57 protein-coding genes and 3 pseudogenes (2 of these 60 only partly in view) are annotated in these 53786 nt (G+C 63.3%); 23 read left to right on the plus strand and 37 right to left on the minus strand.

The window, feature by feature from the left end; all coding sequences use genetic code 11:
• The 10 genes from astA to acs all read right to left on the minus strand — a co-directional run.
• A protein-coding gene (gene astA / locus AC1RCO_RS17315) for an arginine N-succinyltransferase (protein ID WP_015636679.1) crosses the window boundary here: on the minus strand, window positions 1–544 show its 5' portion. The gene continues 482 nt to the left of window position 1, outside the view; the window shows 544 of its 1026 coding nt (coding positions 1–544); the start codon lies at window positions 542–544; its stop codon lies off the left edge, out of view.
• An 84-nt stretch (window positions 545–628) separates the two neighbouring features.
• Entirely contained in the window at window positions 629–1648 is a 1020-nt protein-coding gene (gene aruF / locus AC1RCO_RS17320) for an arginine/ornithine succinyltransferase subunit alpha (RefSeq protein ID WP_011062770.1), read from the minus strand.
• 133 nt (window positions 1649–1781) lie between these two features.
• Window positions 1782–3002, minus strand: coding sequence for an aspartate aminotransferase family protein (locus tag AC1RCO_RS17325; protein WP_019093134.1), 1221 nt, complete (start codon window positions 3000–3002; stop codon window positions 1782–1784).
• A gap of 362 nt (window positions 3003–3364) precedes the next feature.
• A complete protein-coding gene (argR, locus tag AC1RCO_RS17330; RefSeq protein ID WP_220223129.1) occupies window positions 3365–4345 on the minus strand; it encodes a transcriptional regulator ArgR in 981 nt (326 codons plus the stop codon).
• Window positions 4346–4457: 112 nt separating this feature from the next.
• Window positions 4458–5222: an ABC transporter ATP-binding protein gene (locus tag AC1RCO_RS17335; RefSeq protein ID WP_011062773.1), complete on the minus strand. Its 765-nt coding sequence runs from the start codon at window positions 5220–5222 to the stop codon at window positions 4458–4460.
• A 23-nt stretch (window positions 5223–5245) separates the two neighbouring features.
• A complete protein-coding gene (locus AC1RCO_RS17340) occupies window positions 5246–6358 on the minus strand; it encodes a succinylglutamate desuccinylase/aspartoacylase family protein (RefSeq protein WP_492617894.1) in 1113 nt (370 codons plus the stop codon).
• Between the two features lies 1 nt (window position 6359).
• Window positions 6360–7058 (minus strand): ABC transporter permease, encoded by a 699-nt coding sequence (locus AC1RCO_RS17345; RefSeq protein ID WP_011062775.1) that lies wholly within the window; start codon window positions 7056–7058, stop codon window positions 6360–6362.
• Complete coding sequence (locus AC1RCO_RS17350; RefSeq protein WP_011062776.1) at window positions 7055–7744, minus strand: ABC transporter permease; 690 nt, start codon at window positions 7742–7744, stop codon at window positions 7055–7057. Before AC1RCO_RS17350 ends, AC1RCO_RS17345 begins: the two co-directional genes overlap by 4 nt.
• Before the next feature lie 92 nt (window positions 7745–7836).
• On the minus strand, window positions 7837–8613 hold the full coding sequence (locus AC1RCO_RS17355; protein WP_011062777.1) for an ABC transporter substrate-binding protein: 777 nt from the start codon (window positions 8611–8613) through the stop codon (window positions 7837–7839).
• A 603-nt stretch (window positions 8614–9216) separates the two neighbouring features.
• Window positions 9217–11172 carry an acetate--CoA ligase gene (gene acs / locus AC1RCO_RS17360; RefSeq protein ID WP_011062778.1) on the minus strand — a complete coding sequence of 652 codons (1956 nt, stop codon included), beginning with the start codon at window positions 11170–11172 and terminating at the stop codon, window positions 9217–9219.
• A 411-nt stretch (window positions 11173–11583) separates the two neighbouring features.
• Between acs and AC1RCO_RS17365 the strand changes: the two genes are divergently transcribed.
• The 3 genes from AC1RCO_RS17365 to AC1RCO_RS17375 all read left to right on the plus strand — a co-directional run bounded on the left by AC1RCO_RS17365 (window position 11584) and on the right by AC1RCO_RS17375 (window position 14981).
• A complete protein-coding gene (locus AC1RCO_RS17365) occupies window positions 11584–11847 on the plus strand; it encodes a DUF2790 domain-containing protein (protein WP_011062779.1) in 264 nt (87 codons plus the stop codon).
• A 749-nt stretch (window positions 11848–12596) separates the two neighbouring features.
• Complete coding sequence (locus tag AC1RCO_RS17370) at window positions 12597–13844, plus strand: ribonucleotide-diphosphate reductase subunit beta (RefSeq protein WP_011062780.1); 1248 nt, start codon at window positions 12597–12599, stop codon at window positions 13842–13844.
• Window positions 13845–14000: 156 nt separating this feature from the next.
• The gene (locus tag AC1RCO_RS17375) at window positions 14001–14981 is read left to right on the plus strand and encodes a hypothetical protein (protein WP_492617895.1); all 981 of its coding nucleotides are present in this window, start codon (window positions 14001–14003) and stop codon (window positions 14979–14981) included.
• 12 nt (window positions 14982–14993) lie between these two features.
• Here AC1RCO_RS17375 and AC1RCO_RS17380 read toward each other — a convergent pair whose 3' ends face one another.
• Both AC1RCO_RS17380 and AC1RCO_RS17385 read right to left on the minus strand, forming a co-directional pair.
• Window positions 14994–16193 (minus strand): hypothetical protein, encoded by a 1200-nt coding sequence (locus AC1RCO_RS17380; protein WP_492617896.1) that lies wholly within the window; start codon window positions 16191–16193, stop codon window positions 14994–14996.
• A gap of 121 nt (window positions 16194–16314) precedes the next feature.
• The gene (locus tag AC1RCO_RS17385; protein WP_011062783.1) at window positions 16315–17130 is read right to left on the minus strand and encodes a sulfite exporter TauE/SafE family protein; all 816 of its coding nucleotides are present in this window, start codon (window positions 17128–17130) and stop codon (window positions 16315–16317) included.
• A 114-nt stretch (window positions 17131–17244) separates the two neighbouring features.
• Between AC1RCO_RS17385 and AC1RCO_RS17390 the strand changes: the two genes are divergently transcribed.
• Window positions 17245–18036, plus strand: a complete 792-nt coding sequence (locus AC1RCO_RS17390) for an AraC family transcriptional regulator (RefSeq protein ID WP_492617897.1) — start codon at window positions 17245–17247, stop codon at window positions 18034–18036.
• Between the two features lie 106 nt (window positions 18037–18142).
• Window positions 18143–18460, plus strand: coding sequence for an XRE family transcriptional regulator (locus AC1RCO_RS17395; protein ID WP_026020019.1), 318 nt, complete (start codon window positions 18143–18145; stop codon window positions 18458–18460).
• Between the two features lie 169 nt (window positions 18461–18629).
• On the opposite strand, the gene AC1RCO_RS17400 is transcribed toward AC1RCO_RS17395, so the two are convergent.
• Window positions 18630–19688, minus strand: a complete 1059-nt coding sequence (locus AC1RCO_RS17400) for an MBL fold metallo-hydrolase (RefSeq protein WP_492617898.1) — start codon at window positions 19686–19688, stop codon at window positions 18630–18632.
• Window positions 19689–19891: 203 nt separating this feature from the next.
• Here AC1RCO_RS17400 and AC1RCO_RS17405 point away from each other — a divergent pair, with 203 nt between their 5' ends.
• The 5 genes and pseudogenes from AC1RCO_RS17405 to AC1RCO_RS17425 all read left to right on the plus strand — a co-directional run bounded on the left by AC1RCO_RS17405 (window position 19892) and on the right by AC1RCO_RS17425 (window position 24060).
• Window positions 19892–20500: a TetR/AcrR family transcriptional regulator gene (locus AC1RCO_RS17405; protein WP_011062787.1), complete on the plus strand. Its 609-nt coding sequence runs from the start codon at window positions 19892–19894 to the stop codon at window positions 20498–20500.
• A 183-nt stretch (window positions 20501–20683) separates the two neighbouring features.
• Window positions 20684–21754 (plus strand): diguanylate cyclase, encoded by a 1071-nt coding sequence (locus AC1RCO_RS17410; RefSeq protein ID WP_011062788.1) that lies wholly within the window; start codon window positions 20684–20686, stop codon window positions 21752–21754.
• Between the two features lie 357 nt (window positions 21755–22111).
• Window positions 22112–22885 (plus strand): annotated as a pseudogene (locus tag AC1RCO_RS17415) (PAS domain-containing protein); the annotation flags it as partial.
• 105 nt (window positions 22886–22990) lie between these two features.
• Window positions 22991–23431 (plus strand): annotated as a pseudogene (locus tag AC1RCO_RS17420) (methyl-accepting chemotaxis protein); the annotation flags it as partial.
• An 89-nt stretch (window positions 23432–23520) separates the two neighbouring features.
• Entirely contained in the window at window positions 23521–24060 is a 540-nt protein-coding gene (locus AC1RCO_RS17425; RefSeq protein ID WP_041119556.1) for a DUF1003 domain-containing protein, read from the plus strand.
• 5 nt (window positions 24061–24065) lie between these two features.
• Here AC1RCO_RS17425 and AC1RCO_RS17430 read toward each other — a convergent pair whose 3' ends face one another.
• Complete coding sequence (locus AC1RCO_RS17430; protein WP_011062791.1) at window positions 24066–24944, minus strand: LysR family transcriptional regulator; 879 nt, start codon at window positions 24942–24944, stop codon at window positions 24066–24068.
• A gap of 88 nt (window positions 24945–25032) precedes the next feature.
• Here AC1RCO_RS17430 and AC1RCO_RS17435 point away from each other — a divergent pair, with 88 nt between their 5' ends.
• Window positions 25033–25752, plus strand: coding sequence for a CTP synthase C-terminal region-related (seleno)protein (locus AC1RCO_RS17435; RefSeq protein WP_065365399.1), 720 nt, complete (start codon window positions 25033–25035; stop codon window positions 25750–25752).
• On the plus strand, window positions 25749–26072 hold the full coding sequence (locus AC1RCO_RS17440) for an antibiotic biosynthesis monooxygenase family protein (RefSeq protein WP_065365398.1): 324 nt from the start codon (window positions 25749–25751) through the stop codon (window positions 26070–26072). The genes AC1RCO_RS17435 and AC1RCO_RS17440 overlap by 4 nt, the downstream gene beginning before the upstream one ends.
• Before the next feature lie 55 nt (window positions 26073–26127).
• Here the strand turns inward: AC1RCO_RS17440 and AC1RCO_RS17445 are convergent, their stop codons facing one another.
• Window positions 26128–26463 (minus strand): DUF2025 family protein, encoded by a 336-nt coding sequence (locus tag AC1RCO_RS17445; protein WP_011062794.1) that lies wholly within the window; start codon window positions 26461–26463, stop codon window positions 26128–26130.
• Between the two features lie 247 nt (window positions 26464–26710).
• Between AC1RCO_RS17445 and AC1RCO_RS17450 the strand changes: the two genes are divergently transcribed.
• Both AC1RCO_RS17450 and AC1RCO_RS17455 read left to right on the plus strand, forming a co-directional pair.
• Window positions 26711–27838, plus strand: a complete 1128-nt coding sequence (locus AC1RCO_RS17450; RefSeq protein WP_492617899.1) for a glycerophosphodiester phosphodiesterase — start codon at window positions 26711–26713, stop codon at window positions 27836–27838.
• Window positions 27839–28519 carry a helix-turn-helix domain-containing protein gene (locus tag AC1RCO_RS17455; protein ID WP_072442743.1) on the plus strand — a complete coding sequence of 227 codons (681 nt, stop codon included), beginning with the start codon at window positions 27839–27841 and terminating at the stop codon, window positions 28517–28519.
• Here AC1RCO_RS17455 and AC1RCO_RS17460 read toward each other — a convergent pair.
• Complete coding sequence (locus AC1RCO_RS17460) at window positions 28497–29408, minus strand: sterol desaturase family protein (RefSeq protein ID WP_072442741.1); 912 nt, start codon at window positions 29406–29408, stop codon at window positions 28497–28499. The two genes, AC1RCO_RS17455 and AC1RCO_RS17460, sit on opposite strands and share 23 nt — an antisense overlap.
• Before the next feature lie 155 nt (window positions 29409–29563).
• Between AC1RCO_RS17460 and AC1RCO_RS17465 the strand changes: the two genes are divergently transcribed.
• A complete protein-coding gene (locus tag AC1RCO_RS17465) occupies window positions 29564–29881 on the plus strand; it encodes a PepSY domain-containing protein (RefSeq protein ID WP_011062798.1) in 318 nt (105 codons plus the stop codon).
• A 71-nt stretch (window positions 29882–29952) separates the two neighbouring features.
• Here AC1RCO_RS17465 and AC1RCO_RS17470 read toward each other — a convergent pair whose 3' ends face one another.
• The 3 genes and pseudogenes from AC1RCO_RS17470 to AC1RCO_RS17480 form a co-directional block, all read right to left on the minus strand.
• Entirely contained in the window at window positions 29953–30396 is a 444-nt protein-coding gene (locus AC1RCO_RS17470) for a hypothetical protein (RefSeq protein WP_123431331.1), read from the minus strand.
• 110 nt (window positions 30397–30506) lie between these two features.
• A complete protein-coding gene (locus tag AC1RCO_RS17475; protein ID WP_370059444.1) occupies window positions 30507–31385 on the minus strand; it encodes a methyl-accepting chemotaxis protein in 879 nt (292 codons plus the stop codon).
• Between the two features lie 54 nt (window positions 31386–31439).
• Window positions 31440–32177: pseudogene (locus tag AC1RCO_RS17480) on the minus strand (methyl-accepting chemotaxis protein); the annotation flags it as partial.
• Between the two features lie 228 nt (window positions 32178–32405).
• On the opposite strand from AC1RCO_RS17480, the gene AC1RCO_RS17485 reads away from it, so the two are divergent.
• Both AC1RCO_RS17485 and AC1RCO_RS17490 read left to right on the plus strand, forming a co-directional pair.
• Entirely contained in the window at window positions 32406–33428 is a 1023-nt protein-coding gene (locus tag AC1RCO_RS17485; protein WP_011062801.1) for a transporter, read from the plus strand.
• Window positions 33429–33694: 266 nt separating this feature from the next.
• Complete coding sequence (locus tag AC1RCO_RS17490) at window positions 33695–35305, plus strand: inorganic phosphate transporter (RefSeq protein ID WP_015636700.1); 1611 nt, start codon at window positions 33695–33697, stop codon at window positions 35303–35305.
• Window positions 35306–35437: 132 nt separating this feature from the next.
• Here the strand turns inward: AC1RCO_RS17490 and AC1RCO_RS17495 are convergent, their stop codons facing one another.
• The 5 genes from AC1RCO_RS17495 to AC1RCO_RS17515 all read right to left on the minus strand — a co-directional run bounded on the left by AC1RCO_RS17495 (window position 35438) and on the right by AC1RCO_RS17515 (window position 39758).
• The gene (locus AC1RCO_RS17495) at window positions 35438–36412 is read right to left on the minus strand and encodes a 5-oxoprolinase subunit C family protein (RefSeq protein ID WP_015636701.1); all 975 of its coding nucleotides are present in this window, start codon (window positions 36410–36412) and stop codon (window positions 35438–35440) included.
• The gene (locus tag AC1RCO_RS17500) at window positions 36409–37281 is read right to left on the minus strand and encodes a 5-oxoprolinase subunit B family protein (protein WP_041119562.1); all 873 of its coding nucleotides are present in this window, start codon (window positions 37279–37281) and stop codon (window positions 36409–36411) included. The genes AC1RCO_RS17495 and AC1RCO_RS17500 overlap by 4 nt, the downstream gene beginning before the upstream one ends.
• Window positions 37278–38651, minus strand: coding sequence for an acetyl-CoA carboxylase biotin carboxylase subunit (locus tag AC1RCO_RS17505; RefSeq protein WP_492617900.1), 1374 nt, complete (start codon window positions 38649–38651; stop codon window positions 37278–37280). Before AC1RCO_RS17505 ends, AC1RCO_RS17500 begins: the two co-directional genes overlap by 4 nt.
• A 10-nt stretch (window positions 38652–38661) precedes the next feature.
• A complete protein-coding gene (locus AC1RCO_RS17510; RefSeq protein ID WP_011062806.1) occupies window positions 38662–38904 on the minus strand; it encodes an acetyl-CoA carboxylase in 243 nt (80 codons plus the stop codon).
• Between the two features lie 95 nt (window positions 38905–38999).
• Window positions 39000–39758 (minus strand): 5-oxoprolinase subunit PxpA, encoded by a 759-nt coding sequence (locus AC1RCO_RS17515; RefSeq protein WP_404673783.1) that lies wholly within the window; start codon window positions 39756–39758, stop codon window positions 39000–39002.
• Between the two features lie 199 nt (window positions 39759–39957).
• Here AC1RCO_RS17515 and AC1RCO_RS17520 point away from each other — a divergent pair, with 199 nt between their 5' ends.
• A complete protein-coding gene (locus AC1RCO_RS17520) occupies window positions 39958–40875 on the plus strand; it encodes a LysR family transcriptional regulator (RefSeq protein ID WP_011062808.1) in 918 nt (305 codons plus the stop codon).
• 103 nt (window positions 40876–40978) lie between these two features.
• Here the strand turns inward: AC1RCO_RS17520 and AC1RCO_RS17525 are convergent, their stop codons facing one another.
• The 4 genes from AC1RCO_RS17525 to AC1RCO_RS17540 are packed head-to-tail and all read right to left on the minus strand — an operon-like array spanning window position 40979 to window position 44466.
• Window positions 40979–41563, minus strand: a complete 585-nt coding sequence (locus tag AC1RCO_RS17525) for a PqiC family protein (protein WP_072450735.1) — start codon at window positions 41561–41563, stop codon at window positions 40979–40981.
• Entirely contained in the window at window positions 41560–43251 is a 1692-nt protein-coding gene (locus AC1RCO_RS17530) for a PqiB family protein (protein ID WP_015636705.1), read from the minus strand. Before AC1RCO_RS17530 ends, AC1RCO_RS17525 begins: the two co-directional genes overlap by 4 nt.
• On the minus strand, window positions 43244–43858 hold the full coding sequence (locus tag AC1RCO_RS17535; protein WP_015636706.1) for a paraquat-inducible protein A: 615 nt from the start codon (window positions 43856–43858) through the stop codon (window positions 43244–43246). The genes AC1RCO_RS17530 and AC1RCO_RS17535 overlap by 8 nt, the downstream gene beginning before the upstream one ends.
• The gene (locus tag AC1RCO_RS17540; protein ID WP_015636707.1) at window positions 43858–44466 is read right to left on the minus strand and encodes a paraquat-inducible protein A; all 609 of its coding nucleotides are present in this window, start codon (window positions 44464–44466) and stop codon (window positions 43858–43860) included. Before AC1RCO_RS17540 ends, AC1RCO_RS17535 begins: the two co-directional genes overlap by 1 nt.
• Before the next feature lie 151 nt (window positions 44467–44617).
• On the opposite strand from AC1RCO_RS17540, the gene AC1RCO_RS17545 reads away from it, so the two are divergent.
• On the plus strand, window positions 44618–45265 hold the full coding sequence (locus tag AC1RCO_RS17545) for a TetR/AcrR family transcriptional regulator (protein ID WP_492617901.1): 648 nt from the start codon (window positions 44618–44620) through the stop codon (window positions 45263–45265).
• Window positions 45266–45272: 7 nt separating this feature from the next.
• Here AC1RCO_RS17545 and AC1RCO_RS17550 read toward each other — a convergent pair whose 3' ends face one another.
• A complete protein-coding gene (locus tag AC1RCO_RS17550) occupies window positions 45273–45707 on the minus strand; it encodes a multidrug/biocide efflux PACE transporter (RefSeq protein WP_011062813.1) in 435 nt (144 codons plus the stop codon).
• An 88-nt stretch (window positions 45708–45795) separates the two neighbouring features.
• On the opposite strand from AC1RCO_RS17550, the gene AC1RCO_RS17555 reads away from it, so the two are divergent.
• On the plus strand, window positions 45796–46650 hold the full coding sequence (locus AC1RCO_RS17555) for a LysR family transcriptional regulator (protein WP_015636709.1): 855 nt from the start codon (window positions 45796–45798) through the stop codon (window positions 46648–46650).
• Between the two features lie 22 nt (window positions 46651–46672).
• Here the strand turns inward: AC1RCO_RS17555 and AC1RCO_RS17560 are convergent, their stop codons facing one another.
• Window positions 46673–47497, minus strand: coding sequence for a LysR family transcriptional regulator (locus AC1RCO_RS17560; RefSeq protein ID WP_011062815.1), 825 nt, complete (start codon window positions 47495–47497; stop codon window positions 46673–46675).
• A 111-nt stretch (window positions 47498–47608) separates the two neighbouring features.
• Here AC1RCO_RS17560 and AC1RCO_RS17565 point away from each other — a divergent pair, with 111 nt between their 5' ends.
• Entirely contained in the window at window positions 47609–48334 is a 726-nt protein-coding gene (locus AC1RCO_RS17565; protein ID WP_492617902.1) for an SDR family oxidoreductase, read from the plus strand.
• A 52-nt stretch (window positions 48335–48386) separates the two neighbouring features.
• Here AC1RCO_RS17565 and AC1RCO_RS17570 read toward each other — a convergent pair whose 3' ends face one another.
• The 4 genes from AC1RCO_RS17570 to AC1RCO_RS17585 form a co-directional block, all read right to left on the minus strand.
• Window positions 48387–49634: an RNA polymerase sigma factor gene (locus AC1RCO_RS17570; RefSeq protein WP_011062817.1), complete on the minus strand. Its 1248-nt coding sequence runs from the start codon at window positions 49632–49634 to the stop codon at window positions 48387–48389.
• A complete protein-coding gene (locus AC1RCO_RS17575) occupies window positions 49634–50125 on the minus strand; it encodes an SRPBCC family protein (RefSeq protein WP_220223153.1) in 492 nt (163 codons plus the stop codon). Before AC1RCO_RS17575 ends, AC1RCO_RS17570 begins: the two co-directional genes overlap by 1 nt.
• 26 nt (window positions 50126–50151) lie before the next feature.
• Window positions 50152–50496, minus strand: coding sequence for a YciI family protein (locus tag AC1RCO_RS17580; RefSeq protein ID WP_011062819.1), 345 nt, complete (start codon window positions 50494–50496; stop codon window positions 50152–50154).
• A gap of 67 nt (window positions 50497–50563) precedes the next feature.
• Entirely contained in the window at window positions 50564–50998 is a 435-nt protein-coding gene (locus AC1RCO_RS17585; protein WP_019093589.1) for a YybH family protein, read from the minus strand.
• A gap of 182 nt (window positions 50999–51180) precedes the next feature.
• Here AC1RCO_RS17585 and AC1RCO_RS17590 point away from each other — a divergent pair, with 182 nt between their 5' ends.
• On the plus strand, window positions 51181–51666 hold the full coding sequence (locus AC1RCO_RS17590) for a GNAT family N-acetyltransferase (protein ID WP_220223155.1): 486 nt from the start codon (window positions 51181–51183) through the stop codon (window positions 51664–51666).
• 34 nt (window positions 51667–51700) lie between these two features.
• On the opposite strand, the gene AC1RCO_RS17595 is transcribed toward AC1RCO_RS17590, so the two are convergent.
• Window positions 51701–52198 carry a GNAT family N-acetyltransferase gene (locus AC1RCO_RS17595; RefSeq protein WP_011062822.1) on the minus strand — a complete coding sequence of 166 codons (498 nt, stop codon included), beginning with the start codon at window positions 52196–52198 and terminating at the stop codon, window positions 51701–51703.
• Between the two features lie 211 nt (window positions 52199–52409).
• On the opposite strand from AC1RCO_RS17595, the gene AC1RCO_RS17600 reads away from it, so the two are divergent.
• Window positions 52410–52550, plus strand: coding sequence for a hypothetical protein (locus AC1RCO_RS17600; protein ID WP_015636715.1), 141 nt, complete (start codon window positions 52410–52412; stop codon window positions 52548–52550).
• Here the strand turns inward: AC1RCO_RS17600 and AC1RCO_RS17605 are convergent.
• Both AC1RCO_RS17605 and AC1RCO_RS17610 read right to left on the minus strand, forming a co-directional pair.
• Entirely contained in the window at window positions 52529–53221 is a 693-nt protein-coding gene (locus tag AC1RCO_RS17605) for a response regulator (protein ID WP_011062823.1), read from the minus strand. The two genes, AC1RCO_RS17600 and AC1RCO_RS17605, sit on opposite strands and share 22 nt — an antisense overlap.
• Window positions 53218–53786, minus strand: the end of a protein-coding gene (locus tag AC1RCO_RS17610) for a DUF4118 domain-containing protein (RefSeq protein WP_342400767.1). Its footprint extends 2104 nt past the window's final position; 569 of the gene's 2673 nt are visible here — the last part of the coding sequence; its start codon lies beyond the right edge, outside the window; its stop codon occupies window positions 53218–53220. Before AC1RCO_RS17610 ends, AC1RCO_RS17605 begins: the two co-directional genes overlap by 4 nt.

Consider the following 53786-nt stretch of genomic DNA (forward strand, 5'->3'; position numbering starts at 1 on the left):
AGAAGTGCCGGCCCAGGCTTTCCCAGAACGGCGAGCGGCCATTCTCGTCGGACATGCCTCTCATCTCGGCAATGATCTTGTTGCCGAACAGCTGCGGGAACTCGGCGATGAACAGCATCCGCGCCTTGGCCAGCATGCGGCCGTTGAGGCCGGTGCGGTAATCGGCATGCAGGAACAGCGAGCACAGCTCGGAGTTGCCGGTCAGGTCATTGGCCAGGAACAGCGTGGGGATCTCGCGGTAGATGTTCAGCTCCTGGGAGGCGCTGACCGTCAAGCCGACCCGGAAGTTGTACCAGGGCTCGCGCAGGCCGACGGCGCCGGCGATGGCGGAAATGCCCACCACCCGGCCGTTGTCGTCTTCAAGCACGAACAGGTAGTCCGCATCGCCGCGCTCGGCTTCACCGCGAAAGGTCTTTTCCGCCCAGCCGACCCGGTGGGTCAGGCGCTCTTCGTTGGCCGGCAAGGTGGTGAGGCCAGTGCCGGTGCTGCGGGCCAGGTCGATCAGCGCGGGTAAATCGCTGCTGCGTACGGGACGAACGATCATGCTATCTCCTCAGACGCAGGCCGCTGGCGGCCTGCGCGAAACTCGCTGCTTCTAGGCTTGCTTTCCAGGTAGTGAAAGCAGGCGTTAAACCGCCACCAGGCGCACGCTGGCGCCTTCGCCGACGCCCAGGGCTTCGGCGGCTTGCAGGTCCAGGGTCACCGGTTTGCCCGGGGCGTAATCCAGCTCCAGCAACACCGCGCGGTAATCCTGCAACTGGCCGTTGGAGACCAAGTACTGACGGCCGCCGCCCTTGGCTGCTTCACCGATCTTCACCGGCACCACGCGGCTCTGGGCAATCGAGCGGATACCCGAGACCCGCGCATGCAAGGTCGGGCCACCGTCGAAGATGTCGATGTAGTGATCGGTTTCAAAACCTTCGCGCATCAGGATGTCGAAGGTGATCTGTGCCCGCGGGTGCACCTGGCCCATGGCTTCCTGGGCCGCATCCGGCAGCAGCGGCACGTAGATCGGGTAATGGGGCATCAGCTCGGCGAGGAAGGTCCGGCTTTTCAGGCCGCACAGGCGCTCGGCCTCGGCGTAGTTGAGGTCGAAGAAGTTGCGCCCGATGGCATCCCAGAACGGCGAGTCGCCATGCTCATCGCTGTAGCCGACGATCTCGGTCACCACCGAATCGGCGAAGCGCTCCGGGTGGCTGGCGACGAACAACAGGCGGCCGCGGGAGTTGAGCTCCGACCAGGCCGAGCCCACCAGCTCCGGTACCACGTAGAAACTGGTCAGCAGGCTGTTGCCGGTGAGGTCGTGGCACTGGGACAGGACGTGGATCTTGTTGTGGATCTTCAGCTCGCGGGAAGCGTGGACGAAGGTTTCGTTGCGAAAGCTGTAGAACGGCTCGGAGTAGCCGGCCGAGGCGACAATCGCCGAGCAGCCCACCAGCTTGCCGCTGTCGGTGTCTTCCAGGACGAAGAAGTAGCTCTCTTCACCGTTGAAGCTCACTTCAGCGGCGAACGAAGCCTCGCTTGCGGCGATCTTGTCGCTCAGGCGATCCACATCATCCGGCAAGGAGGTGACACCAATCGGGCTGTCTGCAGCCAGACGCTGTACCTCGCCCAGATCAGCCATTTGCGCGGGGCGCATCACCAGCATGGTGTCACTCCTTACTCTAAAACAGGTCGGAAACCGTCCGACTCAGGGAAAAAAATGCCGGGATAGCCCGGCACAGGAATTAGGCTCGACGCCGGCCGCAAAGGCCGGCGCCGAGAAGCACCGCCGCCCTGGATCAGGCTTGAGTCAATTTCGCCACGGCGCGCTCGAAGCGGTCCAGGCCCTGGTCGATATCGGCATCCTCGACCACCAGGCTCGGCGCGAAGCGCACCACGTCAGGGCCGGCTTGCAGGATCATCAGGCCTTCTTTCTCGGCCGCGTTGAACACGTCCTTGGCCTTGCCCTTCCAGGCCTCGCTGAGCACGCAGCCGAGCAACAGGCCCAGGCCGCGGACTTGCGTGAACAGGCCGTACTTCTCGCCGATCTGCAACAGACGGGTCTTGAAGCGGTCGTGCTTGGCTTTCACACCATTGAGCACCTGTGGGGTGTTGATCACGTCGATCACCGCCTCGGCCACCGCACACGCCAGCGGATTGCCGCCGTAGGTGGTGCCGTGGGTGCCGACTACCAGGTGCTTGGCCAGCGCTTCGGTGGTCAGCATCGCCGCGATCGGGAAACCACCGCCCAGGCTCTTGGCGCTGGTGAGGATGTCCGGGGTCACGCCGTAATGCTGATAGGCGAACAGCTCGCCGCTGCGGCCCATGCCGGTCTGCACTTCGTCGAACACCAGCAGCGCGTTGTGCTGGTCGCACAGCTCGCGGGCGCCTTGCAGGTAGGCCAGCTCGGCCGGCAGCACGCCGCCCTCGCCCTGGATCGGCTCCAGCACCACGGCGCAGGTCTTGTCGGAAACCGCGGCTTTCAGGGCGGCCAGATCGTTGTACGGCACATGGGTGATGCCGGTGATCTTCGGACCGAAGCCATCGGAGTACTTGGACTGGCCACCCACGTTCACGGTGAACAGGGTACGGCCGTGGAAGCTGTTCAGGGCCGCGATGATTTCGTACTTCTCGGCGCCGAAACGATCGTGAGCCACGCGACGGGCCAGCTTGAAGGCGGCCTCGTTGGCTTCTGCGCCGGAGTTGCAGAAGAACACGCGCTCGGCGAAGGTGGCGTCGATCAGCTTGTGGGCCAGGCGCAGGGCCGGCTCGTTGGTGAAGACGTTGGACACATGCCACAGCTTGCCCGCTTGCTCGGTCAGTGCGCCTACCAGGGCCGGATGGGCGTGGCCCAGTACGTTGACCGCGATGCCGCCGGCGAAGTCGATCAGTTCCCGACCCGACTGATCCCATACTCGGGACCCCGCGCCACGCACAGGAATGAAGGCCGCAGGTGCGTAGTTGGGAACCATCACCTGGTCGAAATCGGCGCGTTGCACCGGAGCTTGCTCAACGGACATCGGAGTCTCCTGAAGAGGAACACCCGCCTGAAACTGGCGAGCGATGGAGGGATTGTAAGGACAGTTTTGTGCCCGGCCTTGTCGCCAAGCGACAACTTCTTATAGCGCCAACCCAGGTTTTAAGCGGGTTTATGGCAATGCGACAAATAGCGTCGCAAAGGCGCAGTTTAAACTGCGCACAGCCTCAGCGGCAGATTTGCCGGGCAATTTGCCCAAGGTAATTACCCAGGTAGTTATGTGGCGGGCAGCCCCAAATCTCGAAAAGGTTATCGACGTTACGACAAGAGGACGTCGAACGGGATTTTGCGGGCGAGCGGGTTGCCTGTGGGATTCGCCGGCAAGCCGGCTCCTACAATACGGGGTCAACCGCGCTCGGAAGGCACGGAGGAGAGTTCGAACGGGCTGCTGCTGCGCCGCTGATTGCGATCTTCACGCGGGGTGGCGCCAAAGAAGTTGCGGTAAGCGCTGGAGAAGTGCGGGCCGGAAGAGAAACCACAGGACAGGCCGATCTGAATGATCGACTTGCTGGTCTGCATCAGCATCTGCCGGGCCTTGTTCAGGCGCAGCTCCAGGTAATACTGGCTGGGCACGCGGTTCAGGTACTGCTTGAAGATCCGCTCCAACTGACGACGGGAAACACAGACGTGCTGGGCAATCTCGTCGGTGGTCAGCGGCTCCTCGATATTGGCCTCCATCAGCAGCACTGCCTGGGTCAGCTTCGGGTGGCTGGAGCCCAGGCGATTTTGCAGCGGGATACGCTGGCGCTCGCCACCTTCACGAATGCGCTCCACCACCAGTTCCTCGGACACCGCACCGGCCAGCTCGGCGCCATGATCCCGGGCCAGCACCGCCAGCAGCAGGTCCAGCACCGACATGCCACCGCACGCGGTCAGGCGATCACGGTCCCAGTCGAACAGATGGCTGGTGGCGATGACCTTGGGAAAACGCTCGGCGAAATCATCCTGCCAGCGCCAGTGCACCGCTGCCCGATAACCATCGAGCAACCCCAGTTGTGCCAAGGGGTAAACCCCGGCTGACAACCCACCAATCACACAGCCGGCACGCACCAGTTGCTTGAGGGCACTGCTCAAGCCGGAACTCATCGGCGCCGGCGGCTCGTCCGCCAGCAGGAACAGTTTCTGACAACCTTCCAGCTTGCCCGCCCAAGGCTCGCCCGGCAGTTGCCAGGCGCCTTCGGCCGGGGTTTCGGCCTGCAGGAAAGCCAGCTCATAGACCACTTCCGGGTGCACCCGCTGGGCAACACGCAAGGCCTCCTCAGCCAGCGCCAGCGTCAAGGCTTTAGTGCTGGGCCAAATCAGGAAACCAATTCGATGGGCAGTCATGGCGGGCAATCCGAAACGAAAACAAGGTAAGAAGCCAAGGGCGGCAGCACCAAGTTAGACCATCTGGCGCGCGGTGCGCAGCATGACCTAATTTGGTGCACAACGGCAGCTATTACTTGAGGCTGCCCGAGAGGAATTGTTGCAAACGTTCTGATTGCGGGTTCACCAGCACTTCACGCGGGTTGCCGCTCTCTTCCACCACACCCTTGTGCAGGAACACCAGCTGGTTGGACACCTCACGGGCAAAGCCCATTTCGTGGGTCACCACCACCATGGTCCGACCTTCCTGGGCCAGGGCCTGCATGACCTTCAGGACGTCGCCCACCAGTTCCGGGTCCAGGGCCGAGGTCGGCTCGTCGAACAGCATGACTTCCGGTTCCATCGCCAGGGCCCGGGCAATCGCCACCCGTTGCTGCTCGCCACCGGACATGTGCCCCGGATAGGCATCCTTGCGGTGCGCCACACCGACCTTGGCCAGGTAGTGCTCGGCCTTCTCGCGAGCCTCGGCCTTGGACACACCCAGCACATGCACCGGCGCTTCCATGATGTTTTCAATCGCGGTCATGTGCGACCACAGGTTGAAATGCTGGAACACCATCGACAGGCGCGAGCGCATGCGCTGCAGCTGCTTGGGATCGGCGGCCTTCAAGGCGCCGTCCTTGTTGGCTACCAGCTTCAGCTCTTCGTTGTTCAGCAGGATCTTGCCCGCATGGGGCTGCTCCAGCAGGTTGATGCAGCGCAGGAATGTACTCTTGCCCGAGCCACTGGAGCCGATGATGCTGATTACATCGCCAGCTGCGGCCTTCAGGGACACGCCCTTGAGCACTTCGTGACTGCCATAGCGCTTATGCAGGTCTTGGACTTCAAGTTTGTACATGCGGTCGGTTCTCACAAAAACAGTCAGTCGTTGAGCAAGCGCCCGTGACGCAGCGCTTCGCGCCCCGCCACCTTGGCCAGCCAGAAACCGGGTTGGGCATAACGCAGCCGCTCAACGGCGAACAGCACGCCGCTGGTGCCAGCACACACCGTGCTGACCCGATCGGATAGGGGATCAATCACTTCAAAAACCGGCTCGCCCGCCTCCACCCAGCTACCGGCCGGACGCAGAAAGCTCACCACGCCGGGGTGCGGCGCATACAGCAGCTGGGTGCCTTCGAAAGGCATGGCCTCGCAGGCTTCGCGCCCGGGGGCCGGCCAATCACCGGCAATCAACCCCTGCTCGGCAAGAAACGCCAGGATGCCTTCTGCGTGCGCTTGGGCCTGAGGCCGCCCGGTGTCGGCCTGGCCGCCCAGCTCGAGGGTGGTTGCCAGGCAAGCCAAGGGGATCTGCGCTTCAGGGAACTGCCGCGACAGGCGCAACCAGGGCAACGAACAGGCTTCGTCGAACGAACTGCCACCGGAATCTTCCGCCAGCAGGCCGACCTTCACATCCAGGTGCGCGGCCAGGGAGCGCCACTGCGGCCAATGCTGCGGCAATGCATACATGTGCAGCGCCGCCTCGGCATCGCAATGCAGGTCCAGCACCACATCAGCGCTGCTGGCATGGCCCAGGAGCACCCGCTGCATGCCCTGCAACTGGCTGGACGCCGGCGGTAGCTCAGCCAGCACCTCGGCCATGGCCTGGCGAATCAGGCGCACATTGGCGTGCGGATCATCCCCCAGGCGCCCTTGCAGGCGCTGGCCGACCGGCTCGCTCAACTCGACGAAATCACGGTTGAAGTTCTTGCCGCTGCCGGCCTCGAAACGCCCCTGGTGATTGCCTTGCAGCAACTGGCCCAGGCCCAGCGGGTTGGCCACCGGCACCAGCTCGATGACGCCGTTGAGAGCCCCCTGGGCTTCCAGTTCACCGAGGCGCTTCTTCAGCTCCCAGGCAGTACGCATGCCCGGCAACTCGTCAGCATGCAGGCTGGCCTGGATATAGGCCTTGCGCTCGCCGCTGCCGAAACGGAACACCGAGATACGCCGCTCGCTACCCAGGTGATTCCAGGGCAATGGATGATCGATGCGTTCCATATCAGTGCTTCCGCGGCGCCAGGTAGCGCAGCCAGCGGCCTTCGGCCAGCTTGAACAGGCGCACCAGGATAAAGGTCAGGCACAGGTAGAACACACCGGCGGTGATGTAGGCCTCGAACGGCAGGTAGTACTGCGCGTTGACCGTCCGCGCCGCGCCGGTGATGTCGATCAGGGTCACGATGGACGCCAGACTGGTGGTCTGCAGCATCATGATCACTTCGTTGCTGTACTGCGGCAGCGCGCGGCGCAGAGCCGATGGCAAGAGAATGCGGCGATACATCTTGTAGCGCGACATGCCCATCGCCTTGGCCGCCTCGATCTCGCCATTGGGCGTGGCCTTGAGGCTGCCGGCGATGATTTCCGCGGTGTAGGCGCTGGTGTTGATGGCAAAGGCGAGGCAGGCGCAGAAGGTCGCGCTGGACAGCCAGGGCCAGAGGAAACTCTCGCGCACCGCTTCGAACTGAGCCAGGCCGTAGTAGATCAGGAACAGCTGCACCAGCATCGGCGTGCCGCGGATCACATAGGTGTAGAGCCAGGCTGTCATGTTCACCAGCGGCTGCTTGGACACCCGCATCAGCCCCAGGGGCAGCGCCACCAGCAAACCGAAGAACAGCGACAGCGCCAGCAGTTTCAGGGTGGTCAGCAGGCCGCCGAAGTACAGCGGCAGGGCCTCATAGATGACGTTGTAGTCGAAGATCATAGATCAGCCGCCCTTACGCCTACCGAGTAGCGCTTCTCAAGGTAACGCAGTGCCAGCAACGAGACACTGGTGATCACCAGGTACATCGCCGCCACTGCAAGGAAGAAGGTGAATGGCTCGCGAGTGGCATCCGCCGCCTGCTTGGCCTTGAACATCATGTCTTGCAGACCCACCACGGAAATCAGCGCGGTCGCCTTGGTCAGTACCAGCCAGTTGTTGGTGAAGCCGGGAATCGCCAGGCGAATCATCTGCGGCACCATCACCCGGAAGAACACCTGGAAGCTGCTCATGCCGTAGGCCATGCCGGCTTCCGCCTGCCCCTTGGGGATCGCCATGAAGGCGCCACGGAAGGTTTCGGAGAGGTAGGCACCAAAGATGAAGCCCAGGGTGCCGATACCGGCCGCCAGCGGATTGAGGTCGATGTAATCGTCATAACCCAGCAGCGGCGCCACCCGGTTGAGCAGATCCTGGCCACCGTAGAAGATCAGCAGGATCAGCACCAGGTCGGGAATACCGCGGATTACCGTGGAGTACAGGTCGCCCAGCCAGGCCAGCCAGCGCACCGGCGAGAGGCGCAGCGCAACCCCGATCAGACCCAGAACAATGGCCAGGGCCATGGACGACAAGGCGAGCTGAAGCGTCAGCCAAGCGCCATCGAGGATGACAGCCCCGTAGCCTTTCAACATGATTCAGGTCCTCGAAAATTGGGATGAAAAAATGGCGCAAACTTCAGAGATTCTGCTGCTTGCGCCATCTCGGACTGACTGATTCGACGGTCTTACTTGCCGTAGATGTCGAAGTCGAAGTACTTGTCCTGGATTTGCTTGTACTTGCCGTTCTCACGAATGGCAGCGATGGCGGCGTTGATCTTGTCCAGATCGGCCTTGTCGCCCTTGCGCACGGCGATCCCTACGCCGTCGCCGAAGTATTTGACGTCGGTGAAGGCCGGACCGACGAAGGCGAAGCCCTTGCCAGCGTCGGTCTTCAGGAAGCCGTCATTCAACAGGGTAGCGTCCGCCACGGTACCGTCGAGGCGACCGGCGGCCACATCCAGGTAGATTTCGTTCTGCGAGCCGTAAGGCTTGATCTGCGCACCCAGGGGAGCCAGCACTTCACGGGCGAAACGCTCGTGGATCGAACCGCGCTGCACGCCGATGTTCTTGCCCTTGAGCTCGGCCAGGCCGTCGCTGATCTGGGTACCGGCCTTCATCACCAGACGCGCCGGGGTGTTGTAGTACTTGTTGGTGAAGTCCACGGATTTCTTGCGATCGTCAGTGATCGACATGGACGAGAGGATGGCGTCGATCTTGCGAACCTTCAGTGCCGGGATCAGGCCGTCGAACTCTTGCTCGACCCAGACACACTTGACCTTCATCTCTTCGCACAGGGCGTTGCCGATGTCGTAGTCGAAACCGACGATGCTGCCGTCCGGCGCCTTGGAGGCAAACGGAGGGTAAGCCGCTTCGATACCAATTTTCAGGGGCTTTTCATCGGCAAAAGTCGGCAGGGAGAGCACGGACAGTGCCAGGGCGCCAAGAAGCACGAGTTTCTTCATCTTAGAACTCCATCGGTAAAGGGCGAAAACGGCAGAGTGAGCGACAGCCCAATATGCGAATGGGTGAAACAGCAAATAGCGGCGCTGCGGCCCGGGCAGCCCGCAGGGGGCTCACACACAGGCAACGACGAGCGAGTGACCGGCATTCTAACGACAGGCTGGAAGCCGATATTTCCTCAATGCGACAACAAATTACAGAAGCATCGAGAATGCCTGGCCAGCGCATTGACAGCTCTTCAATTCTATGCAAGAGCGAAAGACGGGGAACCGATCTATGCTGCAAATTGCGGGCCTATTATTGGCAAAGCCTTCTATTCCGGCAAGCGCAGCGTGATGACTTATTTTTTATAAGGGTATAAAAGGCCCTGAAATGGGGCCCGGCGTTTCCCATTGCCCCGAAAGTAGGCGCGAGGTTACATCCTCGGCCGTACCGGTAACATTCGGATACACCGAAGGGATAAATCCGATATTTATTCGCCCCTTCTTCGCGGGCAAGCCGGCACCTGCACCAGCCACGCAGAGGGCTTTGCGGCCCATCTCCACCGCACAAAAAAGCCCCGCCCGGCACAGGGCCGGGCGGGGCTGGGTGACTCGAAAACCGCCTCAGGCGACGTTCATGGTCTTGTGGGTATCGATCAGGTGCTGCACCACACTCGGGTCAGCCAGGGTCGAGATATCGCCCAGACCGTCGTACTCCGCCGTGGCGATCTTGCGCAGAATCCGCCGCATGATCTTCCCGGAACGAGTTTTCGGCAGGCCCGGCGCCCATTGGATGACGTCCGGCGAGGCGATCGGCCCGATTTCCTTGCGCACCCAGTTCTTCAATTCCAGGCGCAGGGCTTCATTAGGCTCTTCGCCACCATTGAGGGTCACATAGACGTAGATGCCCTGCCCCTTGATGTCGTGAGGTACGCCCACCACCGCCGCTTCGGCGACCTTCGGGTGCGCAACCATGGCGCTTTCGATTTCGGCGGTACCCATGCGGTGCCCGGAGACGTTGAGCACATCGTCCACCCGACCGGTGATCCAGTAGTAGCCATCCTCGTCGCGACGGGCGCCGTCACCGGTGAAGTACATGCCACGGAACGTCTTGAAGTAGGTATCGACGAAACGATCGTGGTCGCGGTACAGGGTCCGTGCCTGGCCTGGCCACGAGTCGAGAATCACCAGGTTGCCCTCGGCCGCGCCCTCGATGATGTTGCCCAGGTTATCCACCAGGGCCGGCACCACGCCGAAGAACGGACGCGCTGCGGAACCCGGCTTCAAGGCATGCGCCCCCGGCAGCGGGCTCATGAGGGTGGCGCCGGTTTCGGTCTGCCACCAGGTGTCGACGATCGGGCAGCGGGACTGACCGACGTTCTTGTAGTACCAGTCCCAGGCTTCCGGGTTGATCGGCTCGCCCACCGAGCCCAGCAGGCGCAGGCTGCTGCCATCGGCGCCTTCGCAGGCAGCGGTGCCCGAAGCCATCATGGCGCGGATTGCGGTCGGTGCGGTGTAGAGGATGTTGACCTTGTGCTTGTCGACGATCTTCGCCACCCGAGTGACATCCGGGTAGTTCGGCACACCCTCGAACAGCACGGTGGTGGCGCCGTTGGCCAGCGGGCCGTAGACAATATAGGTGTGGCCGGTGACCCAGCCGACGTCGGCGGTGCACCAGTAGACTTCGCCCGGGCGGTAGTCGAACACCCGCTCATGGGTCAGCGACGCATACAGCAGGTAGCCGCCGGTGGTGTGCTGCACGCCCTTGGGCTTGCCGGTGGAACCGGAGGTATAGAGGATGAACAGCGCTTCTTCGGCGCCCATCTCTTTCGGCGCGCAGACGCTGCCGGCGACTTTCATCAAGTCTTCGTACCAGATGTCGCGGTGCTGGTTCCACTTGATGTTGCCACCGGTGCGCTTGCACACGATGACCTTCTGAATGCTGCTGGTTTCCGGATTGGTCAGGGCATCGTCGACATTGGCCTTGAGCGGCACTTTCTTGCCGGCACGGATACCTTCGTCGGCAGTGATCACCACCTTGGAGCGGCAGTCGATGATGCGCCCGGCCAAGGCTTCAGGGGAGAAGCCGCCGAACACCACCGAGTGGATCGCGCCAATGCGGGTACAGGCCAGCATGGCCACCACCGCCTCGGGAATCATCGGCATATAGATAGTCACCACGTCGCCGCGGTGCACGTCCTGGCCACGCAGGGCGTTGGCGAACTTGCAGACTTCCTCATGCAGTTCGCGGTAGGTGATGTTGCGGCTTTCGGAAGGATCGTCGCCTTCCCAGATGATCGCGATCTGATCACCGCGCTCGGCGAGATGGCGATCCAGGCAGTTGTAGGAGACGTTCAGGGTGCCGTCGGCGAACCACTTGATATCGACATGGTGATCGTCGAAGGAGGTCTGCTTCACCGTGGTAAAAGGCTTGATCCAGTCGAGACGCTTGGCCTGTTCGCGCCAGAAACCGTCCGGGTTCACGACCGACTGCTGGTACATGGCCTTGTAGGTCGCCTCGTCAGTCAGCGTATTGGCCAAAACCTCGGGACGAACGGGATACAGAGAAGCCGCACTCATCTTTCTTACCTCGGTGACATAGTTGTTTTTGTATGACCCCGTTGTAGCCGGGGGGCGTCTATAGAACCATTCGACGATGGTAGTAACAACCCCCTGCGAAATACCCCTTCATTTGCCAAACCCCTTCAAGAATGCGCCTTACAGCGATATCCACCCTACCCAAAAAAGTTCCAGTCAGCTGCCAAACAGCCCTTTTTCGGCGATTGTTACAAAAACTGTCAAAGGTGTTTATCAAAAGTACGCCTATATGACTGCGGCCCCCGCGCCTAAAATCTGCCTCGCCCAACAGGCAATCTGATTAACCAAGTTGCAGCCCCCACGAAGGCAGTTAATCAAACTTCTACTCAAGTTCCACACGCAGCCCCATAAAGGCTGCGTGACCTCACACGACCTTAGAAAGGTAAAACGCAAATGAAAGCTTTATTAGTTCTGGCCCTCAGCAGTCTGTGCGTAACCGCGATGGCTGATGAGATCCCGACTGATGTCGCCAACCAGCAAGTACCGGTAGAGGAATACACTTACTCGACTGATCTGGATATCGCCAAAGTTATCTCCATGAGCGAAGTTCCAGAAGTATGCGAAGTTGTACCAGCGCGCATGGAATATGAAGACTCCCACGGCCAGCGGCATATTCTTCAATATCGCGTAATGGGCAACGGTTGCTCTAACGGCTAATAGCAAAGTTCATTGCACATACCTTGATGACTGCCGGCCGCAAGAAATCCCTCTTGCGGCACAGATGCCTGGTGACTACCCACCCATGGGCAGTAAAAGGCCTCAGCCTGACGACGTGCGAGCCCGGCAATCGCACGCACCTTTCCTCCTGAGGTTGATGGCCTCCTCATGGCACCGCCACGACCTTGCGAGCAACTCCAGCGACGGCTTCGACGGAGGAAATCCGGCCACCCCCTGAAGACCTGCTCCAGGAGATTTCCCAAGGCAAGACCGAGCGATTCGAGTTGTGTTCAAAACCTCAAAAAGGCTTGCAAAAACACAACATCTAGTAAAATTGGCTATTTTTTGGCCATTTCCAGCTATTTTTTTCAAGCGTGAAAAAAAATCTTCAACCGCCAAAGCCTTGTAAACCCGCGCTCTGCTCCAAGTCCCCCCCCTTCTCGGGCTCGCCTGCGCCCATCGGTCGCCCCACGCCCCCGAAAATATCCTTATAATGCGTCCTCAAAACGGGCCTGCAACATTCCCTTACCGGATGAAAACGACCTGCTGAATCCTGCGCAGGAGCTGGTACGCCAAGCTCCGCCCGACAGCGGTCACCAGGCACCCGGACACGTATTTCTGTTTATTGCCTGCGTTCACTGCTGCAACAAACGATTTCCAATGATTTAACGCGGCCAGCGTGCCGTGTGAAAAACCACCCCTTTTGTTTTCACACGGGCATCTGGCCCTCGAGCAGGAGACGACACGTCATGCTGAGCTGGGACGAATTCGACAAAGAAGAAGGTGAAGTTGCGGTCAAAGGCGCCAACGCCGGCCACGCTACTGAAGCCAACATGGACCGCCTCGACAGCGCCGGTGGTGCCGCCGCTCTTGAAGCCCGCGCCGTGACCGCCAGCGACTCCGCTGCCGTTGCCCGCGCCAAGGCGTCTCTGGATCAGCTCGACATCGCCGAAGGCCTGGCTGAACTGGAAGGTTCTTCCGCCCGTGTCGCGGTTGACGAGAAGCGCATGATCAACTGCCGCGCCGACCTCAACCAGCTGGTGCCGTTCAAGTATGACTGGGCCTGGCAGAAGTACCTCGACGGCTGCGCCAACCACTGGATGCCGCAAGAGGTCAACATGACCGCCGACATCGCCCTGTGGAAAAACCCGGAAGGCCTGACCGACGACGAGCGCCGCATCGTCATGCGCAACCTGGGCTTCTTCTCCACCGCCGACTCCCTGGTTGCCAACAACCTGGTACTGGCCGTGTACCGCCTGATCACCAACCCGGAATGCCGCCAGTACATCCTGCGCCAGGCGTTCGAAGAGGCGATCCACACCCACGCCTACCAGTACTGCATCGAATCGCTGGCCATGGATGAAGGCGAGATCTTCAACATGTACCACGAGATTCCATCGGTCGCGAAGAAAGCCGCCTGGGGCCTGAAGTACACCCGTTCGATCTCCGATCCGAAGTTCGAAACCGGCACCGTCGACACCGACAAGGAACTGCTGCGCAACCTGATCGCCTACTACTGCGTTCTGGAAGGCATCTTCTTCTATTGCGGCTTCACCCAGATCCTGTCCATGGGCCGTCGCAACAAAATGACCGGTGTCGCCGAGCAGTTCCAGTACATCCTGCGCGACGAATCCATGCACCTGAACTTCGGCATCGACGTGATCAACCAGATCAAGATCGAAAACCCGCACCTGTGGGATGCCGAGATGAAGGAAGAAGCGACCCAGATGATCCTCCAGGGCACCCAACTGGAGATCGAATACGCTCGCGACACCATGCCGCGCGGTGTACTGGGCATGAACGCCGCGATGATGGAGGACTACCTCAAGTTCATCGCCAACCGTCGCCTGTCGCAGATCGGCCTGAAGGAAGAGTACCCAGGTACCACCAACCCGTTCCCATGGATGAGCGAGATCATGGACTTGAAGAAAGAGAAGAACTTCTTCGAGACCCGCGTGATCGAGTATCAGACTGGCGGCGCCTTGAGCTGGGATTGATTCCCGGATCAATGACACAAACAAGAAGCCCTGACCTGGTCAGGGCTTTTTTATTGGCCGCACCAATCTACACAGGGACTGGTTCATCAAAGTACGTGCAGGCTGCATGACCTGCCGCTATAAAGAACCCTCTTCCGCTTAAGGATCAAAGCGCCCATGAAATTCGATACCGCGTACTGCATCAGCCTCGACGACAAGTTGTCGATCTATGACGTGCGTGATCTGAATTTCGATGAAACCCTGGTCTTCGATTCGGCCAGGGAAAGTTTCCAGTGCCCCAACGATGAATGCCGCGCAGCGTTCGATAGCACTAATCAACTGGGCACTTTCAACGCCAAGAACGTCAACTACATCCGCACGCCGCATTTCAAGAACCTGCCCGCCACGCTTCATATGGAAGGATGCCCTTATGGGGTCAGCAAAAGCGCCGGTAGCGTGGAAGGCACCGCGACCGAAGAGGAACGCGAGGAGCATTTCCCCTCGGAGCTGCTCTTAAGCCGCCGTGAATACGTGCGCAAGCCGGCCAGCCCGCAAGCGGCAGTGGATGCCCCACAGGACACTCCGCCAGCCGCTAAGGCCAGTTCGCACAAGCCCCATCCCGGGCGCGACACTACCCCGGACAAGACCAGCGTCTTCGCCCACCCGGTGGAGTGCTTTGTGTCGAACATCGACGACAAGGAACTGCTCAAGCGCATGCCGCTGAAGGTCGGCGAACACACGGCCAGCTACGCCTCGTTCTTCAAGAAGATCGAGTACCTGCTGGACAACAAGGGGCTTATCTACTGGGGCAAGATCAAGGAGATCAAGGATTACACCCAAAGCTTTCGCATCGATTTCGAGCAGAAAGTCTGGTTCAAGGCCGAGGGCGAAACCAAGAAGAAGCCCTACTCGGTCAATATCTACCTGAGCAAGAAGCTGATCGACAGCTACCGCAAGCGCAAAGCCTTCCTCGAGGAGATCAAGGGCGCCGCCGACAGCCAGCGGGAGCTGTACTGTTTCTTCTATGGCGTGACGCCGGCACTCAAGCAGGTGCCGAGCAAGAAAGACCCCGAGTCGACCTTCGGGGTCTTCAGCGCCAATATCGAGAACCTGGATCACTTCGTGATCCGCGAGGCGCCGGGGCTGGAGGCAAAATAACCTCCTTCGGTTTCAATGCTTGGGCAGCTCCAGAGCGACGGCCCCGGGGTGCTTCCTGACCACCGCATACGGCAGCACCGACCACTCAGGCCCGTCACAGGCCCGCGCTACCCGAGGAAAGTAGGCCTTGAGGAACAGCCCCTTGGGAGTGAAGTACCAACTGTTATCGCCCCAGACGCTCTCGTCGCTGTAGTTGCAGCCCTCGTCGGGGTCGGTCGGCTCGCGCATCTTGCCGGGGTACAAGGCGCGAAACTGCTGGACCAGCCACGGTGCCAGTTTTTCCTGGTTGTATTCGTAGAGGCCTGTGCGCTCAGCTTCGGTGAGACGAGTGTCTCCTTTGCCATTGCGGTCGCTGTGCAATAGCGGTTTGCCTTGCCCCACCCAGAGCACATCGGACAGTGACAACGGGTGGCCACTGTTCACGTCGATATTCATGGGGGAATCGCCAAAGTCCGGGTGAGCACCGCCGCAGGAATAGCTGGTGGAGATATTCACGCTCAGTACCGCCGGTGAGAAGAACTGTGGTTTTACCGTCTGCATGAATTCGCCCTCCTGGGAGCCGGCTCCCAGCAGGCACTCGTGGTAGGCGCTCACCTCGCGCCACAGACGCTCCATCAACAACTGATTGAGACGCTGTTGCTGAGCTTCCGGGTAACCGCCGACCACCTTGAACATCGACAGCTTCGACCCTGGCTCGCTCCACCATTGCAGGGTGTAACCCATGAAGCTCTGCTGCTTGCCCTGCTTGAGGGCCAGGCCCTGCAGGCGCAGGTATTCGTACAGGTCATTCGGATAAAGCTGCGCCAGATAGGGCAACGCATCCGGCTTGGGCGCCTCAGCCTTGGCCGTGGACAACTGCACATCGAGAGTCTTGCCCTTGGAATCCTGCCACTGTCCCTGCCAGCCATCGGCAGTTTGCTGCAACTTGAAGGTGGGCAGGGCCGCCTGCTCATCGTCAGGGCGGCCTCCTCCCTCCCGCAGCTCCAGCGCCTGCCCGACAAGCGTGCCGTTGAGTGCCAGATCATGGTGATACTTCTGATAGAAATATCGCCCTGTGACGTCCTTGGGATCGCCGGTATTGATTTCCAGCACAATCGGCATCTTGCCCAGAGTGCCGCTGAGAACCTGTCGAGAGGGCGAGGCCTGCAGACCCTGAAGGTAGATACACAGCAACAGGGCACCGAGGGTCTGGCGCATCAATCCGTTGAACATGGAAACTCCCTTGCATGAAAAGGCCGCCAGCGTCGTCAGCAGCGCCTGGGCCTGTGGTAAGCGACGAGCAATTATGGACCGGCGCCCCAGGACAATCGAGCGGCCAAGCGTGACGCTTCTATCACTTCAGGCACATGCTCAGCAGCACCAGAAACAACAGACCGATGTAAACCCTCGCATGTACCCGGTCAGGGATCCTGCCGATCCAGGGCGCGGCCAGACGAATACCCAGCAACGAACCGAGGGTGAGGACAAAAAACGCCAGCAGGTCGACATAACCGACAAACCAGGGCCCCAGATCGAAGCGGCTATAGCCTGCCAGCGCCATATAGGTCGCAGTACCCGCCAGCGCCACGGGGACACTCAGCGGATTGGCCATGGAGGTGGCCTGGGTCATGCTCAGGCCGCAGCGACGTAGCAGGGGAACAGTCATGACACTGCCGCCCACTCCGAGGAAGGTAGCAATGACGCCTATTCCTACACCGCCAAAGAGCGTTTCGCCTGATCCCAGGTCACGGGTTTTCTGCCCTACCGACTGTTCAAGAAACCCCCGGCGCAGCAGGCAGTCGGCAATGGTCAGGCCCAGGTAGGCAATAAAGGCATAGCGGATCACCTCGCCACTCACCCACATAGCCCCCGCCGCGCCAACTATCGCCCCCAGCCCGATATAGCCACCCAGGGGCCACAGATAGCGGCGGACAAGATTGCCTGCGCGCTGGTGCCTGCCGGTGGCAACCAAGGCGTTGACGATCATCACGCAGGTCGAAGTGGCTACCGCGACATGCATCGCCGCCTGCCCCACCGCCGAATCGGCGCCCTGGCTGCCGAGCAACATCCAGTACAGCAGCGGCACCACCACAAACCCGCCACCAAAGCCGAACAGCACGGCGCTGATGCCCGTCATGCAACCAAAAAGTGCCAACAGTAGATAGAACATCAAGGCGTTTCCATTCAGGTAGACGCCCTGGAAGATAGAACCCCAGCGCTTGGCCGGCTTCAGCAAATTGGCCAATAATGTTTGCGTTTACGCCAAATACAGGACTGTGTCGGCATGCGCAATATCTCCATCGACCAACTGGATCAGACCCCGCGTACCGTGCTCGCCATTGGCACCGACTACCCAGACGGGCAACGCCTGCCGCGCCATCGGCATCGGCGGGCGCAACTGCTCTATGGCGCCACCGGAGTGATGCAGGTCAGTACCGATCAGGGCAACTGGGTGGTGCCACCGCAGCGTGCGGTGTGGATTCCACCGGGGGTGGAACATGAGGTGCTGATGCTTGGGGTCAGCACTCGCAGCCTGTATATCGAGCCGGCCGCGGCGCCACTGGACAGCAGCGGCTGCCGGGTCATCGGCATCTCGCCACTGCTGCGCCAGCTACTGCTGGAAGCAGTGGACATGCCCCTGGAATACGACCTGGACGGGCGCGACGGGCTGCTGATCAACCTGCTGCTGCACGAAATCCAGCGTTGCCCTGGCCTGCCGCTGCACATTCCCTTGCCGGCCGGCGGCCCACTGCTGGAGCTGTGCCGGGCTTTTCTCGCCCGGCCCGATGTCCATCAATCCCCCCTGCACTGGGCAGACCGACTGCATGTCAGCCTGCGTACCTTCAATCGCTGGTTTCGCCAGGAGACCGATATGAGCTTCGTGCAGTGGCGGCAACGGGCCTGCGTGATCCAGGCCCTGGCCCGGCTGGCGGCCGCGGAGCCGGTAACCCGAATCGCCCTGGACCTGGGCTATGACAGCCCTGGCGCGTTCTCCACCATGTTCCGTCGGGTGCTGGGGCAATCCCCCAGCACCTACCTAAATCAAGAGCATCCAGCCCCTGGAAAAGCCTTGTGACCAAAGGCTGGCGCAGTGGCAGAAATTGAGTTTGATCCGGACGCAAAACAACTGTACAAATATCCAGTATAAAGCCAACGCACTGCCTAACCTCCCGGAGAAAACCATGGCCTCTCTCGCGATGAAAATCACCCTGGAACGTATCGCTCTCTATCAATTCACCCCGCAACACTGTGCCCAGGCCCGGGACATGCTGGGCTGGGACATGGATCAGCTGTCCCGCGAGTCCGCGGTCTCGGTGCAAGCCATCCAGCGCTTCGAAGCGGGCTACGAGGTCCGTGACGTAACCCGCCTGGCCCTGGCGTTCTGCCTTGAGGCCCAGGGCCTGGTGTTCTTCCCGGGCTTCACCCCTGGCCGCGGCATGAACATCAAGGGAGCCACTCCCAACCCGATGGAGCGGCCCGACTACGCCCTGATCGAATGATCCAGCCGCCTGGGCAAGTGCTCGCACAAGGCCGGTACCGGCAGAGGGGTCGAGCCCGGACGAACCGGCGGGCAGGCCAGGGTTTTGATCCGGGCCTCATGGTGCCGCAAACGGCGGATGCCATGGTCACCATCCTCATAACCCGCCGCCCGGGCGAAGAAGGCCTGGGTCAGGCGGATTCGACGCCCGCCTGCTCCAGTGCACCTTCCACCTCCAGCCACCAGGCGGCTCCCCGCTGCGGCTGCGCCAGGTTGAAGGCTTCGCCCATTTGCGGCGTGGTGATGTTGGTACTGCGCTCCCAGGCCAGGGCCAGGATGCGGTCGAAGGGTTCGTGCCAGGCGTGCATCGCCAGGTCGAAGGTGCCGTTGTGGATCGGTAGCAGCCAACGACCTTGCAGGTCGATGTGGGCCTGCAGAGTCTGCTCGGGCTGCATGTGCACATGGGGCCATTCGACGTTGTAGGCCCCTGTTTCCATCAGTGTCAGGTCGAATGGGCCGTACTGCTGGCCGATACGCTTGAAACCGTCGAAATAACCGGTATCGCCGCTGAAGAAGATCCGCGTGGGGCCATCGATCATCACCCAGGAGGCCCACAAGGTCCGGTTGCCATCGAACAGACCACGCCCGGAAAAGTGCTGCGATGGGGTGGCAACGAAACGGACGCCAGCGACCTCACAGCCCTGCCACCAATCCAGTTGCCGGACCTTGGCCGCAGGCACGCCCCACTTGATCAGGGTATCGCCCACCCCCAGCGGGGTGAGGAAATGCCGAGTCTTGTCCGCCAGGACCAGCACGGTCTTGTGATCAAGGTGATCGTAATGATCATGAGACAGGATCACCGCCTCGATATCGGGCAATTGCTCCAGGCTGATCGGCGGCTGGTGAAAGCGCTTCGGCCCGGCCCATTGCACGGGTGACGCGCGCTCGGCAAACACCGGATCGGTGATCCAGAACTTGCCGCGCATCTTCAGCAGCACGGTGGAATGCCCCAGGCGGTAGACGCTGTGATCGGGCGCCGCCAGCAACTGCTCGCGGATCAGCGGCTGCACCGGAATGGCTCCGGCCGGGCGGGTATTGCGCGGCTTGTGGAACAACATGTTCCAGAAGATCTGCAGGGTCTTGCCAAAGCCGGCACGACGCACCGGCGCATGGTTGCGAAAAGCCCCCTGCTCCTGGCGCGAGGTTTCCTCGCGGGGAGCACGGGTGATACTTGACGAGACAGTGGCCATGATTGAAATGACTCCATGGAACGCAGCAAGGTTGCGACGTGGTATTGCGGGACGATCTACTGGCCAAGGCACGCAAGCATCAGCCGCCAATCATCGTTTCGAAGATGAACTACACTACACAGTGTAGTTTCTACATTGCAACAGGAAACAGACGAAGTAGACTGCCGAGTGTTTTTACCGACCACCCTGACCGAACCCAACTTATGACAGCCCCGAAGCGCCTCACCGACCTCAAACGCAGTGCCATCGTCCAGGCGGCGATCAGTGAATTTCGCACCAGCGGTTTCGAGATCACCAGCATGGACAAGATTGCCGCTACGGCTGGGGTGTCCAAGCGCACGGTGTACAACCACTTCCCCAGCAAGGAGGAACTGTTCGCCGAGATCCTGCACCAGCTCTGGGCCAGCATCAGCGCGCAATCGGAAATCATCTACCGCAGCGACCTGCCCCTGCGCGAGCAGTTGGAAAAGGTCGTGCGGGCCAAGCTGCAACTGCTGGCGGACGACAACTTTCTCGATCTGGCCCGGGTGGCCATCGCCGCAGCCATTCACTCGCCGGAACGGGCGCAGAACATGGTGGCGCGGCTTGGCGAACGGGAAGAAGGCCTGACCCTGTGGATTCGCGGCGCCCTGGCCGACGGTCGCCTCAAGCCGGTAGACCCGGAATTCGCCGCGACCCAGATGCACGGCCTGCTCAAGAGCTTCGCCTTCTGGCCGCAGATCACCATGGGCCAGGCGCCACTGGCAACAGGCATGCAAAATCAGGTCGTCGAGTCGGCGCTGGACATGTTCCTGGGCCACTACCAGGCCTGAGTTCCCGGGGCACTTATGCCCACCGAACCGCAGCCGGCGGTCGCCACCACTGTGAAATGGCTTGGAAGGACACTGATTATTCTCACTGGAATAAATGACAATATTCACCAGACTGATCCGATAAACGGCTAAGCCGAAAAAACACCACAAGGTGTTTCAGTACAGAACCTGGTGCAGGAATTTATGGAAAACCAACGCGGCAAGGGGCTGTCATTTGCCCGGCGCATCTATCGGCCAAGGATCATCGGCCTGGGTATCGGCGGTATCAGTGTATTCGCCACCCTCTACCCCCTTGCACTGCCCGGTTGGATCTGGGCCCTGCTCCTGTTCCACGGCCTGCTCTGGCCTCACCTGGCCTATCAACTCTCCACCCGTTCTGCCTTTCCCTACCAGGCAGAACGTCGCAACCTGCTGTACGACTCGATGCTGGGCGGTTTCTGGGCTGCCACCATGCAGTTCAATCCCCTGCCCGCCGTCACCATCCTGTCGATGATGGCCATGAACAATGTGGCCGCCGGGGGGGTGCGTCTGTTCATCCGTGGCGCTCTGGCCCAGGGCATCGGGGTCCTGTTGTCCTGGTCGCTGTTCGGCGCCAGCTTCAATACCCGGATCAGCCCGCTGCAGATCTATGCCTGCCTGCCGATGCTCACGCTCTATCCGCTGGCCGTGGGCATGGTCTGCTACCGGCTGGCGATCAAGCTGTCCGAGCACAAGCGCGCCCTGAGCGCCCTGAGCCGCACCGACAGCCTCACCGGTCTGCTCAACCACGGCTCCTGGAAAGACCTGCTGCATATCAAGTTCCACAAATGCCAGCAGCAACAGATCGATGCCAGCATCGCCCTGATCGACATCGACCACTTCAAGGCGATCAACGACACCTACGGACACATCATCGGCGATACGGTGCTGCGCCATCTGAGCAACGAACTGCGGCGCAACCTGCGTCACGACGACCTCGCCGGCCGCTACGGCGGTGACGAGTTCTGCGTGATCCTGCCGCGCATGGACCGCCAGCAGGCACTGGAGGTCATGGAGCGCCTGCGCCAGGTCTTCAGCCAGTACCGGCATCCGCAAGTGGCTGAACTGAAAGTCAGCCTGAGCATCGGCCTGGCCGCCTTCGACCGCGAATTCCAGGACCCTTCAAGTTGGCTCAACGCCGCCGACAAGGCCCTGTACCTGGCGAAAAACAGTGGCCGCAATCGAATTGCCAGCAATGACGACGAGGCTCATTCCCGGCAAACACAAATGGCATAAAAACCCAAAAAACTTATACAAAAAGGAAGTAAAAAACATTTTTGTACAACTTTATTTGGATTTATCCCGGCAATTGCCATCATAATGCCGCCACTTCGCTACCGCACAGGACCTCCATTCGGGGACAAATGCCGTAGCCCATCAATCCAACTAAATCGATTCGCAGCCACTACGTCTCCTCTTGATGCGGCCAACGATGCACGCCAGCAACGTCGCCCGCGTCATCGCTGCGAATTTATCTGTCAGTCATGGAACGCTGGCATTGAGCAGATAATGCCGAACGCTGGGGAGCATTCGGCATACCGGCGAACTCAATAGGGATCGACGCGACGTTTCTCCCACAGAGCACCAGCTACCATGCTATTCAACCGCCACAACAAGACCATCGATTCCCTGCAGCAAACCATCGCCGAACAATCCCGACTGCTGGAAGCCATCGATCGCTCCATGGCGGTGATCGAATTCGACCTGCAGGGCAACGTCCTGCGAGCCAACGCCAACTTTCTCCAGACCCTGGGCTATCGCGAAGACCAGGTGACAGGCCAGCCGCACCGCCTGTTCTGCACCCCGGAGTACGTTCGCAGCAGCGACTACCAGCAATTGTGGAACCGCCTCAGAAGCGGCCAGTTCGAATCCGGCACCTTCGAACGGGTGGCCAGCAACGGCCAGAGCCTGTGGCTGGAAGCCAGCTACAACCCCATCCGCGACGCATCCGGTGCAGTGTACAAAGTGGTCAAGTACGCCCTGGATGTCACCGCCCGAGTGCAGGAAGAGGTGGAGGCACGAAACAAGCTGGACGCCATCGACCGGGCCATGGCGGTGATCGAGTTCAACCTCGACGGCAGCATCATCGGTGCCAACAGCAATTTCCTCAGCCGCATGGGCTACAGCCTGGCCGAGATCAAGGGCAAACATCACCGCATGTTCTGCAAACCCGAGCTGATCAACAGCAGCGCCTACCAGGACTTCTGGAACCGCCTGAACCGGGGTGAGTTCTTCAACGGTCAGTTCGAGCGGATCGACAGGCACGGACGTACGCTGTGGCTGGAAGCCAACTACAACCCGGTCTACGACGCCAGCGGGCGCCTGTGCAAAGTGGTCAAGTACGCCGCCGACGTCACCCAGCAGGTGGAAAAACACGAACAGGATGCCCAGAGCGCGAGCCAGGCTTATCACATCTCGGTGCAGACCCGAAAAGTCGCCGAACAAGGCACCGGAGTGATCCAGCAAGCCGCCAGCGAAATGCGCCAGATCGCCGAGAACATCGAGGGATCTTCATCGCTGATCGCGCGCCTGGGCGAACGCTCCGAGCAGATCACCGCCATCGTCAACACCATCCGCGCCATTGCCGACCAGACCAACCTGCTGGCTCTGAACGCCGCCATCGAAGCGGCCAGGGCCGGGGACCAGGGCCGTGGTTTTGCCGTGGTGGCCGATGAAGTCCGGCAATTGGCGGCGCGCACCAGCGGCTCGACGGCGGAAATCTCCAGCATGATCGATATGATCCAGAACGAAACGCAGCAAGCCATCAAGAGCATGGACGGTACCCGGGAGCGGGCGGCCAAGGGCGTGCAACTGGCGGATCAGGCGGGCACGGTGATCCTGCAGATTCGCGACGGTGCCAGCGAGGCGGTAGAGGCCGTGAGCATGTTCGCCAACGAACGCGGCGCCCCCTGAGGGCAGGCTTTCCCGGCGTCGAGAGCGACGTCGGGCCTGGCCCGGGAGGCTATAGTGGCCTGACGTCCCAGTGCCTGGCGGAGGCCATCATGAGTTCCAGCGACACCCCGAAGAAACCCACTCCGGTCATCGACCACCTGCGCTTTCATCGCGCCCATGCCCACCTGGCGCCGACCTTCGGCACCGATAACTTCGCCTTGAAGGCCGAAGCCTTCGCCCGGTTCTTCGGCACCCCGACCTTCCTCGGCGCACAAACCCTGGTGGTGCTGGTCTGGGTGGCCCTGAACCTGACCGGCGTCACCCATTTCGACGTCTATCCCTTCATCCTGCTGAACCTGGCCTTCAGCCTGCAATCGGCCTATGCCGCCCCGCTGATTCTCCTCGCACAGACCCGCCAGGCCGCGCGGGACAAGGCCCAGGCGGATGCCGATGCGCAGCACCGCGAAGCCCTGGCCGTTGCCAACAGCGAACGCCAGGCCCAGGCCGCACAGACCACCACGCAACTGATGGAGCTGCTGGAACAGAACACCCGCCTGACCGAAATGACCAAGCAACTGACCGAGCGCATCGAGAATCTCACCAGTGAGATGCATGAGCATTTCGTGCGCAAGGATCAACCCAAGGCCTGAAGGCCTCAGGGCCAGCGCAGGTGCCGCGCCAACTCGTCGAACAGTGTCACCACCGAACGCAAGGCCCGACAGTCCGGGCGGGTCAGCAGCCACAGGGCGGTTTCCTGGCCCAGGGGTTCACTCAACGCTTCCAGCCCGGCGCTGCCCACCAGGAAATCCGGCAGCGCGGCCACGCCCAGGCCAGCGCGCACCAGCTCGGTAACCGAAAGCATGCTGTTGCAGCGGTAACTGGGCTGTACGCCGGGCCATTGCTGGCGACGCCAGACCACGGTGGGGTGATCGGGCAGGAAATCGTCCGGGGCGATCCAGGCCAGCCGCGACAGATCAGTGCAGTCGACCCGTTGCCGATAGGCCGGGCTGGCGCATACCCGGTAGGACACCGCCCCCAGGCAGCGCCCCACCAGGTGCTCTGGAGGCCTGGCGGTCAGGCGCACGGCAATATCCGCATCACGCCGGTTGAGATTGGCGAAATCATTGGACGTGCACAGCTCGATGACCAGTGCCGGGTAGTTCGCCATGAACTGCGCCAGGGCCGGCAGCAACAGGCCTTGCAACACCGAATCGGTACAAGTCAGGCGTACCGTGCCGCTGACCACTTCGCCGCCCCGGGCCACGCCGATACGCGCCGCTTCCAGGGCCTGTTCAGCATGTTCTGCCTGCTGCGCCAGGGCCTGGGCCAGGCTGGTGGGCAAGTAGCCGGCGCGGCTCTTGTCGAACAACTGCTGGCCCAGCCCGGCCTCCAGCCGGCGCACGGCGCGAAACACCGTCGAGACATCGACCTTGAGCAGGGCCGCAGCACGCGCCAGGGAGCCGCCGCGAACCAGGGCCAGGATCAATGAGAGATCGGGATAGTCCAACTGATAGTGCGCTGGTGCAATGATCATTTGGGTAAACGCCAATATTGATTGCGTAGGCGCCAATTTATAGTGGGCCCAGGCCATCGACAACTCAGGGTCACAACCGGAGAGTTCCATGCATCCACAGGTACCAGCACCGACCATTCGTATCGCCCTGGTGGGGGATTACGACCCACAGATCACCGCGCACCAGGCCATCCCCCTGGCCCTGGAGCGGGCAGCGCAGGAGGGTGCCGGCCCAATGGAATACCAGTGGCTGGCAACCGCCGATCTGCACCAGGAGAATGACCTGGAGGGCTTCCACGGTATCTGGTGTGTCCCCGGCAGCCCCTACCGCAACATCGAGGGTGCCCTGCTGGCGATCCGCGTGGCGCGTGAACAGCAGCGGCCATTTCTCGGTACCTGTGGCGGCTTTCAGCACGCGGTCCTGGAATACGCCCGCAATGTGCTGGGCTGGGCCGATGCTGAACACGGCGAAACCGCGCCCGACGCCGAGCGCGTGCTGCTCACGCCCTTGAGTTGCGCCCTGGTGGAAGCCCGGGACTCGATTCAGTTGCGCGCCAACAGCCGCATCGCCAGGGCCTACGGCACAACCTGCATCGAGGAAGGTTATCGCTGCCGCTATGGCGTCAATCCGGACTTCGCTGGCGCCCTGCTCAGCGGCACCTTGCTCCCCACTGGCCATGACAGCGCCGGCGACCTGCGCAGCCTGGAACTGGACGAGCATCCGTTCTTCGTCGCCACCCTGTTCCAACCCGAGCGCGCGGCCCTCCAGGACCGCACACCGCCTCTGGTCAGGGCCTTGCTCACGGCCTGCCGGGAGTGCCAAGCATGACTGACCGGGCTCCCGCACCGCCCTACTACGCCGTGATTTTCAGTTCCCAGCGCGGTGAAGCCGACCCCGCCTATGAACAGGCAGCCGAACGCATGCTCGAACTGGCGCGCCAGCAGCCGGGGTTTCTCGGGGTCGAATCGGCACGAGGTGAGGACGGCTTCGGCATCACCGTGTCGTACTGGAGCAGCGAAGCGGCGATCCTGGCCTGGAAGCAGCACCCCGAACACAGCGCGATCCGCGAGCGCGGTCGGGCACAGTGGTATCGCCAGTTCAGCACCCGGGTGAGCAAGGTCCAACGGGCTTACGGCTTTCCAGGCTGAGCCCGCTTCAGGCACGGATTCCCGAGCCGCCCGGGTGACGGCTCGGGGGCACGCATCAGCCCTGCGTGGTCGACAGCAGGCTGCGCACCGCCTGGATTTCCGGCAAGTCGCTGCGGCGCATGTATACCCGCAGCGGCTCGCTGATATTGATCCGGTCGTCGATGTTCTGATCCAGCAGCAGCTGGATCTGCTCGCGCTTGAGGCTCATGGCCTGGTCCGACACCGGCGCCCAGACAAACTCGTGGGCCGGCACTATGGCGTCGTCGGCCACGTCCATGCCAAAGGAGTCTTCGCTGAAGCGCACGATATAGCGACCGGTCTTGCGATTGAAGCCGACAAAGCCCTTGAGCTGGTCGGCAGCCTGACAGATGAGTTCGGAGGTGATGCTCATGGTAAACCTCACTAGAGTCCCGCAGGACAGGTGATCAATGGTCTACACGCGAGGCAAGGGACAGCGGAGTTTTCAGGGCCTCCCTCTGATGGGGAAACTGCAGCGCCCAAGAGTACTGCAAAGCGCCGGGAAAAAGCGCTGAAAAATGCAAATGAGAGGGATTTATGTCGCTCTGGAGATAGCACAAGCGTCATCGAGTTGTTAAAAGATATCCCCTTGCACACGCCCCCACGAAAGGATTTCGAGCATGCCCGCGACCTTCACCCCTTGTGCCCTGATGCTGGGCCTGATGCTCGCTTGCGGACTGGCCCAGGCCTCTGAACAGCCTGACCCGGACGCCCTGGCCGCTCGCCAGGGGATTCCACAGCCAGCGGTGATCGCCCACCGCGGCGCCTCTTTCGATGCCCCCGAATCCACCGCGGCTTCCTACACGCTGGCCCGGGACCTGGGCGCCGACTACCTGGAAATGGACCTGCAACGCAGCAAGGATGGCGTGCTCTTCGCCCTGCACGACAACAACCTGCAACGCACCACCGACGTGGCGCAGAAATTCCCCGAACGCAAGGACAGCCCGGCCAACGCCTTCACCATGGCGGAACTGAAAACCCTCGACGCCGGCAGCTGGTTCAACCAGGCCCACCCGGAGCGGGCGCGGCCGGGCTTTGCCGGGCTGAAGATCCTCACCCTGGATGAAATCATCGACATCGCCCAGGGCAATGCGCAGCACAAGCCCGGGCTGTATATCGAGACCAAGGAACCCCAGCTGTTCCCCGGTATCGAGCACGACCTCAAGGAAAAACTCCAGGACCGTGGCTGGCTGAGCCCGGCCGGTTCCAAGCTGGCGAAAAGCGAACTGGCGGTGGGCCAGGGCAAGGGCAAGGTGGTACTGCAGACCTTCGACAAGCACAGCCTGGAACTGCTGCACCAGGCAATGCCCAACGTGCCGAAAGTACTGTTGCTTTGGGTCGCGCCCGGTAGTATCGAACCCGCGTCCGGCCAGAGCTTCGCCAGCAGCGGCGAAACCGACAAGGCCGCGTTCTATGCCCGGCAGCAGCCCAAGGACCAGGCCGAGTTCAAGCGCTGGGTGGATTTCGCCAAGGCCCAGGGTGCCATCGGCACCGGCCCTTCCGCGGCCCTGACCGGCGGTGGCGAGCAGAGCTACTCGGACCTGGTGCAACCCTGGATGAACCAGTACACCCACGACCAGGGCCTGCTGGTGCACGTCTACACCATCGACGAGCCGGTGGACTTCAAGAAGGTCATGGATGCCGGGGGCGATGGCATCTTCACCAACCGCAGTGCCGAACTGCTCAAGTACTTCAAGCGGCCGGCCAGTGCCAGCGTGGCGCAATTGCTGGACGCCAGCGGTTACTGAATGGCGGTTTCGCACTGGCACGGCGAGCTCTGGCTGGGCCGGGATTTCGGCCTGATCCACGGGGCGATGGGGCCAACCGAGCCCCATGCCCACTATGCCCATCAGCTGATCATCGCCCCCGGGCAACCGGTCACGGTGGCGCTCGCGGGCGGGCTGCAGAGTGCTCATTACCTGTTGATCCCGGCCTTGCAGCGCCACGCCATCGTTCAGGCTCCCGAGCAGGCCTTCACGGTGTACGCCGAGCCGCTGCTGATCGCCGTCGAAGACCTGCAAGCATGCGTCAGTGGCGCCGCCCCCTCACTGCCCGGCCTGGAAGCGGCGCTGCGCCGTTGCCCGCGCCAGCCCGTTGCCGACCCACGTGTAGCGCGGGCACTGCACGCCGTGGATGCCGCCCTGGAGGGCAAGGTGGCCGCCGCGCAACTGGCGGCCCGGGCCCATGTATCCCTGAGCCAGCTGGAGCGTCTGTTCGCCCGTGACGTCGGCCTGCCGGTAAGGCGCCTGGTGCTCTGGCGCCGCCTGCGCCTGGCCATGGCCCTGGTGCTGGAGGGCCAGACCCACACTGGCGCGGCACACGGCGCCGGGTTCGCCGACAGCGCGCACTTCTCCCGCACCCTGAAGAGCCTGTTCGGCGTCACCGCCAGCCAGGCCCTCAAGCACCTCAAGCCCCGCTTGCTGGTCTGACGCGCCGGCGCAACTGCTCGGGCACCACGGGTTCTGCCCCATAGCGCTGGGCCTTGAACGGCTCCAGCAACTGCGGCCAGTAATCCACCGGGTAGTCGGCACGGCTGCCAATCCCCAGGTCGCCCTGGCGCATGCAATAGTCATCGCGATAAAACGCGGTGCCCAGCAGCCAGTCCCAGAGATTGAAGAACAGCCCGAAGTTCACATCCCCGGCGCGTCCGTACTTCATGTGGTGAAAGCGATGCACCGGTGCCCAGGCGAAGATCCAGCGCAAAGGCCCCAGGCGCATGTCGACATTGGAATGCTGCAACAGCAGCTGGACGGCAATGGCCAGGGCCAGCAACTGCGCCACCGGCAGCGGGATGCCCAGCAACACCAGCGGCAGCAGCCCGGCCGAAGCTTCGATCAACTGGTGCAGGGGATGCTTGAGCAAGCCATTGAAACCGTACATGCGCTGCACACTGTGATGCACCGCATGCAAACGCCAGAGCCAGGCCAGGCGGTGACTGGCGTAGTGGGCCAGGGTAATGCCGCAATCAGCGATCACGATGGCCAGCAGCAACTGCCCCCAGAGCGGCCAGCCCTGGGGCCAGAGCCCATCATGGGCCAGCAGCGCCACCAGCCCGGGCAACGCCAGCAGCCCCAGCGCATTGAGGCTTTCATTGACCAGGGCATGCAGGCTGTCGCGCAGGCGGTCGCCTTGGGTACGGTTCCAGCCAGGCTCATAGGGCAAGCACCATTCCGCCAGGAACGACACCCCCAGCGCAGCCCCGAACACCCCCAACAACCCGCTGGCAGACGCCGGCCCAGCACTCATCCACCACACCCCGGCGCCGATGAACCCGGCAAACACCAAGGGTGCGTACAACCATGCAAGCATTCGTTTCATTTGCTGCAGCTCCTGTAGGGAAAACCGCAGCTTGCGACCCGATGCCGGGGCGCGGCTTGAACAAACGACGCAAAGAGTGACCTGAATTAAGGGTGAATTAAGTTGCGTTGGCTAACCTGTGCCCATCGAAACCCATCACCCCAAGGAATCAACCCATGACCAAGTTCTCCGCCCTGTTCGCAGCCGCCGCCCTGACCCTGACCGCTGGCCTGGCCCAGGCCGATGTGCGCCCGGACCTGATCCCCGGCCTGCTCAAGTCCGGCGCCATCATGGACCTGGAAAAACTCAACCAGGCCGCCCTCGCCCAGCACCCGGGCACCACCGCCGCCAGCATCACCGACACCGAGCTCGAGCAGACCGCCACTGGCGCCTACGTCTACCAGGTGGAACTGCGCGACAGCAAAGGCATCGAGTGGGACGTGGACCTGGATGCCAAGACCGGCAAGGTCCTGAGCAACAAGCAAGACAAGTAACCCCCCCCGCCCCTACAAGGCCGCGCCCCGCTTCGGGAGCGCGGCCTTGTGCGTTGGGGCGTGCGGATCAGTCAGGCACTGGTGCTGACCAGGGAGCCCGCAGTACTGCTCTGGGATTGCTGCAGGGCCTGGAACAAGGCCGCGGTGGCGGTCTGCAACGAAGCGCTGGTGCTGGCCACCTGAGCCTGGGCTGCCGCTACTTGCGCGGCCTTGGCATCGGCACTTTCCTGCTTGCTCTGCGCGGCCTGCAACTGCTGCTGTTGCTCCTGCAATTGCTTTTGCAGTTCAGCGATCTGCTTGCGCAACTGCTTGACCGAGTCGCTGCTGGAATCATCGCTGCTGGAACTGCCGCCGGCCGCGCCAGCACCCGTGGCCGGCGCCTTGGTCGCGTCGCTGGCAGCAGTGGTACTGGCGGTGGAGGTCGCTGAAGTGTCGCTGTCCGAACTGCCGGCGATGCGGGTCTTGCTCGGGCTGACCTGGGTCTGGTTGATCGCGATGGAAGTGATGCTGACCATGGTGTGAGTCCTGTCGGGTGTGAAGATACCCGGTCATCGACACCCGCCCCGGCCACTTGAGAGTGATCGTGTATCGGCCTGGTAAGCAGGCCGATACACCCCGGCCGGCCTCAGGCGCTCAAGCGCGCCGTGACCTCGCTCAACTGCCCCGACAGGCCGTGCAGATTGCGGCTCGCCGCCTCGGTGCGCTGCACGTTGTCCAGATTGGTACTGGCGATGGACGTGATCTCGGTGAGGTTGCGGGAAATGTCCTCGGCCACCGACGTCTGCTCCTCGGCGGCGGTCGCGATCTGCCGGTTCATGTCGCGAATCGCTTCCACCGCTTCGGTGATGCGCTCGAGCATGGCCCCGGCTTCGGTCACCTGCTGCACGCTCTGCTCGCTGCGGGACTGGCCGCTCTCGATGGCCTGGGCCGCATCCACGGCCCCGGTCTGCACGCTCTGGATGATCTGGTTGATCTCGGTGATCGAGGCCGCGGTGCGCTGCGCCAGGCTGCGCACTTCATCGGCGACCACGGCAAAACCGCGCCCGGCCTCACCGGCACGGGCCGCTTCGATGGCCGCGTTGAGGGCCAGCAGGTTGGTCTGTTCGGCAATGCCCTGGATCACTTCCAGGACCTTGCCGATGCGCCCGCTGTCGGCCTCCAGCCGGCGGATCACGGTGGCGGTGTTGGCAATCTCGCCACGCATCTGGGTGATGCTGTGGATGGTCTGCTGCATCACCTGTTCGCCCTGCTGCGCCGACTGGTCGGCATCGTCTGCGGCACGAGCGGCGTCGGCGGCGTGGCGCGCCACTTCCTGGGCGGTGGCGGACATCTCGTTCATCGCCGTGGCCACCTGGTCCGTGCGGTTGAACTGCTCGTTGGTGCCCTGGGACATCAGGGTGGCGATGGAGTTGAGCTCGCCGCTGGAACTGTCCAGGTCCGAGGCACTGCGCTGCAAGCTGGCGAAGGTCTGGGCCAGGAAATCCCGCAGGGTGTTGGCGGCCATCGCCAGCTTGCCCAGTTCATCCTGACGCTCGCTGGCCACCCGCTGGGCCAGTTGGCCGCGGCTGAGCTGGGCGACATAGTCGATCAACTGACGGATCGGCTGCACCAGGCTGCGATTGACCAGCCACAGGCTGAGCAGGCCGATCAGCAAACCGGACGCCAGCATCACCAGAATACCCAGCCACACCGTGCGGTCGGCCGCTGCACTGATCTCGGCGGACTGCCGGTCGCCGTGCTGGCGCAGCTCGGTCACCAGTTCGCTCATCTGCTCGCTGGTGGCCCGGTCCACGCCCTTGACCGCGGCATCGCCGGCACTCGGATCGGCACCGCCGGCCACATAGGCATCGCGGCCCTTCTGGTAGGCCGAACCCAACTGCCGGTGCTCATCCGCCAGGCGCTGCACCCGGCTCTTGAGGGAGGCGTCCAGCCCGGGGGTCTGCACCAGCTGGCCGAGGATGCTCTGCACATCGCGCTGGCGGTCTTCGAACTGCTGCCAGTACTTGTTCAACTCCTGGGGCTGCTTGCCCCGCAACAATACGTTCTTCCACTCCTGCACCTGGCTCTTGAACTGCAGGTTGGCCTCGTCGATCAACTGCGAACTGCGCAGCGGACCTTCAATCAGCTCGCGGTAGCTCTGCACGCCACCGGACAGCAAATGAAAACTCGCCAGGGCGATCAACAACATCGCCAGCAGGCTACCGCTCAGCAGGGCAAGGATTTGCGCTCTCAGGGATTTTTGCAAAAACATCGAGGAGATCTCATGGCAGGGATAGAGCAGGCCCGATGAAGGCATGCGTAGTGCCGAACATCCCTGTAAGGCGCATTCGAGAGGGGTCGAATGAGTGCAGCGTAGGAGTGTGATCGGCTTGCGCAAGACAATCTTGAGTGCCGCCGACCATCGGTATGACGGGCTCCATCATGCACTTCAAAACGTCACAAAAATGTCAAAAAGCCTTGCCATGATGGGGCTCAAGTGAACCTGAGAAACCCGCGCCAGGCACTGTCCCTCCTGCGAGACTCCATGAACCACAGCATCGACCAGAGTCACCGTGATTCCGATCTGTTCGGCCTGCTCTACGGTTTCAGCTTTCGCCCCGGCGAACGGGGCCGCGAACTGGACTCGGCCAAGGCCCTGCAAGCCCTGCAACACCCCGAGGACAGCGAGGAGTTCCTCTGGCTGCACCTGAACCTGGCTCACGCCGCGTGCGAGCGCTGGATGAAGTCCCACCTGCAATTGCCCGACGAATTCTTCGAGGCCTTGCACGAAGGCTCGCGCTCGACCCGCATCGAACAGGTGGATTCGGCCCTGCTGGCGGTGGTCAACGACGTGGTGTTCAACTTCGGCAGCATGGTTTCCTCGGACATCTCCACCCTCTGGGTCTGCGCCCGCAGCCGCCTGATCGTCAGCGCCCGCCTGCAGCCGCTGCACTCGGTGGACAAGCTGCGCTCCTCGGTCAAGGCCGGAGAACGCTTTCGCTCGCCCCTGGAACTGCTGGTGCACCTGCTAAGGGACCAGGGCGAAGTGCTGACCCAGATCGTGCGCCGGACCAGCCTCAGCGTGGATCAGATCGAGGACCAGTTGCTGGCGGCCCGGGTCTCCACCAACCGTGCCGAACTGGGGGCCATGCGCCGGGTGCTGGTGCGCCTGCAACGGCTGCTGGCCCTGGAGCCGGGCTCGCTGCTGCGCCTGCTCAACCGCCCGCCGCAATGGTTGCAAAAGGAAGACGTCAAGGAGCTGCGCAAGTCCACCGAAGAGTTCGCCCTGATCATCAACGACCTCACCGCCCTGGGGGAGCGGATCAAGCTGTTGCAGGAAGAGATCGCCGCCAACCTCAACGAACAGACCAACCGCACCCTGTTCACCCTGACGGTGGTCACGGTGCTGGCGTTGCCGATCAACATCATCGCCGGTTTCTTTGGCATGAACGTCGGTGGCATTCCGTTCTCCGGCGACCCGGAGGGCTTCTGGATCCTGGTAGCGCTGGTGGCCACCTTCACCGTGATCGCCGGGCGCTGGGCATTCCGCAAGCGCCAGGACTACTGACCCCACCTTGTAGGAGCCGGCTTGCCGGCGAAGGCGTCCGCCAAGGCAGGTGCTTGGCTTGAGGGCCTCTTCGCCGGCAAGCCGGCTCCTGCGGGATGAGCGGGATGAGCGGGATGGAGGGATGGAGGGATGGAGGGATGGTCGTGCGTGATCGATCTGATCAACGCAAGGGCTCAATTGCGCAAACCATGACCTGAGGCAGTCTCCCTGTAACATTCAGCAACGATCATGGGCAGCACTCCTTCTCGCCACAGGATTGTCCAGCAATGGCCACCCCGTCCCTGACTGCCGCTTCGTCCAACCTCGACAGCAAACCGCAACTGGATAAAAAGCCCGGCCCCTTCACCCTCGTCGCCTTCTTCGCGGTGCTGGCCATGGGCTTGCTGTTCACCGCCTACAGCCTGGTGCACGACATGCACGAGCTGGGCACCACGGTCACCACCTGGACCCCGTTCCTGCTCCTGGGCGTGGCGTTGCTGATTGCCCTGGGCTTCGAGTTCGTCAACGGTTTCCATGACACCGCCAACGCCGTGGCCACGGTGATCTACACCCACTCGCTGCCGCCGCAGTTCGCGGTGGTCTGGTCCGGCCTGTTCAACTTCCTCGGCGTACTGCTGTCCAGCGGCGCGGTGGCTTTCGGCATCATCGCCCTGCTGCCGGTGGAACTGATCCTGCAGGTGGGTTCCTCCGCCGGTTTCGCGATGATCTTCGCCCTGCTGATCGCCGCCATCCTATGGAACCTCGGCACCTGGTGGCTGGGCCTGCCGGCTTCGTCTTCCCACACCCTGATCGGCTCGATCATCGGTGTCGGCGTGGCCAATGCCCTGATGCATGGCCGCGACGGCACCAGCGGCGTGGACTGGGGCCAGGCCACCAAGGTCGGCTACGCCCTGCTGTTCTCGCCCCTGATCGGCTTCGTGTTCGCCGCCCTGCTGCTGTTGGCCCTGCGCCTGTTCGTCAAGAACCGAGCCCTGTACAAGGCACCCAAGGGCGACGCACCGCCGCCCTGGTGGATTCGCGGGCTGCTGATCCTGACCTGCACCGGCGTGTCCTTCGCCCACGGTTCCAACGACGGCCAGAAAGGCATGGGCCTGATCATGCTGATCCTGGTGGGCACCCTGCCCATGGCCTACGCCTTGAACCGCACCATGCCCGCCGACCAGTCGCTGCAATTCGCCGCGGTGGCCGAAGTCACCCAGCAGGCCCTGGTGAAGAGTGCCCCGCAACCGGCGCCGGCCGATTCCCGCGCGGTGCTCTCGGAGTACATGCGCAGCAAGGAAGCGACACCGGAACTGATCCCCGCGCTGGCCGCCCTGACCGGCGCCATCGGCACTGAAGTGAAGGGCTACGGTTCGCTGGCCAAGGTGCCCGCCGAAGCCATGGGCAACGTGCGCAACGACATGTACCTGACCAGCGAGGCGATCCGCCTGATGGACAAGAATCAGGTAGGCCACTTCGACCAGGACACCCGGGACAAACTGCAACTGTTCAAGCAACAGATCGACAACGCCACGCGCTTCATTCCGCTGTGGGTGAAGATCGCCGTGGCCATCGCCCTTGGCCTGGGCACCATGGTGGGCTGGAAGCGCATCGTGGTCACCGTTGGCGAAAAGATCGGCAAGACCCACCTGACCTACGCCCAGGGTGCCTCGGCGGAAACCGTGGCGATGCTGACCATCGGCGCGGCGGACATGTTCGGCCTGCCGGTGTCCACCACCCATGTGCTGTCCTCGGGGGTGGCCGGGACCATGGTGGCCAATGGCGGCGGCTTGCAGATGCGCACCATCCGCAACCTGGCCATGGCCTGGGTGCTGACCCTGCCGGCGGCGATCCTGCTGTCCGGCAGCCTGTACTGGTTGTTCACTCAGCTGTTCTGAGGGGCGTGCCTCCCCCTCTGTAGCCGCTGCCGAGCCTGCGAGGCTGCGAAAAGGCCCGCGGGGCCTTGCCTGGCGATCCCTCGCCAAACCTGCAGCAACCTCAGGCTCCCAGCGGCTACACGAGCAAGAAGGTCAGGAAGGGAACAACTTGCTCAGGCAACTGAGCTTTTTCTTGTAGGAACGCCGGGCCTCCAGCGCTTCTTCCAGGGTCACCGCGACAAAACGGGCCTTCTGGTTGGGCTGCATCTGGCCGATCAGGTCGAGGTCGGCGCTGATCACCGTGCCGATCATCGCGTAGCCACCACCGGACACCGCGTCCCGGTGCAGGACGATGGGTTCGAGCCCCGCCGGCACCTGGATCGAACCGATGGGATAGCAACTGTCGACGATGTTCGACGGATCGGAACCGGCACCGAACGGCTGCTCCCTGGGCTGGAAGCTCAAGGCGCTGCCGCCCTTGAAGCGATAGCCGATGCGGTCCGCCTCCGAGCCCACGGTCCAGGGTTCGGCGAAGAAGCTGGCCTTGGCCGCCTCGCTCAAGCGCTCGTAGTACAGGCCCGGCACCACCCGCAGGGTGATTTCGCCCCCCAGGGACTGGCGCAGCGCCATGGGCAAGCTGGCACCGGGACGGCTTTTGCCGCTGGCGACGCCCACCGGCAGCTCATCACCCGCCACCAGGCGCCGGCCCTGGAAACCACCCAGGGTACCCAGGGCGTAAGTCGAGCGGCTGCCCAGCACCAGCGGCACATCGATGCCACCGGCCACCGCCAGATACGCCCGGGCCCCGGCCTTGGGAAAGTCGAAGCGCAGCACTTGCCCGGCCTTGACCGCAAAGGCGGTGTCCAGGTGCATGTCCACGCCATCGAGCTTGGGGGTCATGTGGGCACCGCAGACCGCCACCAGGGCATCGGTGCTGAATGCAAGCTCAGGGCCGAGCAAGGTGCACTCCAGCCCCGCTGCCCCCGCCGGGTTGCCCACCAGCTGGTTGGCGGCGCTCAGGGCGTACTGGTCCAGGGCCCCGGACGGCGGAATCCCCAGGTGATAGAAACCTTCGCGACCCAGGTCCTGTACCGATGTGGCCAGGCCCGGTTTGATGACCTTGATCATGCCAGCACCTCCTGCAGCGACGTGGGATAGCCGACCGGGTCGGCGAGAAAGGCATCCAGGGAAAACTCCACCTCGCGGATGCGCAAGTCGAAACGCCCGGCCTCGACTTCGGCCACCGCCTGGTCGTAAGCCTCACGATCGATGGGCTTGAACTGCACGATGTCCCCCGGACGGAAGAACACCATGTGCTGCTTGAGGTAGGCCAACTGTTGCTGCGGGTCGTAGATCGGCGCCGGGGTGACGCCGAACATCTGGTAGCCGCCGGCACCGCGCACCGAGTAGATGCAGCCGAAACAGCCGCCATGGCCCAGGGTCAGTTTGGGCGTATCGGTGCGTGGCCGCAGGTACTTGGGCACCTGCAGTTGCCGTTCACGTTCGACCATCTGGAACATGAACGGCAGGCCCGCCACAAAGCCCACCATGGAGACGAACCAGGGCGCGCCGCTGTGGGCGGCGATAAAGGCTTCGACATCCGCCAGGCCGTTGATCCGCGCCGCGTACTCAAGATCGGTGGCGCTGGGGTCCTGGTGCCGGTCGCGAAAGCGCATCAGGGTTTCATGGGTCCAGGGGTCGTTGTAGAGCACCGGGATCTCGATGATCCGGGTATGCAGGCTGCGCTCGGCCACCGCGCAGGCCTCGGCCTGTTGCACCGCCTCCAGCAGATCCTGCGGGGCGATGCGGTCCGGGTCGAAGCGGATCTGGAACGAAGCATTGGCCAGGCACACATCCAGCACGCCATCCAATTCCAGGCGCTCCACCGCGCGGGTCACCGCCATGCCCTTGAAGAAGGCTTCCAGGGACATGCTGTCGCTGACTTCGGCGAACAGGTGCTCGTCGGCACCAAAGCTGTAGCGGATAGGCAGGTTCATGCGACACCTCCGGCGCGGCGCTCGGCCAGCCAGGTTTCCAGGGTTCCGGTGTGAAAGTCGGCCTGCTCCAGCCAGGGTTCGGCCAGCAGTTCACGGTGCAGCGACAAGGTGCTGGCCATGCCGGTCAGGGTGGTGTGTTCCACGGCCAGCCGCGCCCGGGCCAGGGCTTCGCCACGGTCACGGCCATGGACGATCAGCTTGGCCAGCAGCGAGTCGTAGTAAGGCGGCACAGCATAGCCCGGGTACAGGTGGCTATCGACTCGCACCCCGGCGCCTTGCGGCCAGATCAACTGCTCGACCTTGCCCGGGCTGGGGAAGAAATCCCGCGCCGGGTCTTCGGCGTTCAGGCGCATCTGCAAGGCCGCGCCGTTAAGCCGGATATCACTCTGGCGCAAACCCAGGGGCTCGCCCCCGGCAATACGCAGCATGGCCTGGACCAGATCGATGCCTGTGATCAGCTCGCTGATGGGGTGCTCCACCTGAATCCGCGTGTTCATCTCGATAAAGAAGAACTCGCCGGTGCTGTCGTCGTAGAGGTATTCCAGAGTGCCCGCGCCCTGGTAGCCCAGGGCTTGGGTCAGGCGCACGGCGCTGCTGCACAACTGCTCACGCTGCTCGGCACTGAGTACCGGCGACGGCGCTTCCTCGAAGATCTTCTGCCGGCGCCGTTGCAGCGAGCACTCGCGTTCGAACAGGTGCACCGCGTGTTTGCCATCGCCCAACACCTGGACTTCGATGTGCCGCGCACGGCCAATGAAACGCTCCAGGTACACTGCGCCGTTGCCGAACGCGGTCTGGGCTTCGCGTTGCGCCCGAGGGAATTCCTCGGCCAATTGCGCCGCGTCCTGGGCCAGGCGGATCCCGCGCCCGCCACCGCCGGCACTGGCCTTGATCAACAACGGAAAGCCCACGACTTCAGCGGCCGCCAGCGCACTGTCCAGGTCGAAGAGTTCTCCTGGGGAGCCCGGTACCACCGGCACTCCCGCCGCCTGCGCAGTGCGCCGGGCTTCGGCCTTGTCACCCATGCGGCGGATGGTTTCAGCACTGGGACCGACGAAGATCGCCCCGGCCTCGACCACCGCCTCGGCGAAACCGGCGTTCTCGGAAAGAAAGCCATAGCCCGGATGTACCGCGTTGGCACCGCTGGCCTGCAAGGCACCGAGCAGGGCCTGGACATTCAGGTAGCTCTTGTCGGCCCGCGCCGGGCCGATGATCTGCACTTCATCGGCCATACGTGCGGCCATGGAATCGGCATCCGCCTCACTGCAGGCGGCAACGGTGGGAATCCCCAGGGCCTTGGCCGCGCGAATGATGCGCACGGCAATCTCGCCACGGTTGGCCACCAGCAATTTGTTGATTGATCCAGTCATGCCCCGGCCCTCACTGTTCGAGCGTCGCGACGACCTGACCCGGTTCCACCGGATCACCGTCTTCCACCAGAAAGGCGCTGACTTGACCCGCGCTCCCGGCGGTCAGTTCGGAAAACTGCTTCATGACTTCGATCAGGCCGATCACGGTATCGGCGCTGACGCTGTCGCCGACCTCGACGAAAGGCGCCGACTCCGGGGTGGCCTTGCGATAAAAGGTGCCCGGCAAGGGGGTGATAACACTGTATTCGGCCATGTCTGTTCCTTTTGGAATAGTTGTAGAAAGGCAGGCAAAAAAAACAAAACCAGATGAACCCCGCGTCTGTGCGCGGTGCTTCGTGTCGATGCGCCTCAACGCGGTGCGCGGACCTCGATACGGGCCTGATCCAGCGCCGCTCGGGTGGCCTGCACCAGGTCCAGGGCACCCGGGGTGTCGCTGTGCAGGCAGATGGAATCGAATTCGAGGAACAGCTCCTCGCCTTCGACGGTGCGTACCAGGCCGGTCTGGCAGGCGCGCAGCACCTTGGCCGCCACGGCTGCCGGGTCCAGGGCGCGGACGTTGCGGGTAAACACGATGGAGCCGCTGAGGTCGTAGTCGCGGTCGGCGTAGAACTCGCGGATCACCGGCTGCCCCAGCTCCTGGGCCACACGCCAGATCACCGAATTGGGCATGCAATACAGCAGCAACTCGGGCTCCAGCCGGCGCAGGTTTTGCACCAGCAGCCGCGCCGCTTCCTCGTCCCGGGCCAGGTGCATGTAGAGCGCACCATGAGGCTTGATGTGCTGCAGCTTCACGCCTTGTACCCGGGCCATTTCCCGCAGGGCGCCAAGCTGATAGAGCATGTCGTCCACCAGCTCCTGGGCCGGGGCATTGATGTGCCGGCGGCCGAAACCCACCAGGTCGCGAAACCCCGGATGGGCGCCGATGGCTACCCCCAGGCGCTTGGCCTGTTCGATGGTGCGGCGCATGGTGCCGGGGTCGCCGGCGTGAAAGCCGGTGGCGATATTGGCCGAGCTGATAAAGCCCATCAGCTCGTTGTCGACGCCATCGCCGATGGTCCACGGGCCGAAGCTCTCGCCCATGTCCGAATTGAAATCCACTGCCTGCATCACTGTTGCTCCAACTCTCGTGACTTCGTGCGACGAAAATTAGAGCGCCCTTGACCCCTTGGGAAGATCTATTATCAGATAGAGCTTGTTCTGAAAAACAGATAAAGCTAGCAGGCAGCGTGATGCGTGACGGCACAGGCGCTTGCACGATCGCTTTCGCCGGCAAGCCGGCTCCTGCAGCGTTAGAGGGGAATGGGCCGTGTCGTTGACCTTGCGCCAGGTGCGCTATTTCGTTGCTACCGCCGAGATCGGGCAGATTTCCCAGGCGGCGCTGCACTTGAATATTTCCCAGTCGGCGGTGACCACGGCGATCAAGGAGCTGGAGGCGATGCTCGCCGTGCAGCTGTTCGTGCGCTCGGCCCAGGGCATGAACCTGACCGATGCCGGGCGGCATTTTCTCAATCGCGCCTACGTGATCCTGCGCAGCGTCGAAGATGCCCTGAACAGCCCGTTGCCGGACTATCGGGCCAGCGGCGTATTGCACCTGGCAGCCAGCTACACGGTGATCGGCTACTTCCTGCCGCACCACCTGCAGCGCCTGCAGCACTGGCACCCGGACGTCACCATCGAGCTCCATGAACAGGAACGCCAGGCCATCGAGCAAGGCTTGCTGGAAGGCCGCTTCGACATGGCAGTGGTACTCACCGCCAACCTGACGCACCCGGACATCGTCTCGCAGACCCTGTTCAACTCCGAGCGCCGGCTGTGGCTGCCGGCCCACCATCCGCTGTGCGAGCGCAGCAGCATCAGCCTGGCGGACGTGGCCGAGGAGCCGTTCATCCTGCTCACCGTCGACGAAGCCGAGCAAAGCGCCATGCGTTATTGGGAACAGGCCGGCCAGCAGCCCCGGGTGCGCGTGCGCACCAGCTCGGTGGAAGCGGTGCGCAGCATGGTGGCCAACGGCAGCGGCGTGGCGATCCTCTCGGATCTGGTGCACCGGCCCTGGTCACTGGAAGGCAAGCGTATCGAGACCTTGAGCCTGAGCGATGCGGTCACGCCCATGAGCGTGGGGCTGGCCTGGCACCGCGAGCGTACCTTCACGCCGGCCATGCAGGCCCTGCGCGATTATTTCCACGACGCCTTCCTGGCGCCCCAGCAACTCAGCGCCCGGCGCTGAACACCTTGCTTGGCGATCTCTTGCCGAACCTCCAGCGGCCTCAAGATCCACGCGTCTCCTACGGAGACGTTCGCAGCCTGCGGCAGCGGCTACACAAACCTAGTCAGGGGCAGGTCCAGCTACGCGCCGCGCCCGCAATCTGCCCGGCCAGCTGGGCGATGGCCTGTTGATGGGCCTGGACCAGGCTGTTCAGTTCCACACCCGCCGGCTGGCGGATCTGGCTGCTGCAGGTCAGGCTGCGGGCCGGGCCGCCCTCACCCCGCTGGCGCAGGCTCCAGACCACATCGATCAGTGCATAGCGCCCGGGCAGGGACTCGAAGCGCCGCACATCGGTCTGCAACGACAGCACCGGGCGCCCGGGCTGCTTGGGCAGGCCTTCAAGGTTGCGGGTACCCAGCTTCTGCTCCATCTGGCTGGCCAGGGCGTCGTGGAACTCATCCACCAGCGGCGCGCTCCAGCGCTGGGTTTCGAGGATCGCCAGGGTGCCGCTGTCCTGGCGCACCACCAATTGCGGCTGGTCCACCTGGACCGGAATCCGCACCGTGGACATTTCGAACTGCGGGCCCCCGGTGCGGGCCGCGCTGCTGCCTTCGGCCACCGGTGGCAGCAGGGTGTAGTAATGGGTGGGCGCGGAGCTGCAGGCGGCAAGTCCCAGGGTCAGGCAGAGCAACAGGGCACGGGTTTTCATGGCTGGGCTTCCGGTACGGATTCGCGAACAGAGGAGGATGGCGACTGGTAGGCATCCGGTTGATTGTCTTTGAGGCGCCCGCGGATCAGCGCTTCAGGATGACGCCCGAGGAAATCGCTGAGCACCCGCACCGAACGCGCGGTGCGCTGCACTTCCTCCATGGCCTGGCCGAGTTTCTGCCGCTGCGGCGAGTCTTCGGAGAAACTCTCGTTGGCGCTGGCCAGGGTCTTCTTGGATTGCTCCAGGGTGTCGCGCATCTGTGGCAGCACTTCGCCGTTGACCTGTTTGAGGGTCTTCTGCATCTCCGCCAGGCTGCCATTGAGGTTGGCGGCAATGGAATCGATCGGCAGCTTGCTGATCTTGTCCACCACGGCCTGCAACTGCTCCTGCAACTTGTCCATGCTGCCAGGCACAGTGGGAATCTCCAGGGGCCGTGCGGTAGCGTCATAGGCCACCGGCTTGGCGTTGGTGACAAAGTCCAGGGAGATGTACAGCTGGCCGGTCAACAGGTTGCCGCTGCGGGGCTGGGCGCGCAGGCCGTTCTTGACGAAGGCGCCGATCAGTTTTGCCGAGCGGGCGTCGTCTTCGCCGCCAGTCTGCTTCACCAGCTTTTCGTGGGCCTTGCCCAGCCGCTCGGGGTAGATCACCGCGCCGACCAGGGTCGGGAAATACTTGCGCTGCTCGTCGTAGTCCAGGTCCATGGACACCACCTTGCCGATGTTCACCCCGAGGAACTCCACCGGGGCATTCACCGACAGGCCGCGCAAGGCCTGGTCGAAGCGCATGCGAATGTAATAGGGCGCGCCGTCGGGCGGCGCCAGGGCGGTGTCCTGGTCGCCGAACAGGGTGTACTCGGCGTTCTCGTCAGCCGGCTTGGCGTTAGGGCTGTACTTGGGTTCGACGAAGGCAATGCCGCCGGCGAGGATCGACGACACCGACTCGGTGTTGACCTTCAAACCGTTGGCGCCGAGGGTCACGTCGACGCCGCTGGCGTTCCAGAAACGGGTGTCGGTGGTGACGTACTTATCGTTGGGCGAATTGACGAAGATCTTCACGTCCACGCCCTTGCCGCTGTTGGCCAACTGGTAGGACACCACCTGCCCCACCTCGATGCGCCGGTAATAGACCGGCGAGCCGATGTCCAGCGAGCCGAGGTCGTCGGTGTGCAGGGTAAAGCGCTTGCCCTTCTGCCCATAGGTGATGGGCGGCGGGGTTTCCAGGCCCTTGAAGCTGTCCTTGCGTTTTTCCGACTTGCCGGCATCGGCGCCGATAAAGGCCCCGGAAAGCAGGGTGTCGACCCCGGAAATGCCATTGGCGCCGATTCGCGGGCGCACCACCCAGAACAGCGAATCGTCGGCGGTGAAGGGTTCGGCGGACTGGTCCAGCTCGACCTTGGCCACCACCTTCTTGCGGTCGTCGCTCAGGGCGATGGAGGTCACCTTGCCGATCACCACGTTCTTGTACTTGACCTGGGTCTTGTTGGCTTCCAGGCCTTCGGCGGTCTGGAAGCTGATGCTGATTTCCGGCCCCGCCGAGAGTGAGTTGTGCACCACCATCGACAGCCCCACCAGGGCCGCGACAATCGGCACCAGCCACACCAGCGAGACATTGAAACGCCGCGTGCGCAGCGCCGGAGCGCCAGGAACGGGCGGGGGATTTGCTGCGTTGGAACCTGGATGATCAGACATCTTCAACCTCTGCGTCCCAGATAAGCCGGGGATCGAAACTCATGGCCGCCAACATCGTCAGCACCACCACCAAACCAAAAAACAGAATACCCATGCGCGGGTCGATCGAACTCAGGGCACGAAACTGCACCAGGGCCGCCACCAGGGCCACCACCAGCACGTCGAGCATCGACCAGTAGCCGATCAGCTCGATGAAACGATAGAGCTTGGCCCGCTCGCGCTGGGCCCAGAGGCTGCGGCGCTGGCAGGTCACCAGCAGGGTGCCGAGGACAAAGAACTTGCTGCAGGGCACCACCACGCTGGCGATGAAGATCAGCAGGGCGATGTCCCAGGAACCGTGTTTCCAGAACTCCACCACGCCACTCATGATGGTGTTTTCACTGGCGCTGCCAAAGATGCTGGTGTGCATCACCGGCAGCAGGTTGGCCGGAATGTAGAAGATCAGGCTGGCCAGGAGAAAGGCCCAGGTGCGCGCCAGGCTGTTGGGCTTGCGCGCATGCACCGGCGAATCGCAGCGCGGGCATTGATGCTCGGACGCCTGGCAGACCTGGCCGCAGGTGTGGCACAACATCAATTGGTGGTCCCGGGCGTAGGGTGGAGCGCTCATCAGTAGCGGCCCTCCAGGTCATCCCAGAGGTAGCGGATGTCCTTGCCGGAAATCAGGATGATCAGCACCGTGAGCATCGCCAGGGCCCACAGCCCCAGCCCCGGGTGCACATCGAGCATCCCCGCCAGCTTGACGATGGCCACCAGGATCCCCAGCAGGCACACCTCCAGCATGCTCCAGGGCCGCAGGTGCTCCAGAGCGCGCATGCTGGCCTTGAAGCCGGGCGCGGCGCGCCCCACATTGGCAAACCCCAGCACCCAGCACAGCAGGATGATCTGCAGGCACGGCGCAAGAATGATGGTCAGGCCGGTGATCGCGGCAATCAGGCTGATGCGGCCCTGGGCCAGGGCCTCCACCGATTGCCAGAGGGTCGCCTCGTTGCTCAGGCCTTCGAGGCTGATCTTGATCACCGGAAACAGATTGGCGAAGACGAACAACAACCCGGCGGTGATCGACAGGGCCAACAGCTGCTGCACACTCAGCCAACGGGCACGGGCCAGTACCGCGCCACAGCGCGAGCACTGGGCCGTCTGGCCTTTGCCGAGCGGCACGGACTCGTACAACGAATCGCAGTGTTCGCAGATGATCCAGTTGCGGGAAATAGTCATGGCCTTCAGATAGTCAGGAGGACAGCAGGTTCACTGAACGGAACCCGAAGCCGGGTATTTTCTGCAAAAGTAGAGGATGGTGTCTAGTTTTCTCTAGGACTGCACCCCACGCTCTACGCCATAATAGGCGCCCCCGGACATTTCGCTGACCATGACCGAATCCATCCCCTCCCCCACCGCTCCCCACCGAGCCCCCAAACAGTCCCGTGGCCACGAACGGGTGATGGCGATCCTCGACGCTTGTGCCCGGCTACTGCCCAGCCAGGGGGCGGCGAACCTGACCATGCACGGCATCGCCCGGCTGGCCGGTACCTCCATCGGTTCGCTCTATCATTTTTTCAGTGACAAGCAGCAAGTGCTGGAAGCCCTGGGCCAGCGCCACATCGAAGCCCTGAGCACCATCACCAGCGACCTGCTGGCGGTTGCTCCGCAGGTCTGGACGGGGTCCAGTGGCCGGCAAGTGATAGAGCGCATGGTGTTGCCGATCCTCGAATACCTGGAGCAGCACCCCGACCTGCTGCTGATGATCAACCCGGGGTTTGCCATGGGCCAGTTGCAGGCACCGGACCTGCGCCTGGAGATCAAGAGCGTCTATCGCCAGGTCCTGGCGCTGCGCCTTCCCCGGGCCAGTGCCGCCGAGCGCGAGGCCTACGCCATGGCCATGCTCGGCCTGCCCATCGGCCTGTTCCAGCTGGCCCTGGAACACCCCGAGTTCAAGAGCCAGCTGCTGCTCGAAGAAGTGCCGCGGGCGCTGGAAGCCTATCTGGCTGCCATCGAAGGGCGGCACCCGGCGCCCTGAAACCGGCTCAGTGAGCCAGGCGCTGTTGCAGCCACTTGTCCCGCAGCACGTCGTAGACCCAGTGATAGACATAGGTGTACGGCAGGAAGAACAGCAGCACGCCGATGTCCAGGATGAACGCCTGCAGCAGGCTGATATTCAGCCACCAGGCAATCATCGGTACGCCCACTGCCACCAGCCCGCCTTCGAACATCAACGCATGCAGGACCCGGGTCCAGCCGTTGTGGACCCACTGCAAGCGCTTGAGCAACCGGTCGAACAGGCCGTTGAACACCACGTTCCAGGCCAGAGCCAACAGGCCGATGCCGATGGTCACCAGGCCCATGTCGGCCATGGGCTTGTCCATGATCCAGGACAGCAGCGGGGTGCAGATCAGCACCGCCAGCAGTTCAAAACCTACCGCCTGGAAGATGCGTTCGTTAAGGGATTTCTGAAGGCTCATGGTCGGCTCCTTGAATGAATGTGTTGCCGATCTTCCAGGACAAGGCCGATACTTCATAATCAATAACCATCGAGCAGGGCGATAGCTCATGGCCTCACATGAAGTGCTGCTGGCGTTTGTCCAGGCAGCCACCCAAGGTTCCTTTTCCGCTGCCGCGCGCAAGCTGGGCAAGAGCCAGTCCACCATCAGTGCGGCGGTGGCCAGCCTGGAGATCGACCTCGACGTGCAGCTTTTCGACCGTTCCAGCCGCAAGCCCGGCCTGACCCCGGCCGGGCATGTGCTGCTGCAGCGTGCCGAAGCAATCCTGGCTGCCACCAGCCGCCTGGAAATGGCCGCCAGCCAGCTGTCCCAGGGCATTGAGGCGAAACTCACGGTGGCGCTGTCGGACACCTACCAGTCGGATCGCTTCGAAAGCAGCCTGAGCGCCTTCGAGCAGCGTTACCCGGACCTCGAGCTGGAATGCCTGATTGCCGAGTGCGAAGACCTGATCGCCCTGGTGCAGAGCGGCCGGGCGCAGATCGCCTTTGCCGAGATGCAGGCCGACTACCCGGCGGACCTGGAGCACAAGACCATGCAAGAGCGCAGTGAGATTTCCCTCTACGTGGCCTGCAAGCATCCCTTGGCGCAGCAGGCCCGGGTCGATGAGGAAAGCCTGCGCCAGCACCGTGAATTGCGTCTGGCCACCGTGCTCAACCCCTACGACAGCCGCTGCCAGGGCCGGGTCTGGTCGGCCCCCAGCTACCTGATGCTGCTGGAGATGGCCCAGGGCGGCTTTGGCTGGGCCCCCCTGCCGCGCTGGCTGGTGGAAGGTTTTGGCGCGGGCAAGTTGCAGGAGCTGAACGTGCGTGGCTGGCCGCGCACCGTGGCGGTGGACGCGCTCTGGTCGCGCCTGCACCCGCCAGGGCCGGCGGGCAGCTGGTTGCTGGCGCAGATGCTGCAATGACCGCGCTCGTCAGCGCCGCCCGCTAGCCGATTGGCCGCAGGGTGCGCAAGTAGTCATGCAGTGTGCGCAAGGTCGCCGACTCCAGCGCCTGCACGGCGTAGCACAAGCCGATCCGCCGGCTGGGCGCCGGCAGGTGCAAGGCCCGGCTTTCTACTCCCTCGCGGCCCTGCACCAGCGACAGCGGCAGCATCGCCACCCCCAGGCCCGCCGCCACCATGTTCAGCGCCTGCTTCAAGCTCCCGGCATGCCCGGCCTGGGCTTGCACAGCACCGCCATAGAGCGCCATCAGGCGCTGGTGCGAGGCGTGCTCCGGGCAAGTGACCCAGTCCTCCACCCGGGGCTGGGGCTGCTCTTGCTCCAGCAGCCTGTGCCCCACCGGCACCGCCAGCACATAAGGCTCCTCCCATAACGGAAGGAACAATTCGTCCTCGCAGCACAGCTCTTCCACCGCCAGGCGCGCGTCGCCGACACAGCCTTCCTGCAAGGTCAGCAACAGGTTGGGCAACGCCTGCTGGGCCATTCGTACGAAAGCGGAGACCTGGCTGTCGGCAATATCACCTTCTACTCCCAGCTCCAGCGCCAAACGGCTTTCGTCCTGGCGAAACAGACGGCTCAAGCTCTCGGCCTCGGCCACCATGCGTCGGGCCTGGGGATACAGCACCCGCGCCTGCTCGCTGACTTCAACACCCCGTGGCTGGCGCAGGAACAACTGCGCCCCCAACTCGTCCTCAAGCTGTTTGATGGTCACCGACAAGGTCGGCTGGCTGATGCACAAGCGCTGGGCGGCAGCGGTGATGTTGCGCTCCTCGAACACCGCAAGGAAGGCTTTGAGATGGCGGACATCCATAGAAAATACCGATGACAGACAGAGAAATAAGGCATTTTTCAGCCTCAAGAGGGCTAAATATACTGCCCGCCCCGTAAAGCCATGCATTTTTCTTATTCCTGGAGTCCTCCCATGAGCAAGCCTCTCGTCATCATCACCGGCGCCAGTTCGGGCATCGGCGAGGCCACCGCCCGCCTGCTGTCGGCGGCCGGCCATCCCCTCCTGCTGCTGGCCCGGCGCGTGGAGCGCCTGCACGCCCTGGAACTGCCCGACAGCCTGAGCCGCGCGGTGGACATCACCGACCGCGCCGCACTGCTGGCCGCCGTGGCGGAGGCCGAAGCGCGGTTCGGCCCGGCGGACGCCCTGATCAACAACGCCGGGGTCATGCTCCTGGGGGAAATCAGCCGGCAGGACCCGCAGCAGTGGGAGCGCATGCTCGACGTCAACGTCAAGGGGCTGCTCAATGGCGTACACGCCGTGGTGTCCGGGATGATCGAGCGCCGCCAGGGCACCCTGATCAACGTCAGTTCGTTGGCCGGGCGCAAGACCTTTGCCAACCACGTGGCCTATGTCGGCACCAAGTTCGCGGTCCACGGGCTCTCGGAAAACCTGCGCGAAGAGCTGGCGCCGCACAATGTGCGGGTCATCACCATCGCCCCCGGTGCGGTAGAAACCGAACTGCTGAGCCACACCACCGACGAGGCCATCAAGGCCGGTTACCAGGCCTGGAAACAGGACATGGGCGGTACGGTGCTGAGTGCAGACGATGTGGCCGGGGCCATTGCCTTTGCCTACCAGCAGCCGCAGCAAGTGTGTATCCGCGAGATCGTCCTGGCGGCGACCCGTCAGCAGGCTTGAACCGGGGCGCGGTTGGCGCCCCGGCGGGTTCGGTCGCAGCCTTCGGCAGCGGCTACTGGGGGAGCTGGGCCAGGCGCTGTTCGAGGAAGCGCCGCTCGGGGGCTTGCCGGACCAGGGCCAGGGCCCGCTGGTAGGACTGGCGCGCCGCGGCGATATGCCCCAGTTGCCGGCAGAAGTCGGCACGAGCGGCATGGGCCAGGTGGTAATCCTGCAAGTCGCCGCGCAGCAGGATCGCTTCCACTTGCGCCAGCCCGGCACCGGGCCCGTCGCGCTGGGCCAGGGCCACGGCACGGTTGAGCTCGATCACCGGCGAAGGCTGCAGGCGCAGCAGCACGTCATACAAACCGACGATCTGCGGCCAGTCGGTCTGTGCTGCACTCGGCGCTTCGGCATGCACCGCGGCAATCGCCGCCTGCAGGCAATAGGGCCCGGCCTGGCCGCTGCGCAGGCCGCGCTCTACCAGGGCACAGCCCTGCTCGATCAAGTCCTGCTGCCACAACCCGCGATCCTGCTCGTCCAGCAGGACCAGCTCGCCGTCGCTGGAAAGACGCGCGCCACGCCGTGACTCGTGCAACAGCATCAGCGCCAGCAGGCCCATCACCTCCGCTTCCGGCAACAGTTCCAGCAGCAGGTAGCCCAGGCGAATGGCTTCGCGGGTCAGGTCCTCCCGGGTCAGCTCGGCGCCCATGGAGGCCGAATACCCTTCGTTGAACACCAGGTAGATCACCCGCAGCACGCTCTCCAGGCGCTCGGGCAGCTCGCTCAACGCCGGCACCTGGTAGGGAATCCGCGCATCGCGGATCTTCGCCTTGGCACGCACGATGCGCTGGGCGATGGTGGCCGGCGTGGCCAGAAAGGCCCGGGCGATTTCCTCGGTGCTCAGGTCGCAGATCTCCCGCAGGGTCAGGGGTACCTGGGCATCCGCCGCCAGCGCCGGGTGGCAGCAGGTGAAGATCAGGCGCAGGCGATCGTCTTGCACGTCCTCGGCGCTCCAGTCGTCCTGTTCCAGTTGCTCGAGCTGGCTGAGCAGCGCCGCCTGTGACGCCGCGAAGCGCGCCCGGCGACGCAGGGCGTCGATCGCCTTGAAGCGGCCGACGGACACCAGCCAGGCCCGCGGGTTGTCCGGCACGCCATCGCTGCGCCAGCGCTCCACCGCCACGAAGAAGGCTTCATGCAGCGCCTCCTCAGCCAGGTCGAAATCCCCCAGCAGGCGGATCAGGGTGGCGAGGATCCGCCGCGACTGCTCGCGGTAGACCTGCGCCACCGTTGCCGCGATGACTTCCCGAGGCTGGTCGCTCATCAGTCCGGCAGGTCCCGGGTGACCAGGGCCACCAGGCGCTCCAGGCTCTGCCCCCAGCCCTCGTGAAAGCCCATGGCCTCATGGGCCTTGCGATCGGCCTCGGTCCAGTGCATGGCGCGGGCAGTGTAGAGGGTCTGGTCGCCCTGCTCCTCGAAGGTCACTTCAGCGGTCATGAACGGCTTGCCCGAGGGGATCCAGCCCGGCAGGTAGGCGTCGGTAAACACCAGCCGCGACGGCGCGGCGATCTCCAGGAACACCCCCATGGTCGGGTACTCGCTGCCGTCCGGGGCGCGCATCAGGGTACGAAACTGGCCGCCGACCCACAGGTCCATTTCACACTCCGGAGTGGTCATGCCGTGGGGCCCCCACCATTGCGCCAGCAAGGCCGGCTCGGTCCAGGCGCGAAAGACCTTGTTGCGCGGCGCGTCGATCAGGCGGCTGATGGACAGTTCATGCTCGGCGGACTTGCGGCCCGCGGTCTGGAAAGTCATCGCGAAACTCCTGTTTATCGTTGTTTTCAGGGATTCAATTCACGTACCGGACGCACTTCGACACTGCCGACCCGGGCCGCCGGTATCTGCCCGGCCACCTGGATCGCTTCGTTCAAGTCCTTGGCCTGGATCAGGTAGAAACCGGCCAACTGTTCCTTGGTTTCGGCGAACGGGCCATCGGTGATCGACAGCTTGCCACCGCGCATGCGCACCGTGGTGGCGGTGTGCACCGATTGCAGCGCCTCAGCGGCAAGCATCCGCCCGCTGCCCTGGACCGACTCGGCATAGGCCAGGCACTCGGCATCCTCGGGGCTGTCGGGCAGGCTGTGCAGCAACTGTTCGTCGCTGTAGACCAGGCATAGGTATTTCATGGGCACCTCCGGATTCGGGCTGAGCAACTATGGTCGCTGTTCGCCGCTTTGGCGAACCGCTGGTTGCTCAGGGTTGCAGGTCGAACTGGGTGGTCCCGGTGAGCATGTCGAACGGCGCCGACCAGTGCTCGTGCACCACCAGCCATTGGCCCGCACGGCGCTGGTAAGCGGCACTCACCCGCATCCAGCAGGCCTTGGTCACGCCCTCGGCATCGGTGCCACCGCAATGGGCCAGCCAGTGGGCGAAGGCCAGCTCTTCGTCGGCCAGCACCTGCAACTGATGGAACTCGAAAATGCCCGGGCCGGGGCAGACCTGCATGCACGCTTCCCAGTGTTCGCGATAGGCGGCCTTGCCCTTGAATTGCAAGGCACCGACCGCGTCGAAAGACGTGATGTCGTCGGCGTAGTAGCTGACAATACGCTGGATATCCCGGGCCATCACAGCCTGTTGCCAGTTGTCGATCAGGCTGCGGACCTGCGCTTCGTTGGATGGATTGTGCATGGCGAAACTCCTCATGAATGGAATGAACCGCTGCTGAACACCCCCTGCACCCACGCCGTTGAATGTTCAGTTCACCCTTAGTCGTCTGGCCATTCGCGCAATCGACACTGCGCATAAAAAAATTTACCGGCGGGGCAAAATCGCTAGAATCCGCACCCTCCCCCCACCGGATCTACGTGCCCGTGACCACTCGCCTGGTGCCTTACGAACAGCTCGACAGCCACCAGCATGCCCGCTTGCTGGAGCTTGAGGTGCTGCCCGGACAGAAGGCGTTTAGCGGGGACATTCATGGCGCGCTGTACACCCTCGACAACGCGCCGCGGGGAGCGATCAGGGGCTTTGCCCTGCTCAGCGAGGAGTGGCCGGTGGCCTTCCTGCTGCTCAAGCGCCCGCCCTGCCTGCCGGCCTGGGCCGATGCCGACAGCGCCAGCCTGCACGCCCTGCAAGTGGACCGGCGGCACCAGGGCCGGGGCTTCGGCCAGGCCTGCCTGCAAGCGGTGCCTGAGGCCGCCCGCCAGGCCTGGCCCGAGCTCAAGGGCCTGAACCTGGCGGTGGACAGCGACAACCAGCCGGCCCTCAGGCTGTACCGCAAGCTGGGCTGGGTGGAAAACGGCGAAGCCTGCAAGGGCCGGATCGGCTATGAACGGCGGATGGCGCTGGCGTTCTGACCCCAGGCCCGCGGCTGCAAACCCGATATCCGTTCTACAGCGACTGCACCATCTCGTGCCAGGCCATGCCGCCGTGGTCCGACTCCGACGCCTTGATGTAGACAAAACCAAAGCGCTGGTACAGCGGTACATGGCGTTCCTTGCACATCAGGTGGATGCGCGCCTTGCCCAGTTCGCGCATGCGCGCGATGAAGGCTTGCAGCAGGTGCCGGGACAGGCCCAGGCCCTGGAAGTCCGGGTGCACCACCACCGACATGATCACCACTTCCGGGCCCGCCGGGTCGTGGCCGATCAGTTCCTTGAAGGCCTCGTCGGCCATCTGCACATCGAAGGTAGCGCCGGAGTTGATGAAGCCGGCCACCACACCCTGCACCTCGGCAACGATGAAACCTTCGGGCCAGGTGGCGATGCGGGTGGCGATCTTGTCCCGGGTCGCGGCCTCGTCGCCTTCGTAGGCCAGGGTCTCGATGGCAAAGCAGCGGTCCAGGTCGGTGGGCAGGACGGTGCGGATCAGCGGAGTCGAAGCGGTCATGGGCGGCAACCTGGGGTCGGAGAAGGGCCGCCGATTCTACCAACAGTGCAGCCTGCGTATGCATTGCATAGGGATCGAAGGGGCCGCCGTAAAGCTTTCATATAAGCCCTGGCAACGCCTGCGCCAAGGGCTTATCTATCAGCTCCCCGACGTCAGGGTGGCCGGCCCGAGCGGGCCGGAACCGCCCCGTCCTGCCCCCAGGAGCTTTCCCATGAGCAATATCCAGATCGGCCTTCTACTGCTGTTCGGCATTGCCGCCTTCGGCTGTATCACCCTGTACATCGACTTTGTCCACGAACGGCGCCGCGGCGAAAAATCCCTGGGCCGGGATCACAGCCCCACCAGGCGGTAACCCACCTGCAACTCGGTGATCAGATGCTGGGGCTGGGCCGGATCGGCCTCCAGCTTCTGCCGCAGATGGGCCATGTGCACCCGCAGGTAATGGGCGCGGTCGACGTAGTCCAGGCCCCAGACCTCCAGCAGCAACTGGCGATGGGTCAGCACCCGGCTCTGGCCACGGATCAGCGCGCAGAGCAGGCGGTACTCGATCGGCGTGAGGTGCACAGGCAGCCCTTCGCGGCGCACCTCATGGGTGGCCAGGTCGACCTCGATGGCACCAAAGGCCACCTTGCTGGTGGCGGCCGCCGTACCGCTCTGGCCATGACGGCGCAGTTGCGCGCGAATCCGCGCCAGCAGTTCCGGCACGCCGAACGGCTTGACCAGATAGTCGTCGGCGCCGGCATCCAGGGCGGCGACTTTCTCGTCCTCCCGATCCCGGGCCGACAGCACCAGGATCGGCACTGCCAGCCAGCCGCGCAGCTCGCTGATCAACTGCTTGCCGTCGCCGTCCGGCAGGCCCAGGTCGACGATCACCAGGTCCGGCTGGCGGCTGGCGGCATGGATCAGGGCGCGCTTGACGCTGTCGGCCTCGAACACCTGGAAACCTTCGTCCTCCAGGGCGATACCGACGAAACGGCGGATATTGGCTTCGTCCTCGACGATCAGGATGCGTGCGCTGCTCATAGGGTTTCCATGGAAGGCGGCTGACCCGCCGGCAAGGTGATGACAAAACTCAGCCCGGCATCGGCATGAGGCTGGGCCTCGATGCGCCCGCCATGGGCCTCGACGATACGTTTGGCCAGGGCCAGGCCCAGGCCGATGCCGGCCACGGCGGATTCCTGCTGACCGCGACTGAAGGCTTCGAACAGGCTGGCCGGGGAACTGCCCTTTGGGCAGCCCGGGCCGCTGTCGCTGACCTGCAGGATGATCTGCTGGTCGACCTGGCGGGCGCTGATCTGCACCAGGGTCCCGGCCGGGGTGTACTTGGCGGCGTTGTCCAGAAGGTTCACCAGGACCCGCTCCAGCAACAGCGCGTCCACTTCCACCAAGGGCAGCTGCGGCGCCATGGCCACTCGCAATTGATGCCCGGCCAGGGGCTCGCGCAGTTGGCGCAGGGCACTGCCGACAATCTCCTCCAGGGAGTTCCACTGGCGATTCAGGCGTACCCCCCGCTCCTGCATGCGCGCCATGTCCAGCAGGTTCTCGATCAGCCGCTGCATGGACGAAGCCTGATCGTGAATCCCTGCCA

This window comes from Pseudomonas sp. GW823-FHT03E05 (genome assembly GCF_058796855.1).

Bases quoted from the DNA above. Each gene is read 5' to 3' on its own strand.
- AC1RCO_RS17365 (WP_011062779.1), top strand. From the start codon at position 11,584: ATGAAAGCTTTATTAGTTCTGGCCCTCAGCAGTCTGTGCGTAACCGCG.
- AC1RCO_RS17515 (WP_404673783.1), bottom strand. From the start codon at position 39,758: ATGCAGGCAGTGGATTTCAATTCGGACATGGGCGAGAGCTTCGGCCCG.
- AC1RCO_RS17355 (WP_011062777.1), bottom strand. From the start codon at position 8,613: ATGAAGAAACTCGTGCTTCTTGGCGCCCTGGCACTGTCCGTGCTCTCC.
- AC1RCO_RS17530 (WP_015636705.1), bottom strand. From the start codon at position 43,251: ATGTCTGATCATCCAGGTTCCAACGCAGCAAATCCCCCGCCCGTTCCT.
- AC1RCO_RS17460 (WP_072442741.1), bottom strand. From the start codon at position 29,408: ATGAAACGAATGCTTGCATGGTTGTACGCACCCTTGGTGTTTGCCGGG.
- AC1RCO_RS17490 (WP_015636700.1), top strand. From the start codon at position 33,695: ATGGCCACCCCGTCCCTGACTGCCGCTTCGTCCAACCTCGACAGCAAA.
- AC1RCO_RS17485 (WP_011062801.1), top strand. From the start codon at position 32,406: ATGAACCACAGCATCGACCAGAGTCACCGTGATTCCGATCTGTTCGGC.
- AC1RCO_RS17555 (WP_015636709.1), top strand. From the start codon at position 45,796: ATGGCCTCACATGAAGTGCTGCTGGCGTTTGTCCAGGCAGCCACCCAA.
- argR (WP_220223129.1), bottom strand. From the start codon at position 4,345: ATGACTGCCCATCGAATTGGTTTCCTGATTTGGCCCAGCACTAAAGCC.
- AC1RCO_RS17475 (WP_370059444.1), bottom strand. From the start codon at position 31,385: ATGGCCGCCAACACCCTGCGGGATTTCCTGGCCCAGACCTTCGCCAGC.
- AC1RCO_RS17325 (WP_019093134.1), bottom strand. From the start codon at position 3,002: ATGTCCGTTGAGCAAGCTCCGGTGCAACGCGCCGATTTCGACCAGGTG.
- AC1RCO_RS17545 (WP_492617901.1), top strand. From the start codon at position 44,618: ATGACCGAATCCATCCCCTCCCCCACCGCTCCCCACCGAGCCCCCAAA.
- AC1RCO_RS17470 (WP_123431331.1), bottom strand. From the start codon at position 30,396: ATGGTCAGCATCACTTCCATCGCGATCAACCAGACCCAGGTCAGCCCG.
- AC1RCO_RS17435 (WP_065365399.1), top strand. From the start codon at position 25,033: ATGCATCCACAGGTACCAGCACCGACCATTCGTATCGCCCTGGTGGGG.
- AC1RCO_RS17440 (WP_065365398.1), top strand. From the start codon at position 25,749: ATGACTGACCGGGCTCCCGCACCGCCCTACTACGCCGTGATTTTCAGT.
- AC1RCO_RS17375 (WP_492617895.1), top strand. From the start codon at position 14,001: ATGAAATTCGATACCGCGTACTGCATCAGCCTCGACGACAAGTTGTCG.
- AC1RCO_RS17495 (WP_015636701.1), bottom strand. From the start codon at position 36,412: ATGATCAAGGTCATCAAACCGGGCCTGGCCACATCGGTACAGGACCTG.
- AC1RCO_RS17565 (WP_492617902.1), top strand. From the start codon at position 47,609: ATGAGCAAGCCTCTCGTCATCATCACCGGCGCCAGTTCGGGCATCGGC.
- AC1RCO_RS17585 (WP_019093589.1), bottom strand. From the start codon at position 50,998: ATGCACAATCCATCCAACGAAGCGCAGGTCCGCAGCCTGATCGACAAC.
- AC1RCO_RS17380 (WP_492617896.1), bottom strand. From the start codon at position 16,193: ATGTTCAACGGATTGATGCGCCAGACCCTCGGTGCCCTGTTGCTGTGT.
- AC1RCO_RS17385 (WP_011062783.1), bottom strand. From the start codon at position 17,130: ATGTTCTATCTACTGTTGGCACTTTTTGGTTGCATGACGGGCATCAGC.
- AC1RCO_RS17580 (WP_011062819.1), bottom strand. From the start codon at position 50,496: ATGAAATACCTATGCCTGGTCTACAGCGACGAACAGTTGCTGCACAGC.
- AC1RCO_RS17465 (WP_011062798.1), top strand. From the start codon at position 29,564: ATGACCAAGTTCTCCGCCCTGTTCGCAGCCGCCGCCCTGACCCTGACC.
- AC1RCO_RS17600 (WP_015636715.1), top strand. From the start codon at position 52,410: ATGAGCAATATCCAGATCGGCCTTCTACTGCTGTTCGGCATTGCCGCC.
- AC1RCO_RS17410 (WP_011062788.1), top strand. From the start codon at position 20,684: ATGGAAAACCAACGCGGCAAGGGGCTGTCATTTGCCCGGCGCATCTAT.
- AC1RCO_RS17570 (WP_011062817.1), bottom strand. From the start codon at position 49,634: ATGAGCGACCAGCCTCGGGAAGTCATCGCGGCAACGGTGGCGCAGGTC.
- AC1RCO_RS17560 (WP_011062815.1), bottom strand. From the start codon at position 47,497: ATGGATGTCCGCCATCTCAAAGCCTTCCTTGCGGTGTTCGAGGAGCGC.
- AC1RCO_RS17595 (WP_011062822.1), bottom strand. From the start codon at position 52,198: ATGACCGCTTCGACTCCGCTGATCCGCACCGTCCTGCCCACCGACCTG.
- AC1RCO_RS17605 (WP_011062823.1), bottom strand. From the start codon at position 53,221: ATGAGCAGCGCACGCATCCTGATCGTCGAGGACGAAGCCAATATCCGC.
- AC1RCO_RS17535 (WP_015636706.1), bottom strand. From the start codon at position 43,858: ATGAGCGCTCCACCCTACGCCCGGGACCACCAATTGATGTTGTGCCAC.
- AC1RCO_RS17510 (WP_011062806.1), bottom strand. From the start codon at position 38,904: ATGGCCGAATACAGTGTTATCACCCCCTTGCCGGGCACCTTTTATCGC.
- AC1RCO_RS17430 (WP_011062791.1), bottom strand. From the start codon at position 24,944: ATGATCATTGCACCAGCGCACTATCAGTTGGACTATCCCGATCTCTCA.
- AC1RCO_RS17425 (WP_041119556.1), top strand. From the start codon at position 23,521: ATGAGTTCCAGCGACACCCCGAAGAAACCCACTCCGGTCATCGACCAC.
- AC1RCO_RS17370 (WP_011062780.1), top strand. From the start codon at position 12,597: ATGCTGAGCTGGGACGAATTCGACAAAGAAGAAGGTGAAGTTGCGGTC.
- AC1RCO_RS17335 (WP_011062773.1), bottom strand. From the start codon at position 5,222: ATGTACAAACTTGAAGTCCAAGACCTGCATAAGCGCTATGGCAGTCAC.
- AC1RCO_RS17455 (WP_072442743.1), top strand. From the start codon at position 27,839: ATGGCGGTTTCGCACTGGCACGGCGAGCTCTGGCTGGGCCGGGATTTC.
- acs (WP_011062778.1), bottom strand. From the start codon at position 11,172: ATGAGTGCGGCTTCTCTGTATCCCGTTCGTCCCGAGGTTTTGGCCAAT.
- AC1RCO_RS17340 (WP_492617894.1), bottom strand. From the start codon at position 6,358: ATGGAACGCATCGATCATCCATTGCCCTGGAATCACCTGGGTAGCGAG.
- AC1RCO_RS17450 (WP_492617899.1), top strand. From the start codon at position 26,711: ATGCCCGCGACCTTCACCCCTTGTGCCCTGATGCTGGGCCTGATGCTC.
- AC1RCO_RS17395 (WP_026020019.1), top strand. From the start codon at position 18,143: ATGGCCTCTCTCGCGATGAAAATCACCCTGGAACGTATCGCTCTCTAT.
- AC1RCO_RS17345 (WP_011062775.1), bottom strand. From the start codon at position 7,058: ATGATCTTCGACTACAACGTCATCTATGAGGCCCTGCCGCTGTACTTC.
- AC1RCO_RS17500 (WP_041119562.1), bottom strand. From the start codon at position 37,281: ATGAACCTGCCTATCCGCTACAGCTTTGGTGCCGACGAGCACCTGTTC.
- AC1RCO_RS17540 (WP_015636707.1), bottom strand. From the start codon at position 44,466: ATGACTATTTCCCGCAACTGGATCATCTGCGAACACTGCGATTCGTTG.
- AC1RCO_RS17575 (WP_220223153.1), bottom strand. From the start codon at position 50,125: ATGACTTTCCAGACCGCGGGCCGCAAGTCCGCCGAGCATGAACTGTCC.
- AC1RCO_RS17525 (WP_072450735.1), bottom strand. From the start codon at position 41,563: ATGAAAACCCGTGCCCTGTTGCTCTGCCTGACCCTGGGACTTGCCGCC.
- AC1RCO_RS17390 (WP_492617897.1), top strand. From the start codon at position 17,245: ATGCGCAATATCTCCATCGACCAACTGGATCAGACCCCGCGTACCGTG.
- AC1RCO_RS17350 (WP_011062776.1), bottom strand. From the start codon at position 7,744: ATGTTGAAAGGCTACGGGGCTGTCATCCTCGATGGCGCTTGGCTGACG.
- AC1RCO_RS17505 (WP_492617900.1), bottom strand. From the start codon at position 38,651: ATGACTGGATCAATCAACAAATTGCTGGTGGCCAACCGTGGCGAGATT.
- AC1RCO_RS17400 (WP_492617898.1), bottom strand. From the start codon at position 19,688: ATGGCCACTGTCTCGTCAAGTATCACCCGTGCTCCCCGCGAGGAAACC.
- aruF (WP_011062770.1), bottom strand. From the start codon at position 1,648: ATGCTGGTGATGCGCCCCGCGCAAATGGCTGATCTGGGCGAGGTACAG.
- AC1RCO_RS17550 (WP_011062813.1), bottom strand. From the start codon at position 45,707: ATGAGCCTTCAGAAATCCCTTAACGAACGCATCTTCCAGGCGGTAGGT.
- AC1RCO_RS17405 (WP_011062787.1), top strand. From the start codon at position 19,892: ATGACAGCCCCGAAGCGCCTCACCGACCTCAAACGCAGTGCCATCGTC.
- AC1RCO_RS17445 (WP_011062794.1), bottom strand. From the start codon at position 26,463: ATGAGCATCACCTCCGAACTCATCTGTCAGGCTGCCGACCAGCTCAAG.